This is a genomic window from Kitasatospora sp. MAA19 (assembly GCF_029894125.1).
Lineage (GTDB): Bacteria > Actinomycetota > Actinomycetes > Streptomycetales > Streptomycetaceae > Kitasatospora.
In genome coordinates, this window is sequence record NZ_JARXYZ010000011.1 from 112696 (window position 1) to 168064 (window position 55369).

At 72.2% G+C, this 55369-nt stretch carries 58 protein-coding genes, 1 tRNA gene and 2 pseudogenes (2 of these 61 running past the window's edge); 25 read left to right on the forward strand and 36 right to left on the reverse strand.

The window, feature by feature from the left end; genetic code table 11:
• The 3 genes from P3T27_RS18890 to P3T27_RS18900 form a co-directional block, all read left to right on the forward strand.
• A protein-coding gene (locus P3T27_RS18890) for a DUF6461 domain-containing protein (RefSeq protein ID WP_280679955.1) crosses the window boundary here: on the forward strand, positions 1–508 show its 3' portion. 146 nt of this gene lie to the left of the window's left edge; 508 of the gene's 654 nt are visible here — the last part of the coding sequence; the start codon falls outside the window, past its left edge; the stop codon is at positions 506–508.
• 263 nt (positions 509–771) lie between these two features.
• On the forward strand, positions 772–1605 hold the full coding sequence (locus P3T27_RS18895) for an NmrA family NAD(P)-binding protein (RefSeq protein ID WP_280679957.1): 834 nt from the start codon (positions 772–774) through the stop codon (positions 1603–1605).
• A 210-nt stretch (positions 1606–1815) separates the two neighbouring features.
• Positions 1816–2250: an ester cyclase gene (locus P3T27_RS18900; RefSeq protein ID WP_280679959.1), complete on the forward strand. Its 435-nt coding sequence runs from the start codon at positions 1816–1818 to the stop codon at positions 2248–2250.
• 30 nt (positions 2251–2280) lie between these two features.
• On the opposite strand, the pseudogene P3T27_RS18905 reads toward P3T27_RS18900, so the two are convergent.
• From P3T27_RS18905 to P3T27_RS18915, 3 genes and pseudogenes are all read right to left on the reverse strand, one after another.
• Positions 2281–2472 (reverse strand): annotated as a pseudogene (locus P3T27_RS18905) (helix-turn-helix transcriptional regulator); the annotation flags it as partial.
• Entirely contained in the window at positions 2473–2730 is a 258-nt protein-coding gene (locus P3T27_RS18910; protein ID WP_280679961.1) for a hypothetical protein, read from the reverse strand.
• Positions 2727–3107 (reverse strand): ATP-binding protein, encoded by a 381-nt coding sequence (locus tag P3T27_RS18915; protein WP_280679963.1) that lies wholly within the window; start codon positions 3105–3107, stop codon positions 2727–2729. Before P3T27_RS18915 ends, P3T27_RS18910 begins: the two co-directional genes overlap by 4 nt.
• A 194-nt stretch (positions 3108–3301) precedes the next feature.
• Here P3T27_RS18915 and P3T27_RS18920 point away from each other — a divergent pair, with 194 nt between their 5' ends.
• Together P3T27_RS18920 and P3T27_RS18925 are read left to right on the forward strand one after the other, a co-directional pair.
• Complete coding sequence (locus tag P3T27_RS18920) at positions 3302–4147, forward strand: helix-turn-helix transcriptional regulator (RefSeq protein ID WP_280679965.1); 846 nt, start codon at positions 3302–3304, stop codon at positions 4145–4147.
• 8 nt (positions 4148–4155) lie between these two features.
• A complete protein-coding gene (locus P3T27_RS18925; RefSeq protein ID WP_280679967.1) occupies positions 4156–4332 on the forward strand; it encodes a DUF397 domain-containing protein in 177 nt (58 codons plus the stop codon).
• Between the two features lie 53 nt (positions 4333–4385).
• Here the strand turns inward: P3T27_RS18925 and P3T27_RS18930 are convergent, their stop codons facing one another.
• Positions 4386–5900 carry a serine hydrolase domain-containing protein gene (locus P3T27_RS18930; RefSeq protein WP_280679969.1) on the reverse strand — a complete coding sequence of 505 codons (1515 nt, stop codon included), beginning with the start codon at positions 5898–5900 and terminating at the stop codon, positions 4386–4388.
• 395 nt (positions 5901–6295) lie between these two features.
• Here P3T27_RS18930 and P3T27_RS18935 point away from each other — a divergent pair, with 395 nt between their 5' ends.
• The 6 genes from P3T27_RS18935 to P3T27_RS18960 all read left to right on the forward strand — a co-directional run bounded on the left by P3T27_RS18935 (position 6296) and on the right by P3T27_RS18960 (position 11107).
• Entirely contained in the window at positions 6296–6799 is a 504-nt protein-coding gene (locus P3T27_RS18935) for an RNA polymerase sigma factor (protein ID WP_280680180.1), read from the forward strand.
• Positions 6796–7620, forward strand: coding sequence for a zf-HC2 domain-containing protein (locus P3T27_RS18940; RefSeq protein WP_280679971.1), 825 nt, complete (start codon positions 6796–6798; stop codon positions 7618–7620). Before P3T27_RS18935 ends, P3T27_RS18940 begins: the two co-directional genes overlap by 4 nt.
• A 56-nt stretch (positions 7621–7676) precedes the next feature.
• Positions 7677–8486 carry an ABC transporter ATP-binding protein gene (locus P3T27_RS18945; protein ID WP_280679973.1) on the forward strand — a complete coding sequence of 270 codons (810 nt, stop codon included), beginning with the start codon at positions 7677–7679 and terminating at the stop codon, positions 8484–8486.
• The gene (locus tag P3T27_RS18950) at positions 8483–9865 is read left to right on the forward strand and encodes a hypothetical protein (RefSeq protein ID WP_280679975.1); all 1383 of its coding nucleotides are present in this window, start codon (positions 8483–8485) and stop codon (positions 9863–9865) included. The genes P3T27_RS18945 and P3T27_RS18950 overlap by 4 nt, the downstream gene beginning before the upstream one ends.
• Positions 9862–10437, forward strand: a complete 576-nt coding sequence (locus P3T27_RS18955; protein ID WP_280679977.1) for a hypothetical protein — start codon at positions 9862–9864, stop codon at positions 10435–10437. Before P3T27_RS18950 ends, P3T27_RS18955 begins: the two co-directional genes overlap by 4 nt.
• Positions 10438–10708: 271 nt before the next feature.
• A complete protein-coding gene (locus tag P3T27_RS18960) occupies positions 10709–11107 on the forward strand; it encodes a hypothetical protein (protein ID WP_280679979.1) in 399 nt (132 codons plus the stop codon).
• A gap of 101 nt (positions 11108–11208) precedes the next feature.
• On the opposite strand, the gene P3T27_RS18965 is transcribed toward P3T27_RS18960, so the two are convergent.
• The 10 genes from P3T27_RS18965 to P3T27_RS19010 form a co-directional block, all read right to left on the reverse strand.
• On the reverse strand, positions 11209–11976 hold the full coding sequence (locus P3T27_RS18965; protein WP_280679981.1) for an ABC transporter permease: 768 nt from the start codon (positions 11974–11976) through the stop codon (positions 11209–11211).
• Entirely contained in the window at positions 11973–12899 is a 927-nt protein-coding gene (locus P3T27_RS18970) for an ATP-binding cassette domain-containing protein (protein WP_280679983.1), read from the reverse strand. The genes P3T27_RS18965 and P3T27_RS18970 overlap by 4 nt, the downstream gene beginning before the upstream one ends.
• On the reverse strand, positions 12899–13738 hold the full coding sequence (locus P3T27_RS18975) for a DUF4097 family beta strand repeat-containing protein (protein WP_280679985.1): 840 nt from the start codon (positions 13736–13738) through the stop codon (positions 12899–12901). The genes P3T27_RS18970 and P3T27_RS18975 overlap by 1 nt, the downstream gene beginning before the upstream one ends.
• Positions 13739–13831: 93 nt before the next feature.
• Complete coding sequence (locus tag P3T27_RS18980; RefSeq protein ID WP_280679987.1) at positions 13832–14392, reverse strand: toxin-antitoxin system HicB family antitoxin; 561 nt, start codon at positions 14390–14392, stop codon at positions 13832–13834.
• Positions 14393–14529: 137 nt separating this feature from the next.
• Complete coding sequence (locus tag P3T27_RS18985) at positions 14530–15597, reverse strand: adenosine deaminase (RefSeq protein WP_280679989.1); 1068 nt, start codon at positions 15595–15597, stop codon at positions 14530–14532.
• Positions 15598–15662: 65 nt separating this feature from the next.
• A complete protein-coding gene (locus P3T27_RS18990) occupies positions 15663–16958 on the reverse strand; it encodes a DUF445 domain-containing protein (protein ID WP_280679991.1) in 1296 nt (431 codons plus the stop codon).
• A 180-nt stretch (positions 16959–17138) separates the two neighbouring features.
• Positions 17139–18374: a glycosyltransferase family 2 protein gene (locus P3T27_RS18995; protein ID WP_280679993.1), complete on the reverse strand. Its 1236-nt coding sequence runs from the start codon at positions 18372–18374 to the stop codon at positions 17139–17141.
• A 162-nt stretch (positions 18375–18536) separates the two neighbouring features.
• Positions 18537–19496, reverse strand: a complete 960-nt coding sequence (locus P3T27_RS19000; protein WP_280679995.1) for an ATP-binding cassette domain-containing protein — start codon at positions 19494–19496, stop codon at positions 18537–18539.
• 26 nt (positions 19497–19522) lie between these two features.
• Positions 19523–20350 carry an ABC-2 family transporter protein gene (locus P3T27_RS19005; protein WP_348534113.1) on the reverse strand — a complete coding sequence of 276 codons (828 nt, stop codon included), beginning with the start codon at positions 20348–20350 and terminating at the stop codon, positions 19523–19525.
• Positions 20343–21230: an ABC-2 family transporter protein gene (locus P3T27_RS19010; RefSeq protein ID WP_280679997.1), complete on the reverse strand. Its 888-nt coding sequence runs from the start codon at positions 21228–21230 to the stop codon at positions 20343–20345. Before P3T27_RS19010 ends, P3T27_RS19005 begins: the two co-directional genes overlap by 8 nt.
• Positions 21231–21476: 246 nt before the next feature.
• Here P3T27_RS19010 and P3T27_RS19015 point away from each other — a divergent pair, with 246 nt between their 5' ends.
• Positions 21477–23840, forward strand: coding sequence for a transglycosylase domain-containing protein (locus P3T27_RS19015; RefSeq protein WP_280679998.1), 2364 nt, complete (start codon positions 21477–21479; stop codon positions 23838–23840).
• 17 nt (positions 23841–23857) lie between these two features.
• Here the strand turns inward: P3T27_RS19015 and P3T27_RS19020 are convergent, their stop codons facing one another.
• From P3T27_RS19020 to P3T27_RS19030, 3 genes are all read right to left on the reverse strand, one after another.
• Positions 23858–25036 (reverse strand): winged helix DNA-binding domain-containing protein, encoded by a 1179-nt coding sequence (locus tag P3T27_RS19020; protein WP_280680000.1) that lies wholly within the window; start codon positions 25034–25036, stop codon positions 23858–23860.
• Between the two features lie 65 nt (positions 25037–25101).
• Entirely contained in the window at positions 25102–25404 is a 303-nt protein-coding gene (locus tag P3T27_RS19025) for a co-chaperone GroES (RefSeq protein ID WP_049655715.1), read from the reverse strand.
• 216 nt (positions 25405–25620) lie between these two features.
• The gene (locus P3T27_RS19030) at positions 25621–25962 is read right to left on the reverse strand and encodes a DUF3618 domain-containing protein (protein ID WP_280680002.1); all 342 of its coding nucleotides are present in this window, start codon (positions 25960–25962) and stop codon (positions 25621–25623) included.
• A gap of 150 nt (positions 25963–26112) precedes the next feature.
• Between P3T27_RS19030 and bcp the strand changes: the two genes are divergently transcribed.
• Positions 26113–26589: a thioredoxin-dependent thiol peroxidase gene (bcp, locus tag P3T27_RS19035; protein WP_280680004.1), complete on the forward strand. Its 477-nt coding sequence runs from the start codon at positions 26113–26115 to the stop codon at positions 26587–26589.
• A 92-nt stretch (positions 26590–26681) separates the two neighbouring features.
• Here the strand turns inward: bcp and P3T27_RS19040 are convergent, their stop codons facing one another.
• Entirely contained in the window at positions 26682–29090 is a 2409-nt protein-coding gene (locus P3T27_RS19040; RefSeq protein WP_280680182.1) for a chitinase C-terminal domain-containing protein, read from the reverse strand.
• 342 nt (positions 29091–29432) lie between these two features.
• Between P3T27_RS19040 and P3T27_RS19045 the strand changes: the two genes are divergently transcribed.
• Positions 29433–30080 (forward strand): HNH endonuclease signature motif containing protein, encoded by a 648-nt coding sequence (locus tag P3T27_RS19045; RefSeq protein WP_280680006.1) that lies wholly within the window; start codon positions 29433–29435, stop codon positions 30078–30080.
• A gap of 61 nt (positions 30081–30141) precedes the next feature.
• Positions 30142–30223: transfer RNA gene (locus tag P3T27_RS19050), tRNA-Leu, on the forward strand.
• 69 nt (positions 30224–30292) lie between these two features.
• On the opposite strand, the gene rdgB is transcribed toward P3T27_RS19050, so the two are convergent.
• From rdgB to P3T27_RS19070, 4 genes and pseudogenes are all read right to left on the reverse strand, one after another.
• Positions 30293–30898 (reverse strand): RdgB/HAM1 family non-canonical purine NTP pyrophosphatase, encoded by a 606-nt coding sequence (gene rdgB, locus P3T27_RS19055; protein ID WP_280680008.1) that lies wholly within the window; start codon positions 30896–30898, stop codon positions 30293–30295.
• 31 nt (positions 30899–30929) lie between these two features.
• Complete coding sequence (locus P3T27_RS19060; RefSeq protein WP_280680010.1) at positions 30930–31319, reverse strand: hypothetical protein; 390 nt, start codon at positions 31317–31319, stop codon at positions 30930–30932.
• A gap of 160 nt (positions 31320–31479) precedes the next feature.
• Complete coding sequence (gene rph, locus P3T27_RS19065) at positions 31480–32205, reverse strand: ribonuclease PH (protein ID WP_280680012.1); 726 nt, start codon at positions 32203–32205, stop codon at positions 31480–31482.
• Positions 32206–32331: 126 nt separating this feature from the next.
• A pseudogene (locus P3T27_RS19070) lies at positions 32332–32580 on the reverse strand (PTS glucose/sucrose transporter subunit IIB); the annotation flags it as partial.
• A gap of 387 nt (positions 32581–32967) precedes the next feature.
• Here P3T27_RS19070 and P3T27_RS19075 point away from each other — a divergent pair.
• The 5 genes from P3T27_RS19075 to P3T27_RS19095 all read left to right on the forward strand — a co-directional run bounded on the left by P3T27_RS19075 (position 32968) and on the right by P3T27_RS19095 (position 39998).
• Positions 32968–34269, forward strand: a complete 1302-nt coding sequence (locus tag P3T27_RS19075; protein WP_280680014.1) for a PTS transporter subunit EIIC — start codon at positions 32968–32970, stop codon at positions 34267–34269.
• Between the two features lie 785 nt (positions 34270–35054).
• Entirely contained in the window at positions 35055–36332 is a 1278-nt protein-coding gene (locus P3T27_RS19080; protein WP_280680016.1) for a PTS transporter subunit EIIC, read from the forward strand.
• A 454-nt stretch (positions 36333–36786) separates the two neighbouring features.
• Positions 36787–37839 (forward strand): LLM class flavin-dependent oxidoreductase, encoded by a 1053-nt coding sequence (locus P3T27_RS19085; RefSeq protein ID WP_280680018.1) that lies wholly within the window; start codon positions 36787–36789, stop codon positions 37837–37839.
• Positions 37836–39122, forward strand: a complete 1287-nt coding sequence (locus tag P3T27_RS19090; RefSeq protein WP_280680020.1) for an LLM class flavin-dependent oxidoreductase — start codon at positions 37836–37838, stop codon at positions 39120–39122. The genes P3T27_RS19085 and P3T27_RS19090 overlap by 4 nt, the downstream gene beginning before the upstream one ends.
• A 327-nt stretch (positions 39123–39449) precedes the next feature.
• A complete protein-coding gene (locus tag P3T27_RS19095; protein WP_280680022.1) occupies positions 39450–39998 on the forward strand; it encodes an aminotransferase class IV in 549 nt (182 codons plus the stop codon).
• A 52-nt stretch (positions 39999–40050) separates the two neighbouring features.
• Here the strand turns inward: P3T27_RS19095 and P3T27_RS19100 are convergent, their stop codons facing one another.
• The 3 genes from P3T27_RS19100 to P3T27_RS19110 form a co-directional block, all read right to left on the reverse strand.
• Entirely contained in the window at positions 40051–41391 is a 1341-nt protein-coding gene (locus P3T27_RS19100; protein ID WP_280680024.1) for a hypothetical protein, read from the reverse strand.
• A 226-nt stretch (positions 41392–41617) separates the two neighbouring features.
• Positions 41618–42364, reverse strand: coding sequence for an MBL fold metallo-hydrolase (locus P3T27_RS19105; protein WP_280680026.1), 747 nt, complete (start codon positions 42362–42364; stop codon positions 41618–41620).
• 197 nt (positions 42365–42561) lie between these two features.
• Positions 42562–42753: a MerR family transcriptional regulator gene (locus P3T27_RS19110; protein ID WP_280680028.1), complete on the reverse strand. Its 192-nt coding sequence runs from the start codon at positions 42751–42753 to the stop codon at positions 42562–42564.
• 183 nt (positions 42754–42936) lie between these two features.
• Between P3T27_RS19110 and P3T27_RS19115 the strand changes: the two genes are divergently transcribed.
• Positions 42937–43386 carry a type II toxin-antitoxin system PemK/MazF family toxin gene (locus P3T27_RS19115; protein WP_280680030.1) on the forward strand — a complete coding sequence of 150 codons (450 nt, stop codon included), beginning with the start codon at positions 42937–42939 and terminating at the stop codon, positions 43384–43386.
• A 48-nt stretch (positions 43387–43434) separates the two neighbouring features.
• On the opposite strand, the gene P3T27_RS19120 is transcribed toward P3T27_RS19115, so the two are convergent.
• The 7 genes from P3T27_RS19120 to clpS form a co-directional block, all read right to left on the reverse strand.
• Positions 43435–44403 (reverse strand): cysteine synthase, encoded by a 969-nt coding sequence (locus P3T27_RS19120; protein WP_280680032.1) that lies wholly within the window; start codon positions 44401–44403, stop codon positions 43435–43437.
• A gap of 85 nt (positions 44404–44488) precedes the next feature.
• Positions 44489–44767, reverse strand: coding sequence for a MoaD/ThiS family protein (locus tag P3T27_RS19125; protein ID WP_196952340.1), 279 nt, complete (start codon positions 44765–44767; stop codon positions 44489–44491).
• Positions 44768–44877: 110 nt separating this feature from the next.
• Entirely contained in the window at positions 44878–44997 is a 120-nt protein-coding gene (locus P3T27_RS41010; RefSeq protein ID WP_347878546.1) for a putative leader peptide, read from the reverse strand.
• 139 nt (positions 44998–45136) lie between these two features.
• Complete coding sequence (locus P3T27_RS19130) at positions 45137–45568, reverse strand: M67 family metallopeptidase (RefSeq protein WP_280680035.1); 432 nt, start codon at positions 45566–45568, stop codon at positions 45137–45139.
• Positions 45569–45680: 112 nt separating this feature from the next.
• Positions 45681–47123: an amino acid permease gene (locus P3T27_RS19135; RefSeq protein WP_280680037.1), complete on the reverse strand. Its 1443-nt coding sequence runs from the start codon at positions 47121–47123 to the stop codon at positions 45681–45683.
• A gap of 187 nt (positions 47124–47310) precedes the next feature.
• Positions 47311–47883: a DUF2017 domain-containing protein gene (locus P3T27_RS19140; protein WP_280680039.1), complete on the reverse strand. Its 573-nt coding sequence runs from the start codon at positions 47881–47883 to the stop codon at positions 47311–47313.
• 91 nt (positions 47884–47974) lie between these two features.
• Entirely contained in the window at positions 47975–48268 is a 294-nt protein-coding gene (gene clpS / locus P3T27_RS19145; RefSeq protein WP_280680041.1) for an ATP-dependent Clp protease adapter ClpS, read from the reverse strand.
• Between the two features lie 141 nt (positions 48269–48409).
• Between clpS and P3T27_RS19150 the strand changes: the two genes are divergently transcribed.
• Positions 48410–49726 carry a nicotinate phosphoribosyltransferase gene (locus P3T27_RS19150; protein ID WP_280680043.1) on the forward strand — a complete coding sequence of 439 codons (1317 nt, stop codon included), beginning with the start codon at positions 48410–48412 and terminating at the stop codon, positions 49724–49726.
• A 211-nt stretch (positions 49727–49937) separates the two neighbouring features.
• Complete coding sequence (locus P3T27_RS19155; protein WP_280680045.1) at positions 49938–50528, forward strand: isochorismatase family protein; 591 nt, start codon at positions 49938–49940, stop codon at positions 50526–50528.
• A 19-nt stretch (positions 50529–50547) separates the two neighbouring features.
• On the opposite strand, the gene P3T27_RS19160 is transcribed toward P3T27_RS19155, so the two are convergent.
• Positions 50548–51555 carry a hypothetical protein gene (locus tag P3T27_RS19160; protein ID WP_280680047.1) on the reverse strand — a complete coding sequence of 336 codons (1008 nt, stop codon included), beginning with the start codon at positions 51553–51555 and terminating at the stop codon, positions 50548–50550.
• Between the two features lie 256 nt (positions 51556–51811).
• Here P3T27_RS19160 and P3T27_RS19165 point away from each other — a divergent pair, with 256 nt between their 5' ends.
• Positions 51812–52372 (forward strand): hypothetical protein, encoded by a 561-nt coding sequence (locus P3T27_RS19165; protein ID WP_280680049.1) that lies wholly within the window; start codon positions 51812–51814, stop codon positions 52370–52372.
• Positions 52373–52513: 141 nt separating this feature from the next.
• Here the strand turns inward: P3T27_RS19165 and P3T27_RS19170 are convergent, their stop codons facing one another.
• Positions 52514–53671, reverse strand: a complete 1158-nt coding sequence (locus P3T27_RS19170) for a cation diffusion facilitator family transporter (protein WP_280680051.1) — start codon at positions 53669–53671, stop codon at positions 52514–52516.
• A gap of 304 nt (positions 53672–53975) precedes the next feature.
• On the opposite strand from P3T27_RS19170, the gene P3T27_RS19175 reads away from it, so the two are divergent.
• Positions 53976–54416, forward strand: a complete 441-nt coding sequence (locus P3T27_RS19175; RefSeq protein ID WP_280680053.1) for a hypothetical protein — start codon at positions 53976–53978, stop codon at positions 54414–54416.
• Between the two features lie 5 nt (positions 54417–54421).
• Here the strand turns inward: P3T27_RS19175 and P3T27_RS19180 are convergent, their stop codons facing one another.
• Positions 54422–54997 carry a DinB family protein gene (locus tag P3T27_RS19180; protein WP_280680055.1) on the reverse strand — a complete coding sequence of 192 codons (576 nt, stop codon included), beginning with the start codon at positions 54995–54997 and terminating at the stop codon, positions 54422–54424.
• A 95-nt stretch (positions 54998–55092) separates the two neighbouring features.
• Positions 55093–55369, reverse strand: the 3' portion of a protein-coding gene (gene mycP, locus P3T27_RS19185; RefSeq protein WP_280680060.1) for a type VII secretion-associated serine protease mycosin. Its footprint extends 971 nt past the window's final position; the window shows 277 of its 1248 coding nt (coding positions 972–1248); its start codon lies off the right edge, out of view; its stop codon occupies positions 55093–55095.

Sequence of the window (55369 nt, forward strand, 5' to 3'; positions counted from 1 at the left end):
CACACCACAGCTCATCAACCCCTGTGAGCTGCCGGCGCAGCGCCCTGACGCATGGACCTCGCTCGCGCGTGCGGCGATCGACCCGACGGACAGCGGCGCCGCGCTCCTGTCCGGCCGGGTGGGTGACTGGACGTTCGTCTACGACGATGGCGGCCTGACCTCCTTCGGGGAGGACGGCGAATCTCCGGCGAAGCTGCTGTCGACCACGGGCAAGCAGGCTGCCACCTGCACCTTCTCCATCAATGCCGACACGAACCTCGACTATGCGGTCGACGGCGAGCTGCTGTTCTCGATCTTCGAGGAACTCGACCCGGCTCATGATGCCGAGGAGATCCCCGCTGGACTGCGCGACGCCGTCGCGGCCGCCGGGATCTTCGAGCGGGACCACCTCGACGATGACGAACCCGACGCTGCGATCAACATGCGCGTGCTCTGCGCACTGGCAGGACTGCAGTGCACACTGGACGATCTCCGCCGTATCCCGCTGTGGGCCGCTCCCTTCGCCTGATGCCCTCGACTTGATCTTCACGCGCGTCCGCCGGTCCGCGCGGTCCTGGGCAAGCCATGGAAGTGCAGGTGCGGTTGCCCGATCACAGGGCTCTCCACGCACGCCGGCGCGCTCGGACATTCGGGTGATCCGCGGTGCCGGGCCTGGGAGGCTTCCTGCCCAGCACGCGGAGTGGCTGGCCGGGAAGGCGCGGCTGAGGGCCATCGGACCGGTGCAGCACGGCTGGTAGGCATAGTTCGGGGCCGGCGGGTGTTGGGCGGGGCGTGACCAAGATTCTGGTGATCGGTGCGACCGGCAATGTGGGCCGGCATGTGGTGTCCTCGCTAGCCGAAGGCGGGTTCGGGGTAAGGGCGTTGGTGCGGGACCCGGGCCGGGCCTCGCTGCCCGAGGGGGTGGAGGCCGTCCGGGGTGATCTGGCGTCGCCGGAGAGCCTGGAGGCGGCGCTGCCCGGGGTGGAGAGCGTCTATCTGATGTGGCCGGGGATCCCGGTGCAGCCGCGCGTGGTGGAGCTGATCGCCGCGCACGCCAAGCGCGTTGTGTACCTGTCGGCGGACGTGGCCGACCTCGCCGACGGCGAGCCGGCCACGATCTTCCACCAGGAGATCGAGCGCCTGATCAGGGCGTCCGGCCTGGGCTGGACGTTCGTGCGGGCGATCGACTTCGCGACGAACATGCTCGGGTGGGCCGACCAGGTCCGGCAGGGGGTGGTCCGCTGGCCGTACGGGCAGGCCCGCCGGTCGCTGATCCACGAGCGCGACATCGCGGACGTGGTGGTGCGGGCGCTGACGACGGAGGGGCATGACGGGGCGAAGTACGTGATCACCGGGCCCGAGTCGATCGCCCACGCCGAGCTGGCCGGGATCATCGGCGAGGAGATCGGCTCCGAGGTGCGGTGGGAGGACCTGCCGCCGGAGACCGCCCGCGAGCAGTTGACGGCGGCCTGGGGGAACGCGGCGTTCGTCGAGTCCAGGCTGCGGGCCTGGGAGTCGTTCACGCACGAGCCGGAGCGGGTGACGGACACCGTGGAGCAGGTGCTCGGACGCCCGGCGCGAAGCTTCCGTTCGTGGGCCCGGGAGCACGCGGACGACTTCCGTTAGCGGTCGCAGAAGTCCCCCGGTGCGCGAGTCGCGCTCGGTCTGGGCCTGCGGAGAGGCCGACGAGCCGAGTCGAGCGGAGCCGTGCTCGCCGTCGACAGCGGCCTGACCTCGGTAGTCTGACGCTGGATCAGCAGGCGACCACCCGGGCCCGGGCAGCACAGCCCCGGACAACGCCAGGCAGACAGAACAGTCCGTACAGGAGGGCCTCCCGTGAACCAGAACGATGTGAGCGAAGCCGCCAAGGCCGTTGTCCGGCGCAACACCGAGGAGGTCCAGGGCGGCGGTGACTGGGCCCTGTTCGACGAGCTCTGGGCCGACGACTTCGTCGATCACACTCCCCAGCCGGGCCGCACCCCCGACAAGGCCGGCGCGCTGGAGCTCTACCGGGTACTGCGGGCGGCGTTCCCCGACTTCCACGCCGAGATCCACTGGCAGGCCGCCGACGGCAACCTCATCACCACCTTCAAGACCTACCACGGCACCCACAGCGGCGAGTTCCTCGGAGTCGCACCCACCGGCCGGAGGATCCACTTCGAGACCGTGGACGCCATGCGAGTGGTCGACGGAAAGATCAGCGAGCACTGGGGGGTGGCGAACCTCTTCTCCCTCATGGAGCAGCTCGGCGCCGGACTCGGTACGGCATGAACACCCGTCAGGTCGCGGCGCGTCCGGTGCTCACGGTTGGAGCACGGTCGTAGGCCGGTTCCGGAGCTCGCGCCGTGAGGAGACGCCGAGTTTGCGGAAGACGTTGCGCGGGTGGGCGCCGACGGTGCGGGGGCTGAGGAACAGCGCGGCGGCGACCTCCTTGGAGGTGTCGCCACGCGCGACCGGGCGTGCGGTCCACAGCTCTTGCGGGGTCAGCCCGGTCTAGCATCGCCGGCGGTCCCGCTCGCGCTTGTACTCGCGCAGGAGCGCGAGGAGGTTGATGAGGGTGCTGGCCGGAATGTTGCCGAGCTCGACGAGGACGCGGCCGTTGAGGACGGTCTCACCGGGCCTGGCGGAGGGCCAGAGGAGACCGAACTCGCGCCCTTCGATGCGGAGTTCGACGATGAGTTGGGTGATCTCCCGGCCGGTGAGATAACGCAGGGCCGGGTCCGCCGGGTGGATGGGCTGGTGCGCGCTCACGCGACACCGTCCAGCTCGAAGTCCAGCTCGAACCAGACGCTCTTGCCGAGTTTCTGGGGGTCGACGCCCCAGCGGTCGGTGAGGCCGTCGACGAGCTGGAGGCCTCGCCCGGTCTCGGCGAGGGCGGAGGGCGTTCGCTGTTCGGGGAAGGCGGAGGAGCGGTCGGCGACGGTGACGCGGAGGGTGTTGTCGAGGATGAGGATGAGGACGACGGGGGAGGTCGTCTCGCCGTGACGCCAGGCGTTGACGATGAGTTCAGCGAGGGCGAGTTCGGCGTCGACGATGACGGAGGACGGCCAGCCGGCGCGGGTCATGGCGTCGCGCAGGGTCTCGCGGGAGAGGGTGAGGGAGGGGGAGTTGAGGTTGGGGTTACACACGGGAATCTCCCTGAGGGGTAAGGGGATACGCCGAGCGGGCTCTGTGGTGCATGGGCAACGTCACTGACGACCCGCTGCGTGATCGGTGCATCACAGACTGTAGGGCATGCGATGGCAAATTTGCTAGCGAGTCATAGAAGATGTGCCCATCTGCTCGCTGGACTCGTCGCGCCGAGGCGGTGGATGCTTGAGAGATGCCACCTACCCCAACCGCACGCCGCAAGCGCGTCGGTATCGAGCTTCGAAAGATGCGAGAAGCCGCCGGGCGCACGGCCGGAGATGCTGCTGCTGTTCTCGGGTTGGACCGCAGCAAGATCACACTGATCGAACAGGGCGCCTACCCGGTCAGCGCCGAGCGGGTCATCGCGCTCGCCGCCGAGTACGAAGAGGCCGACTCCGAGTACGTCGACGCCGTCGCCGACATGGCCGCCGACCGAACCAAGGGGTGGTGGGAGGAGCACAGAGGTCTCGTCCCTGCCGGGATTCTTGAGATCTCCGAGGTGGAGCACTACTCGCGCGGCTTGTCGACGTATCAGATCTGCCATGTGCCCGGGATCATGCAAACCGAGGAGACCGCTCGCGCGATCTTCCAGGAGGTCTATCCACCACTACGGCCGCTGAACATCGAGGCGCGCGTCGAGAACCGCATGCGGCGATCACAGCTCCTGACGCGGAGCGATCCACTCGAATACGAGGCAATCGTGCACGAGGCCGCACTGCGCATGGAATTCGGAGGAACGGCCGTAGCGCGCGAGCAGCTGAAGCAGCTGCTCGCGCTCTCGGAGGCCCCCAACGTGACACTGCGCGTATTGGAGTTCAGGGCCGGTGGGTTCAAGGGCGCAGGTCATGCTGTGCTGTACGCGAGTGGCCCAGTACCCCGCCTCGATACGGTCCAGCTGGACTCCGTAGGATCGCCAGCATTCCTGACCGAGATGAACCAGCTGGAGAACTACCGGAACATCATCGGGGCGATGCGTGATCGCGCACTCGATCCGTCGGCATCCCGTGACGCCATCTCCAGCATCATGAACAGCATGTGAGGCAACCTGTGGAATGGCGAAAGCCCAGTGCCTGCGGCGATGGCAATAACTGCCCCGAGGTGGCCATCACTTCCGACACCGTTTACATCCGCAGCAGTCTCCTGCCCGACGCCGTCGCCCACCTCACCACCGACGAATGGCGCGACCTCCTCACCGCCATCCGCGCCGGGGAGTTCGACCTCTGACCCCCGCCGCTGGGCGGGCCGTTCAAGCAACGGCCCGCCCAGCCGACGGCCGCTTACGCCGCCTTGGCCGTCGCCCGGACGCCGAAGTGCACGTACCTGCTTCCGTCCTCCAGCGCGTAGAACACCACCGGTATCCACGTGTCCTTCTCGTTCCGCCGCCCCGCGAACACCGTCTTCTCCGGCGTGTGCGACACCGGCGTCAGCTCCCACACCAGCGGATCGAACGTCCCCTTCAGCCCGTCCGCCCCCTCGTACGTCAGACGCAGCGTCCCCTCGCCCTCGCCCTCACCCTCGGCGATGGTCATCAGGAACCCCTCGCGCTTGTACCTCCCGAGGAACGCCCCGGTCTCCACCGCCACCGGCTCCACAGGCGGCGCGAACCCGGGCATCGTCACCCCGGCCAGTTCAGCCGACAACTCCCGGCACAGCGCCTCGAACACCTTGGGCGCAGCCCCGCCGCCGTTCGTCAGCAGCACCACCGCGAGGCCCTTCTCCGGCATCGCCCGCAGGTACGCCAGCTGCCCGAACGTGCTGCCGTCGTGCCCGAACCCCCGCACGCCGTCCCACTCGAACAGGCCCCAGCCCAGCCCCCAGTGACCCCCGAGGAACCACTGGTCGGGCATCTCGACCTCGCGGTTGAGCATCGCCTCGACCACCGCACCCGGAAGCACCCGGGTACCGTCCGGCGCGACGCCACCGTCCACGAAGAGCCGGGCGAACCGCGCCACATCGGCAGCGGTCGCGCAGATCCCGCCGTACGGGCCGGCCGAACGCGGCAGCATGTTCCACAGCGGCGTGGGCACCGGCTCCTCCCCCGGGTCCCCCATGTGCCCCATCGCCGACCGGAAGCGCAGCACCTCCTCGGGCAGGGTCATGGTGTGCTCCAGCCCGAGCGGCGCCACCAGCAGTTCCTTGAGCGCCTCGTCCCACGTCCCGCCCGTCACCACCTCGACGATCCGGCCGAGCACGTTGTACGCGGTGCTGGAGTACGACACCGTGGCGCCGGGCGGGTTGGTCAGGCCGACGTCCCGCGCTCCCTCGATGTAGCGGGCCAGGCAGTCGTCGCCGCGGCCGGTGTCGTTGACGTAGTCGCCCTCGATGCCGCTGGTGTGGTTGAGCAGTTGACGCGGCGTGATGGTCCGGCTGGCCTCGGCGTCGGCCACCGCGAACCCGGGCAGGACGTCGACGACCGGCGCATCGAGGTCCAGTTTCCCGGCCTCGGCGAGCAGCACCACCATCGCGGCGGTGTAGCCCTTGCTGACGGAACCGATCTGGAACACGGAGTCCGTACTCACCGCGACGCCGGTGCCCGTGTGCAGGATGCCGGAGGCCACGTCGTGGATCTCGCCGTCGGCGAGCACGGCCAGGACGGCGCCGGGGATGCGGTGGGCGGTGAGGAGTTCGTCGAGCCGGCCCTGCCAGCGGGCGGCGTCGAACGTCGCGGCGTCCTCGGCCACGCCCAGCGCGCGGTTGACGGTGCGGGTGACGTCCCGGTCGGTCTGTTCCAGGATCCTCGCCACCTCCTGGTCGACGACCTTGGACACTTCACGGCGCAGGTTTTCCGACATGTGCTCTCTTTCGCGATCACAGTGGGCGGATGCGACGGGGGTGGGCGCGGCCATCGAGTGCGGAAGCGTCCCCCGGCGACCGGCGACCGGCGACCGGCGACCGCTGGCCTGCGGGCCCGGTCGGCTCGCGGCGTACCGCGTGTCCGGCCCCCCTCGACCCCGGTTCCGAGCCACGCCCCCCCGGCGCGGTCCGATGTTGCCGATCATGACACTAGCGCTCCTCCGCCCATTTTCAAACGTCGTTTGAAATTCGCCCCGACCGCAGCACCACCCCCCGTGTGACCCAGGTCACCCCGCACGGAAAACCCTCCGCTCCGGCCGGGCGTCTAGCAGGTGTGAAACGGGTTGGGGCGGCATCGCCGCAGGAACTGGACGAGGAGCGCCTCCTACGACGGGTGGCCCGGGGCGACCGGGCCGCCTTCGAGGAGCTGTACCGCCGCACGTCGCCGTGGCTGGCGGTGCGGCTGCAGCGCCGCTGCGCCGACCAGCAGATCGTCGCCGAGGTCATGCAGGAGACGTACCTGGCGGTGTGGCGGGCGGCGGGCTCCTTCGCCGGGAGCCGGACCGGGGGAACGGCCGTCGGCTGGCTGTGGACGATCGCGGCCCGCCGCCTCGTCGACGCGTTCCGGCGCCGGGCCCACCACGCGGAGCCGCCGCCCGCCGCCGCTCCGCACCCCGTGGCGCCCGCCGCCGAGGAGGAGGCGCTGGTGGCCACCGTCGGCGGCGACGTCGGGGACGCGCTGCGGCGCCTCGCCCCGGAGCTCAGGGAGGTACTGCAGGCCATGGTGCTCGACGGACTGTCCGTCCGGGAGACCGCCGTTGTGCTCGGACTGCCCGAGGGAACGGTCAAGACCCGCGCCCGCCGGGCCCGGATCGCGATGCGGGAGGCGCTCGCATGAACGTGGAACACGCGTCGGCACGGCTCATCGACGGGTACGCGCGCGGCGACACGAACCTCGTCGCGGACGAGGTGTGGGCCCTGGAGGCCCACCTGGAGGGGTGCCGGGTCTGCCGTGACCGGCTGTCGGCCGCCGTCATGACCGAGGCGCCCGCCGTGGCGGCGCTGACCGAGGCCGTCTGGTCCGAGCTCGAACCCGAACTGGCCGCGGCCACCCCGGCGGCGGCGCGGCGGCGCCGGTCGCCGCTGTCGCGGCTGTCCGCGTGGGCGACGCCCGCCATGGCGCCGTGGCTGGCCATGGTCCTGGCCGTGACGCTGCTCGCCCTGCTGCTGGACCTGACGGAACTCGGCTCCGGCCGGGTGTCCCTGATGCTGCTGCTCGCCCCCGTCCTGCCCGTGGGCGGCGTGGCGGCCTCGTGGTCGCGCGACCTGGACCCGGCGTACGAACTGACGGCCTCCACGCCGAGGGCGGGGCTGCAGCTGGTGCTGCGGCGCACCGCCGCCGTGCTCGCCGTGGTGATCCCCACGCTGCTGGCGGGGGGCTGGGCGACGGGGGTGACGGCCGCGCAGTGGCTGCTGCCCTGCCTGGCCTTCACCTCGATGACCCTGGCGCTCGGCGGGGTGATCGGCGTGACCCGCGCCGCCGTCGCCCTGCTGGTCGCGTGGACCGCGCTGGTGGTGGTGCCGACCCTGGCCACCAGCCGTACGGCCGTCGCCCTGCAGACCGACGGCCTGCCGGTGTGGGGGCTGATCCTCGCGCTCGGCGTCGCCGTCGTGATCGCCCGCCGGGGCGCCTACACCGTGCTGGGAGCCCACCGGTGAACCCCCCGGACCCCGGCCCCCCGAACTCCCCGAACCCCCGAGAGAAGAGGACGCGCATGACGCCCGCAGTGAGCAGGGCCGACATCGCCCCCACGGCCTACGCCTGGGAGATCCAGGCGACCGGGCTGAAGGTCAGGGTCGGCAGGAACCGGATGGCCGTCGACGGGCTCGACCTGTCGCTGGGCACCGGCGTCCACGGTCTGCTCGGTCCCAACGGGGCGGGCAAGACCAGCCTCATCCGGGCCCTGGCCACCGTGCTGCGCCCCGCCGGCGGCGAGCTGGAGCTGCTCGGGGAGTCCACGGGCGGACTGGGCGAGCACCGCGCGCTGCGCCGCCGGATCGGCTACCTGCCGCAGGAGTTCGGCTACTACAAGCGCTTCACCGTGCGCGAGTTCGTCGAGTACATGGCCTGGCTGAAGGAGGTGCCCGCGTCGGACATCCCCGCGGCGGTGCAGCGCGCCGTGGACCGGGTCGGCCTGGCCGACCGCGCCGACGACCGGATGAAGACCCTGTCGGGCGGGATGGTGCGACGGGTCGGCATCGCCCAGGCGATCGTCAACGACCCGGCGATCCTGCTGCTGGACGAGCCGACGGTCGGCCTGGATCCGGCGCAGCGGCTGCGCTTCCGGGAACTGCTCCAGGAGTTGGGGACGGACACCTGCGTGGTCGTCTCGACCCACCTGGTGGAGGACGTGGCCGCCGCCTGCACCGACGTAGTGCTCTTCGCCGAGGGGCGGCTGGTCTTCCAGGGCACCCCGGACGAGCTGGCCGCGGCCGGCGGCCCGGAGCACGTGGGCGACAGCCCGCTGGAACGCGGCTACTCGGCGCTGCTGATCGACCCCGCACGGACGAGGGGCGCCTGGTGAACCTCCGCATCCTGCGCATCGAGCTGAAACGCTCCGTCGCCCCGTGGGCCGGCGCCGTCGTCCTGGTGACCGCGCTCGCCTACCTGTACCTCGTGTCCGGACCGTGGTGGCGGGGCACCGCGCTGTGGACGGCCCAGTGGACCTCCATGGCGCTGTGGACCCGGTACCTGCTGGCCTTCGTCTGGCCGCTCGCCGTGGGACTCGGGGCGCTCCAGGGGCTGCGCGACCCCCGTTCGAAGATGTCCGAGCTGCTCTCCAGCACCCCGCGGCCCGCACGGCACCGCGCAGCCGTCCTGGCGGGCGCGACGGCGTTGACCCTGGTCTCGGCCTTCGCGCTGCTCGTCCTCCAGGGCGCGGTGCAGGTGCTCGCCGGCGACGCCTCGTACGCCTCGCTCGGCTGGCTGCCCATCTCGCTGGTGGGGGCGCTCGCGCTGGCCGCGGGGGCAGTCCTGGGCATGGGGGTCGCGCGGGCCCTGCCCTCCGCCCTCACCCCGCCCGCCCTGGCCGTGGGCGCCTTCGTGTTCAGCAGCCTCCTGCGGCAGAGCGCGGACGACACGGTGCCGACCTCGTTCGCGGTGCCGAACCGTTACTCGCTGCTGGCTCCGGCGACGGCGGAGGTGCGCCAGACGCTCCTCACGCTCTCCGCCCCCGTACACGTCGGGCAGGCGCTCTGGCTGCTCGGCATGGTCGCGACGGGCCTCGCGCTGCTGGCCGCCGCCACCCCGCGGGCCCGACTGCTCGCCCTCACCCCCCTGTTGGTCGGCGGGGCCGTCGCCGTGCTCGTGTTCCCGGTGAGCCCCCGCGGTGCGTACATCGTCGACCGGGCCGCGGCGGCACAGGTGTGCGACGGCGCGGTGTGCGTGACGGCGGCTCAGCGGGCGCGGCTCACCGAGCTGGCCGGTCCCGGCAAGGAGGCGCTGCGCCTGCTGCACGACGCCCTGGGCGACCAGGCGCCCGCCGCCATCCACGGGACCACCGCCCCGCGGGCACGGGACGCCGAGACGGAGCGGTCGCGCGACTTCGTGCTCGTCGACCCCGACGACGTGGTGATCGGCGCCGCCGGGGGCGAGCAGCTGACCCGGGCCCTGGTCGGCCAGGGCATGGCCCCGGTGTGCCACCCCCGCAGCGACACCGACCTCGGCTCGGCGGAGGAGGAGGCCGCCCGGAGCATCGGGGCCGCCTGGGTCCTCGGCGGGGACCTCCGGCCGCTCGACGGGAGCAGGTTCGCCGCCAACGACCTGACCGTGGCCCGCCCGGCGTGGGAGACGTTCATCGCGCTGCCGCAGCCGGAGCAGCGCCGGCGGATCGGTGCCATGCACGCCGCCGCGCTCTCCTGCGCGGACCCGCTCGCCGCGCTGGCCGGCGGTGCGTCCCGGTGAGGTGGCTGACGCTGTACGCGCGTTCGCGGCAGGCGCCCTCCTCGCTCGCCGTGGTGGTGATCAGCGCGGTGGCGGTGTGGGCACTCGCCCGGATCAGCGGCGGCGACCCGGGAGATCCGTGGCTGTCCACGCTCGTCCTCTTCGCGGGGGCGACGGCGGTCTCGGTCGGACTCGGTGGGCAGGACCTCGCGTTGGACCGGACGGCCGCGATCCGCTGGACGCTCCGCAGGGCGGCGCACGTGCTGCTCGGCGGCGTGCTCATCGGCGCGGTGCTGCTGGCGGTGCAGACGATGGGCGAGCAGTCGGCCCCCGCCTCCTTCGTCGTGCGCAACAGCGCGGGGCTGATGGGACTCGCCGCCATCGGGGCGGCCTGGTTCGGGGCGCAGTACGCGTGGATCCTGCCGTTCGCGTGGCTGTCGTTCTCCTTCTTCGTCCCGGCCACGACCAACACGGCGACGCAGGTGCTGGCCTGGATGATGCTGCCGCCCGGCACGGCGGCCGGCACCTGGACGGCCCTCGCCCTGGCCGTCCTGGGCACGGTGGTCTACAGCGTCGGGGGCCCGAGGCGTTAGCGACGGCCGTGCTGTCCCGGTCCCGTGATCGTGGCGTGATCGTGGCGTGATCTCAGCCCTAGACGTATCCGACAATCACACTTCGGCCATTCCGATAACGGCTTGATCCGATCGCTTTCAGGGATTCCGAACGCGGACCGGTTTCCCGCCGTCGACGGCGGGGGTAGTGGCGAGGTGTTCGTGCTCCGCCCGCCTCCAAGTCCTGGGCGGAGGCGGATCGTTGAATTCCGAAAATCATTTCTTCTCCATCGTTGTGAAGGGCAGGATTCGCATGAAGAGGATCGTCCGGAACGCACTCGTGACCGTCGCCGCCGCCGGAGCGCTCGGCGTCGCCGTCGCCCCGGCCGCGATGGCCGCCGAACAGGCCCAGCCGGTGGCCGGCGTGCAGGCGCAGCTCCGCAACCCGAAGACGGTCAAGGCCGACGCGTACAACCAGGCCCGCAGCATCCTGGCCAAGGCCGGCAGCCAGTCGGCCGCCAAGTCCCACCCGATCCACGGCAAGAACGACGTCCCGGTCTCCTACGGGACGAGCCTCCTCGCCGGCTCCCGGGACGAGTTCCGGGCCGCGGACAAGAACCTCCCCGAGAAGGAGAAGAAGTCCGGCATGTCCCACGACCACTACAACGCCATCCACAACGCGGCCAAGACCATGGGCATCGACACGTGGTGACGCACGGCACCAGCGCCGCCTGACAACGGCGGGCCCGGACAGCCCAGTGGCCCGGGCGGACATCGCTGTCCGCCCGGGCCCTGCTACCGGCCGTACCCCCGTCACCGCCGGTAGAAGACGCTCCTCGACCAGAAGAAGCCGAGCAGCGTCAGCCCGGTGCACCACGCCAGCGCGCTCCACGCGCTGTTGCCGATCGGAGTGCCCATCATCAGCCCGCGCAGGGTCTCGATGATCGGCGTGAACGGCTGGTACTCGGCGAACCAGCGCAGGGCGGTCGGCATCGAGTCGGTCGGGACGATGGCGCTGCCGATGAAGGGCAGGAACTGCAGCGGCATCGGCATGTTGCTGGCGCTCTCGACGGTCTTGGCCACCAGACCGATGCCGGCCGAGATCCAGGTCAGCGCCAGGGCGACGAACACCAGCAGTCCGGCGGCGGCCAGCCACTCCACCGGCCCGGCGGTGGGCCGGAAGCCCATGGCGAGGGCCGCGCCGATCACCAGGACCAGCCCGATCACGGTCTGTATCAGGCTGCCGACCACGTGCCCCGCGAGGAACGCCGAGCGCGAGATCGCCATCGTGCGGAAGCGGTTGACGATCCCTTCCGTCATGTCGGTGCAGACCCCGATCGCCGTGACCAGCGATCCCGAGATGGCCGCCATCAGCACGATGCCGGGCGCCACGTAGTCGATGTAGCTGCCGCCTCCGATGCCCGCACCGAGTGTGCTGCCGTAGGCGTAGTTGAACAGCAGCAGCATCATCACGGGCATCACCACGACCGCGAAGGTCAGGGACGGGTACCGCAGCGCGTGCTTGAGGTTCCGGCGCAGCATGGTCAGCGAATCGCCGACCACGTAGGTCGTCGCACTCATCGGGCTCCCTCTCCGGTCAGTGTGAGGAACACGTCGTCCAGATCGGCCGTCTCCACGACCAGCGACTCGGCCCGCACGGAGGCGTTGTCCAGCGCGTCCAGCACGGCCTTGACGGTGAGGACGGAGTTGTCCCCCGGGATGTCGAGCCGCAGCGCCTCCGGGTCGACCGTCGCGTAGTCGAACAGCCCGGCGGCGACGCCCAGGTGCGCCGCGTCCGCGAACTGGAGCCGGATCCGCCCGCCGGGGACGATCCGCTTCAACTCCTCCGCCGTGCCCTCGGCGACGATCCGCCCGCCGTCCAGGACGGCGATCCGGTCGGCGAGTTCGTCGGCCTCCTCCAGGTACTGGGTGGTGAGGAAGATCGTCACCCCGTGGTCGGCGACCAGCCCCCGGATGATCTCCCACATCGTCCGCCGGCTGCGCGGGTCCAGCCCGGTGGTCGGCTCGTCGAGGAAGATCACCCGCGGATCACCGACCAGCGTCATCGCCAGGTCGAGCTTGCGCCGCATGCCGCCCGAGAAGGTGACGACCGGCTTGCGCGCCGCCTCCGTGAGGTCGAAGCGCCGCAGCAGATCCTCTGCCCGCCTCCGCCCCTCCCGACGGCGGAGGTGATTGAGGTCCGCCATGAGCATCAGGTTCTCCTCGGCTGTGAGCAGGTTGTCCACCGCCGAGAACTGCCCGGTGACACCGATCGCCGCCCGTACCTGGTCGGCCTGGCGGACCACGTCGTGCCCGGCCACCCGGGCCACCCCGCCGTCGGCCGGGATCAGGGTGGAGAGGATCTGCACGGTGGTGGTCTTGCCGGCGCCGTTCGGCCCGAGCAGGGCGAACACGCTACCCGCCGGGATCTCCAGGTCGATGCCGTTCAGCACGGCCTTGTCGCCGTAGGACTTGGTCAGTCCGACCGCCGAGATGGCCGCCATCACGCCCTCCGGATGACGACGTTGCCGACCTGGGTCTGGCCGCGGACCTCGACCGTCTCCCGGGCGTCGCCCGGGCCCTCCGACGCGCCGAGGGAGTTGCGGACGCCGCCGAACTTGCTGTGCACGTCGAGCCAGGCCGCCGTGCCCTCCGCGATGCCGACCTCCAGGTCCCCCACGGCGGTCTGCAGGGTGACCTTGCCGCGGACCACCCGGCCGAGCCGGATGTGGCCGTTCGCCGACTTGGCGTCCACGCCCGCCCCGGCGAGGCCGACGTGGATCCGTCCGTTGGAGGCGTTGGCCTTCAGCTCGCCCTGCACCTCGTCGATCTCGGTGTCGCCGTTGCTGTTCTTGACCGTCAGCTCGCCCGCGACGGTGCCGATCTCGATCCGGCCGCAGCCGGACACCTCGGCGTCCCCGGCGATCGTGCCGACCCGGATGTCCCCCTGGTCGGTCTTGAGTCGCACGCTCTCGGCCCGGTCGAGCTGGATCCGGCCGAGGGAGGTCTTCAGCCGGCAGTCTCCCAGCGGGCCCTCGGTGACGAAGTCCGCCATCGGGGAGTCGGCGTGCACCTCGGAGCCGGACGGCAGCTCGATCAGGATCTCGATCGAGCCCTTCTTGCTGGAGAACACCGTGCGCTGCTTGGGACCCTTGAGGGTGAGCCGACCTCCGGAGTAGTCGACCTCGGTCAGCTCGGCGGCCTTGACGTCCGCCTCCCTGGCCGCGTTGGCGGGCCGGACCTCGATCACGGCGTCGGCGCGCTTGCTCGCCTTGATCCACACCGAGCCGATTTCGAACTCCAGGGCGGCGGAGATCGGTCCGCCGGTCTCGTACGTAGGCATGGCTGTCCCGTCCTCTTGACTCTCGTGAGTGTTCCCGCTGGTCGGAGCGGGGGTGACGTTGAAGGTGCAGAAGGTTCAGATGGTGCGGAAGCGCTAGTGGACCCAGCCGGTGAAGCCCTGGCCACCGACGCCGCGCGAGGTGCGGGTGCCGAGGTCGGCGGCCGAGCGGACGACCGGCTGACCGCCCTCCAGTGCGCCGGCGACGGCCCGGACCAGCCAGGTGTTGAGGGAGAGGCCCTCCTGTCCGGCGGCCTCCTCGGCCCGGGCCTTGAGGTTCGCCGGCAGGCGCAGGTTGATCCGGGCGGTGCCCGTCTCGTCCGACTCCGGCACCACGGGCGGTGCCACCGGCGTCATCGGTGGTGCCATCGGCGGTGCCACGGGCGACACCTCGCCGTGGAAGGCGTCGGAGCCGGGCGGTACGGTCACCACGAACTCCGGGTCGAGCCCGCGCAGACGCACGTCCACCGAGCCCGGGGCGAGGTCACGGGTGACTTCGCCCATGGCGGCCGAGAGCGCGTTGAGCAGGGTGAGCCGCACGGCCGACTCCAGCGGGAGCGTGAGCCGCTCGGCCAGCGCGCGGGCTTCGTCCCCGCCCGTGCCTGCGGCCACCGCGAGCTCGTTCCGAAGGTTTTCGACGTACGGCGTGAGGTCCATGGCTTAAGCATGGCACAGCCGTGGTGCCATGTCGAGCCATAAGTGGCACCACTTTGGCGTCACGGCTCGGAGTGCCGTGGCGCCAACGCGAAACCGCCCCGCCGGCCGAGGCCGACGGGGCGGTTCGCCAGGAGGGGTCAGGCCTGCCAGCCCGCCAGGTACGTGTCGATCTCGCCCACCAGCCGGGCCTTGCCGGCCACGTCCAGGAAGGACGCCTCGACCGCGTTGCGCGCCAGCGCCGCCACCCCGGCCTCGTCCAGGTCCAGCAGCCGCGCGGCGACCGCGTACTCGGTGTTGAGGTCGGTGCCGAACATCGGCGGGTCGTCGCTGTTGATCGTGACCAGCAGCCCGGCGTCCACCATCCGCTTGATCGGGTGCTCCTCGATCCGCTCCACCGCCCGGGTGGCGATGTTGGAGGTCGGGCAGACCTCCAGCGGGATCCGGTGCTCGCCCAGGTACTCCAGCAGCGCCGGGTCCTGCACCGACTGCGTGCCGTGCCCGATGCGCTCGGCGCCGAGCACCCGGATCGCGTCCCAGACCGTCTCCGGCCCGGTGGTCTCGCCCGCGTGCGGGACGCTGCGCAGGCCGGCCGCCCGCGCCCGGTCGAAGTACGGCTTGAACTGCGGGCGCGGCACGCCGATCTCCGGGCCGCCCAGGCCGAAGCTGACCAGACCCTCGGGGGCCAGGTCGACGGCGAGCCGGGCGGTCTCCTCGGCGGCCTCCAGACCGGCCTCGCCGGGGATGTCGAAGCACCAGCGCAGGACGACCCCGAGCTCCTTCTCGGCCCGCAGCCGGGCGTCCTCGATCGCCTCCATGAAGGCGACGTCCGGGATGCCCCGCTTGACCGAGGAGTACGGGGTGAGGGTCAGCTCGGCGTACCGGATGTTCTGGCGCGCCATGTCCTCGGCCACGCCGTAGGTGAGCGCGCGGACGTCCTCGGCGTCGCGGATCAGGTCCACGACGCTCAGGTAGACCTCGATGAAGTGGGCGAAGTCGGTGAAGGTGAAGTACTCGGCGAGCGCCGCCGGGTCGGTCGGCACCTTCGACTGGCCGCGGTGGCGGGCGGCCAGCTCGGCGACGATGCGCGGCGAGGCCGAGCCCACGTGGTGGACGTGCAGCTCCGCCTTGGGCATCCCGGCGATGAACGCCTCGATGCCCCCGGTACCAGTGGGGTTTCCGATCCGACTTCCGTCCGGCTGGACCACGGTGGTTCCCTCTTCCTTCTACGCGCGTCTCGACGATGTCGGCCAAGAATAGGCCGAAGCGGGGATCACCCGCCGAGGGCGACCGCGACGGTGTGGATGAGCAGCCCGGCCAGGGCGCCGACCACGGTGCCGTTGATCCGGATGAACTGCAGGTCACGGCCCACGTTGGCCTCGATCTTCCGGGAGGCGTCGTCGGCGTCCCAGCCCGCCACCGTCTCGGAGATCAGCGAGGTGATCTCGGTGCGGTAGGTGTCCACCAGGTACTGCGCGGCGTCCTGGAGCCAGCCGTCCACCTTGGCCTGGAGCTTGGCGTCGGTCGCCAGGCGCGCGCCGAAGCCGCCCACGCCGTCGCGGATGCGCCGGCGCAGTTCGCTGTCCTCGTCCTCGGCCGCGTTGAGCACCAGGGTGCGGACGGCCGCCCAGGTGGAGGCGATCAGGTCCTGCACCTCGGGCCGGGCCAGCAGCTCCACCTTGGCCCGCTCGACCCGGGCGATGGTCTCCGGGTCGGTCTGCAGCTCGGTCGCGAAGTCGGCGAGGAAGTTGTCGATGGCGCCGCGGGCCGGGTGGTCCGGATCGTCCCGGATGTCGGTGACGAACCGCATCAGTTCCTTGTAGACCCGCTCGCCGACCTGGTGGTCGATGAACTTGGGCGTCCAGCCGGGGGTCTTCTGGCTGACCCGCCGGACCACCTCCTCGTGGTTGGTGGTCAGCCAGCCGTGCGCCCGGACGGCCACCAGGTCCACCATGCCGTGGTGCCCGCCGTCGGCGACCACCTTGCCCAGCATCCGGCCCATCGGCTCGGCCACCGAGGTCGCCGCCGCCCGCCTGGTCACCGCCTCGGCGACGACCGCCTGCACGTCGTCGTCCCGGAGCACCGCGAGCACCCCGCGCAGCGCCGCCGAGGCCTCCTTGGTGACCCGCTCGGCGCTGCCCGGCGCGGCCAGCCACTCCCCCAGCCGCCGGGCGATGCCGAGCGAGGCGAGGCGGCCGCGCACCACGTGGCCGGAGAGGAAGTTCTCGCCGACGAAGTCGCCGAGCGAGCGCCCGAAGGCGTCCTTCTTGGTCGGGATGATCGCGGTGTGCGGGATCGGCAGGCCGAACGGGCGGCGGAACAGCGCGGTCACCGCGAACCAGTCGGCCAGCGCGCCGACCATGCCCGCCTCGGCGGCCGCCGCCACGTACCCGGCCCAGGCGCCGGCGCCGGCCGCCTTGGCCCAGGTGGCCAGGGCGAAGACCAGGGACGCGAAGGCCAGCAGGCCGGTCGCGATGGTCTTCATCCGGCGGACGCCACGTCTCTTCTGCTCGTCGGCGGCGGTGAACCGGACCCCGGGGCCCGTACCGCTGAAGGCTTCGTCACTCACCCCGCCAGTCTGCCCGTTGCCCGGCGCGGGCGAGGGCGCGCCCCGCGATCACGCGCCGGGAGCGCGCCCGGTCACGCCCCGTTCCCCCCGGCGCGCCGCCCTCTCAAGCCCCCTCGCGCTCCCCTCACGCCCCGCCCAGCACGATCCGCCGCACCCCCGCGACCACACAGACGTCCAGGCTCATCCCCGGCCTCCGTTCACCGTGTCGGCCAGCCGGCGCCACGCCGGATAGCGCCGCCGCAGCCCGCGCCGCAGCTGCGCCGGCACGGCGCCGCGCCACAGCTGCTGGGCCAGGTTGAGCGGCGGGACCCCCGCCGGCAGCGGCTCCGGCTCCTCGTGCAGCAGGAAGACCTCGTCCGCCAGCCCCAGCCGGGCGTCCCGGAACGCCGGGTAGCCCGCGTAGTGCCGCCGCCCGTCCACGACCACCGGCGGGTCGCCGTGCGCGGCCTCGTACCGGATCAGGTCGCGCAGCGCCTCCGGCCGCACGGCGGCGGCGAGTTCGAGCCGCAGCCGCTCGGCGACCGGCAGCCGCGGGTAGACCGCGCGGGCGCCGAAGCGCTCGACCAGGCGGCCGACCTCGGCGCACACCTGCTGCTGGACGGCGTCGTCCAGCAGCAGGAAGTCGTCCTGGAGCAGCCGCGGCACGTCCCAGGCGAAGCTGCGGGCCCGGATCGCGTCCAACTCCTCGCCGGGCTCGGCCAGATCGGCGGCGACCTGCTGCAGCGCCGCGATCCCGCGCAGCCGGTCCAGCACCCCGGCCCGCTGGGTGACGTTGCCCCGGTCCTCGCGCAGCACCAGGAAGTAGCAGTCGTAGTCGGCGAGGACGGACACCCGGGCCGCCCGCAGGCAGGCCTCCAGGGTGAACGGCTGATCCGAGAAGACCTTCAACTCCTCGTCGCGGCGCAGCCCGTGGCACCGGATGAGGTCCAGCCGGAACAGCTTGGTGTCGGCCAGCGCCCAGGCCAGCGCCGAGTCGGTGAAGCCGACGGACTCCGCGTCGGCGTGGAAGATCCCCTGCGGCACCAGCCGCCCGTTCACCCCCACCTGCTTGGGCACCAGCACGTCCGACCCCCAGGCGTCGGCCGCCGCGACCAGCCGCTCCAGCGCCTCGGCGCCGAGCCAGTCGTCCGCGCCGAGGAAGAGCACGTAGCGGCCGCGGGCCAGCGCCACGCCCCGGTTGGTGGGGGCCGCCGGGCCGCCCGAGTTGGGCTGGTGCACCACCCGGAACAGACCGGGGTGGCGGGCGGCGTAGTCGTCCAGTGCGGCCTCGCCGCCGTCCGTGGAGCCGTCGTCGACGACCACCACCTCAAGGCGCCCGGGCGCCAGGGTCTGCCCGACCAGCGAGTCCAGGCAGGCGGTGAGGTAGGGCAGGGTGTTGTAGACCGCGACCACCACGGTCACATCGGGTCCGGCCATCGAGAAACGCTGCCCTCCGGTGTGCGGTTCGCCGAGCGATGCACCATCAACTCGGCCACCCGCCGGGGAGTCACGTGCCCTCCCCGGACGGGTGGCCGCGGCCGACCGGAGGTACGGCGGTCGAACGTTCGGATGAGTCAGGCGGGAGGTACCCGCCAGGCGTCAGCCGATCGCCACCTCCGCGTACATCCGCGCGATCACGTCCTCGATCGCCGGCTCGCGCACCGACAGGTCCACCAGCGGGTAGCGCGCGGCCACCGCCGCCACGATCGGCGCCGCGCTCTGCTGCGCCGGGAAGGCCAGCCACTGGCGCGGCCCCTCGACCTTCACCACCCGGGCGCCGGCCACCTCGATCGCGGGCCGGGCCTCGGCCAGGTCGACCACCAGGGTGCGCTCGCTGCGCCCGGTGGCGTGCAGCCCGTCCAGCCCGCCGTCGTAGACGACCCGGCCGTGGTCGATCACCATGACCCGGCCGCAGAGCTGCTCGATGTCGGTCAGGTCGTGGGTGGTGAGCAGCACGGTGGTGCCCCGGTCCTGGTTCACCTCGCGCAGGAACTCCCGCACCTTCCCCTTGCTGACCACGTCCAGGCCGATGGTCGGCTCGTCCAGGTAGAGCACCTGCGGGTCGTGCAGCAGCGCCGCCGCGAGGTCGCCGCGCATCCGCTGGCCGAGCGAGAGCTGCCGGACGGGGGTGTCCAGCAGTCCTTCCAGGTCGAGCAGTTCGACGCAGCGGCCGAGGTTCTCGCGATATCGCCGGTCGGGGATGCGGTAGATCCGGCGGGCGAGCTCGAAGGAGTCGCGCAGCGGCAGGTCCCACCAGAGGGTGGTGCGCTGGCCGAAGACGACGCCGATCCGGCGGGCCAGCGCGACGCGTTCGCGGGCCGGGTCCACCCCGGCGACGCGCAGCCGCCCGCCGCTGGGCACGAGGATGCCGGTGAGCATCTTGACGGTGGTCGACTTGCCGGCGCCGTTGGGGCCGATGTAGCCGACGCACTCGCCGGCCTCGACAGTGAAGCTCAGCCCGTCCACCGCGCGCACCTCGCGCTTCTCCCGGCTGAACCGGCCGGTGCGGGCCCGCACGGTGAAGGTGCGGCGGACGTCCTCGAGTTCGATCAGTGCCATGGAAGTTCCTTGTGTGGAGGGCGGGTTCAGCTGCCGGTGCCGCGGTAGGCGCGCAGTCCGGCCCGCCAGGCGAGCCCGGCGGCGGCGACGCAGAGCGCGGCGGCGAGCGGGGAGGCGAACTGGAAGGCGGTGGGCAGGCCGAGCGGGTCGGGCCGGCCGAGGACGTGCAGGGCGGGCAGCCAGTTGACGAAGGCCAGCGGGACGCCGAAGACCACGCCGGCCACCAGCTCCTTGGCGAAGATGGTCGGCGGGTAGTGCAGCAGGGTCGCGCCGCCGTAGGTGAAGGAGTTCTGGATCTCCTTGGACTCCCCCCACCAGAACTGCACGGTCGCGCCGCCGACGTAGATCGCGCCGAAGATGACGCTGCCGCAGACCAGCAGGGCGGGCACCAGCAGCACGCGGTCCCAGGTCCAGTGCACGTCCAGGGTGGCCAGCGACCAGGCGAGCACCGCCAGGGCCTGGAGCGGGCGGCCGATCCGGCGCAGCGAGAAGCGTTCGGCGCACAGTTGGGCGAGCGCGGGCGCGGGCCGGATCAGCATGGTGTCCAGCGACCCGTTGACGATCCGCACGCCGAGGCCGTCGACCGAGCCGACCAGCATGTTGGCCACCCCGAGGGCGAAGGTCGCGGTGGCGTAGAGGAAGGCGATCTCCGGCAGGCGCCAGCCGCCGAGCTGGTCGGTGTGCCGGAACATCAGCACCAGCACCACGAAGTCCAGCGAGTGGGTGACCAGGCTGGCCAGCAGGTTCAGCGCGAACGAGGCCCGGTAGGCCATCATCGAGCGCATCCACATCCGGGCGCACAGCCACCAGGAGCGGACCGCCCAGCCGGTCCGGGCGAGCAGGGGCTCAGCCACCCTGCACCACCACCTTGCGGGTCGCCAGCCACTGGGCGCCCCGGCCCGCGGCGAGCAGGGCGACGGCCCAGGCGAGCTGGAAGCCGAGCGCGCCGACCAGGCCGGTGCCGGTCGCGCGCTCCAGGAACACGTCGGTCGGCACCTTCACCAGCGCCGCCCAGGGCAGCACCGGGGCGAGCTCACCGAGCAGGCCGGGGAAGAGCGCGATCGGCAGCAGCATCCCGGAGAAGAACATCGAGACCACCAGCATCACCGAACGCACCCCCTCCGAGTCGTGCAGCCAGAAGCCGGTGATCGAGACCAGGAAGCGCAGCCCGAAGCTGACCACCACCGCGAGCAGCACCGAGAGCAGGAAGACCGCCCAGGTCACCGGCTGCTCGGGCATCCGGGTGCGGAACACCAGCGCGCCGACCAGCAGCGGCACGGTGCCGCGGACCAGCAGCTGGAAGGCGGCCCGGCCGAGGTCGGTGGCCAGCCACCAGCCCTGGAAATCGACCGGGCGGTAGAGGTCGACGGCGATGTCCCCGCTGCGGAAGCGGTCCTGGACGTCGTCCTGGAAGCCGCCGCCCCACACCGCGACGGTGACCAGCAGGGCCTGGCTGACCCAGATGTAGGTGACGGCCTGGCTCTGGTCGTAGCCGCCGAGGTTGGGGCGGGCCTGCCAGAGGGCGAGGAAGGAGGAGGCCAGGATGATGCCGAAGACGGTGTTGGTGAAGGTGCCGGCCAGGGTGGCGGCCCGGTAGGTGGAGTAGCGGCGGAAGGCGCCACGGGCGACGGCGGCGTAGAGCCCGAGCGCGGAGGCGAGCCCGGTGGGACCGGGGCCGGGGTCGGGGTCGGGAGGGCGTCCGACCTGCGCCTCCACGGGTGCGGCGTTCAGCATATTGTCTCCTTGTCGACAAATACGGGCAGGCGGATGCCCACAGACGTCCGCGCACGCCGCAGTGGCCCCGACCGGCCGAACCCGGGGGTACCGGGCCGAACGGGCGGAGCTGCCAGAACTGGGTGCGCTATGCGGTTTGCATCTTTCACCGTACCGCCGACGATCAGCCGCCGCACCCCGTTTTTCCCACGCACGCCAACCCCGGACCAACCCCTGAGTGCCCGTCAAATAGCACATAATCGCGGCATGACCCTGAGCACCCGGCGCCAGGCCAAACGAGCCGCCCGCCGCGCGGCCCGCCGCGCCCTCCCCCGCTGGCGCCGGATCCTGCCCACCTGGCGGATCACCCTCGGCACCCTCGCCGCCGTGCTGCTCCTCGCCGTCGGCGCCTTCGCCGCGCTCTACGTCATCGTCCCGGTCCCCGACCCCAACGCCCACGCCGTCGCCCAGAACAACATCTACCTCTACGCCGACGGCACCACCGAGATCGCCCGCACCGGCGCCGTCAACCGCACCGACGTCACCATCGACCAGATCCCGCTGCAGACCCAGCACGCCGTCGTCTCCGCCGAGGACCGCACCTTCTACCGCAACCGCGGCATCGACCTGAAGGGCATGCTCCGGGCCGGCTGGAACACCCTCACCGGCAAGGGCATGCAGGGCGGCTCCACCATCACCCAGCAGTACGTCAAGAACTACTACCTGACGCAGGACAAGACCATCGAGCGCAAGGGCCGCGAACTCTTCATCGCCCTCAAGGTCGACCAGCAGCGCGACAAGCCGGACATCCTCGCCGGCTACCTCAACAGCAGCTACTTCGGCCGCGGCGCCTACGGCATCCAGAGCGCCGCCCACGCCTACTACGGCGTCGACGTCTCCGCCCTCACCCTCGCCCAGGGCGCCTACCTCGCCTCCCTCCTCCAGGCCCCCAGCAGCTACGACGTCAAGACCGCCACCCCCGCCAACCGCGAGAAAGCCATCGCCCGCTGGCACTACACCCTCGACGGCATGGTCCAACTCGGCTTCCTCACCAACGCCGAACGCGCCGCCACCACCTTCCCCGAACCGAACGACCCCCAGCCCGCCACCGGCCTCTCCGGCCAGGCCGGCTACCTCGTCGGCGTCGCCGACGACTACCTCGTCTCCGCCGGCATCATCGACACCGCCACCCTCAAGGCCGGCGGCTGGCGCATCACCACCACCTTCGACAAGCCCAAGCAGGACGCCTTCAGCAAGGCCGTCCAGGACGAGCTCACCGACGAACTCGACCCCCGGACCCGCCCCACCACCGACACCGACGTCCGGGTCGCCGGCGCCTCCGTCGAACCCGCCACCGGCCGCGTCGTCGCCGTCTACGGCGGCCCCGACTACGCCAAGCAGCCCTACAACGACGCCCTGCGCCAGGACAACCAGATCGGCTCCACCTTCAAACCCATCGACCTCGCCGCCGGCCTCATCGCCCAACACACCCTCGACGGAACGCGGATCACCCCCGACACCCGCTACGACGGCACCAGCGAACGCCCCGTCACCGGTGGTCCCACCCCCTACGCGCCGCCCAACGAGGACGACATCGACTACGGCGACATCACCCTGCGCTACGCCATGGTGAAGTCCGTCAACTCCGTGTACGCCCAGGAAGGCGTCGACGCCGGCCTCACCCGCGTCCGCGACACCGCCGTCAAACTCGGCATCCCCGACAACGTCCGCGGCATGGACCCGGCCAACACCTCGATGACCCTCGGCACCGCCACCCCCAGCGCCATCGACCTGGCCGGCGCCTACGCCACCCTCGCCAACCACGGCCAGGCGAACGCCCCGTGGTCCGTCCTCAAACTCGAACGCGTCCACACCGGCGGCGCCGTCGACGTCCCCAAGATGCCCGACCACACCCCCGTCGACGCCATCGACCGCTCCTACGCCGACGCCGTCACCGACGTCCTGCGCGACGTCGTCAGCCCCCGCGGCACCGGCGCCGCCGCCCTCGACCTCGGCCGCCCCGCCGCCGGCAAGACCGGCACCACCGACTCCAACCTCTCCGCCTGGTTCGCCGGCTACACCCCCGAACTCACCACCACCGTCGGCCTGTTCCGCGAGAACCCGAAGACCCACGCCAAGGAACCGCTGACCGGCACCGCCGGACTCACCCGGATCAACGGCGGCGCCTTCCCCACGCAGATCTGGACCGCCTACATGGCCGCCGCCCTCAACGGCACCGCCACCCAGCAGTTCGACCTGCAGACCGACCGCGACACCCCCGCCCCCAGCTACAGCCCGAGCAGCAGCGCCACCAGCACCCCCAGGCCAACCGCCACCACGCCCACCACCACCGCCGCCGAGGAACCCCCCACCAGCGCACCCGCACCCGCGCCCGACACCCCCACCCGCGCCCCCAGCGCGCCGGCCCCCACCGGCGACCCCGCCCCCGGCCCGACCGCCCCCAGCCCGCCGGCACCCCAGCCCACCCCCACCCAGGAGCAGCCCAGCCCCACCGCCCGACCCACCCACACCCGGCCCACCCACCCGACCGGCACACCCACCACCCCCGCCGCCACCAACCCCCCGGCGGCGTCCGCGACACCACCGGCCCACGAGGTACCGGCCCAGTGAGGTACCGGCTCAGTGAGCTACCGCGCCACCAACTCCCGCTCCAGCGGCGTCCGGAACCGCGGCGTCACCCGCACCTCCCCCAACCAGCCCGCCAACCGCGCCGCCTCCCCCGCGATCGCCGCCTCGGCCTCCGCCCCGACATCACCGAACAGCCGCCACACCACCTCGCCGTCCGGACGCTGCGCCCAACCGCCCACCACCCGGCCGCACCACCACACCGTCGGCCCGGCATTGCCCGCCCGGTCGAACAGCGCCGGCACGTCCTCCGGCCGCAGGTACCAGTCCCGCCCCCGCCAGCCCATCACCACCGGATCCAGCGCCGGCAGCAGCGCCGCCCACGGCTCCGGCTCCGCCACCGGCCCGGCGTCCCCCGGCAGCACCAGCGCCGCCACCCCGCCCGCCAGCTCCACGTCCTCGGCGCCCACGTCCGCCACCGCCCTGCGGGTGTCCCCGAGCGTCCAGCCCGTCCACCACTTCACGTCCTCGACGGTCGCCGGGCCGTACGCGGCCAGCCAGCGCCGCACCACCTCCGCCTTCGCCTCCCGCACCGGCACCTCCGGCCACTGCGGCACCGGCGCCCACGGATAGACGCTGCTCAGCCACGACCCGCGCGGACGGCCCCGCCGCACGTGCCCGTCCGCGGCCAGCAGCCGCAGCAGCCGACTGCCCACGCTCTGCCTGTTCTCGTACGACTTGCCCGCCGACCTCAGCATCGTCTCGCGCAACTCCGGTACGTCGTCGCCGAGTTCCTTCGTCGTCGCCTCGCCGCGCCGGGCCAGGGCGGCCAGCACGGCGCGCTCCGCCCCGGCCAGCCGCGGCTCGTCCCAGCCCTCCGCGTGGTCCCGCAGGTGCTTGAGCAGCGTCGCCCGCTCCTTCGCGGCGATCGCGCGCGCCGTCGACGAGCTCACGTACGGCGCGAAGCCCTCCGTCACCGCGAAGATCGTCCGCCGCATCGACAGCAGCTTCACCAGCGTGACGTCCTCGTAGAGCGCCCGCTCCACCTCCGCCGCCGACGGCTCGGCCAGCCGCGCGCACGCCGACAGGTACACCGTCGCGGCGTCCGAGGCGTGCAGCCCCACCACCGCGTCCGCCACCTGCTCCACCCGCGCCGCCCGCGCCGAGGGCGCCAGCAACTGCCGCCGCCCCACCCGGGCCCGCCGCTCACCCTCGCCGATCACCGGCACCCGCCTCGTCATGCCCGGACCCTAGCGCCCGCCACCGACAGTTCAGAGGTCCAAAGGTTCGGAGGTGTTCGGAGGTTTCAGAGATAGAGGCCGGTCGAGCCCTCCGTGTCGCCGAAGCGGGTCGCCGCCACCGCGTGCAGGTCGCGCTCGCGCAGCAGCACGTAGGTCGCGCCGCGGACCTCGACCTCCAGCTTGTCCTCCGGGTCGTAGAGCACCCGGTCACCCGGCTCCACCGAGCGCACGCTCTGGCCCACGGCCACAGCTTCCGCCCACGTGCACCTTTTACTGAGCTCCGCGGTCGCGGGAATGAGGATGCCGCCGGTCGAGCGGCGCTCGCCCTCGCCGCCCTCGATCCGCACCAGCACGCGGTCGTGCAGCATCCTGATCGGCAGCTTCTCGCCCAGCCGGTCGTGCCGCGACGCCTCGTACTCGGGTGCGGCGGAGGCGGGCTGCGGGGTCGGTTCGTCGTTCGTACTCACGATCCCGAAGGTACCGCCCCCGGGCGCGGAGCGTGACGCTGGGCCGGTGTGCGGAGGGCCGCCGGGCACACCGAAGGCCGGGCGCCTCCCGCGCCCGGCCCCTCGCATCGCACCCGCTCAGCCCTTGCGACGCCTCCGGACGGAGGCCACCAGCAGCACCACGCCCACGCCGACCAGCGCGGCCGGGACGATCCGCTCCCTGCGCGGCTGCCCCTTCTCGTCCACGAACTGCGCCCGCACCTTCTCCACCACGCCGTTGGCCGCCACGTACGCCCGGCCGGCCTTCTCCTCGACGGCCGCCACCGCCTTCGCCTTCACCTGGGCGCTGATCGTGCTCGGGTGGACGCGCACGGCCAGCTCGTCCAGGGTGTCCGCCAGCTGGGTGCGGGTCCGGGCGATGTCCGCCTCGATCTGGGCGGTCGTCCGCGCCGACTTGTCCTTCGTGCTCGCCTCGCCCACTCGGGCCACCCCATTCACTTACTGATGTTGTCCTGTGCGACTGACCCAGTCTGTCAGCTGCCGAGCACGGCCGCGCGGCCCCACCCACCATCGGGGGTAAGTTTGCCGTGGTACGACCGCCCGCCCCGCACGCACCAGGAGAGTCAACCCGTGAGTGAGCGTCTCCAGCCCGGCGACACCGCGCCCGCCTTCAGCCTGCCCGACGCCGACGGCAAGCAGGTGTCCCTCGCCGACCACCTGGGCCGCAAGGTCATCGTCTACTTCTACCCGGCCGCGCTCACGCCCGGCTGCACCAAGCAGGCCTGCGACTTCACCGACAACCTGGAGGTGTTCGCGGGCGCCGGCTACGACGTCATCGGCGTCTCGCCGGACAAGCCGGAGAAGCTCGGCAAGTTCCGCGAGGCCGAGGACCTCAAGGTCACCCTGGTGTCCGACCCCGACCACAAGGTGCTGGAGGCCTACGGCGCCTTCGGGGAGAAGCAGAACTACGGCCGCACCTACGTCGGTGTGATCCGCTCCACCGTGATCGTGGACGAGCAGGGCAAGGTCGAGCGCGCCCTCTACAACGTCAAGGCCACCGGGCACGTCGCCAAGCTGCTGCGCGACCTCAAGGTCGAGACCGCCTGAGACTCCGGCCCTGAGACCCTGACCACGCAGCGGTGGCGGCACACCCCCCGACCGGGTGCACCGCCACCGCCGTCTCTCACCTCAGGGCGGCGTCAGCACGCCCCGAGGTTGCTCCAGACACCCCACGCGCCGCTGGCCGCGGGGTCGTCGCCCTTGGTCCACCACTTGTTCTGGTAGTAGTGGCCCTTCCACGACACCTTGGTGGTGGTCGCGTAGGCGGTGCCCGCGTCCCAGCTCGGGGCGGCCGTGCAGGCGCCCGAGGTCGGGGTGGCGGTCGCGGTGGCCGTGGCCGTGGCGGTCGGTGAGGCCGTCGCGGTCGCGGTCGGTGAGGCCGTCGGAGAAGCCGTCGCGGTCGCGGTAGGCGTGGGGGTCGGCGTCGGGGTCGGGGTCGGTGTGCCGCCGCCCACCGTGCCCCGGGTCAGGTCGCCCTTGAGCCCGTACAGCGTCCCGTTCACGTTGACCGTCCAGTTCGACGGGGTCGAGACCGGCAGGTAGTAGACGAAGTCCAGGTCCGCCGAGGCGCCCGGCGCCAGCGACTGCCAGCCCGGCAGCTTGACCGACACCCGGTTGTAGGTGCCCTTCAGACCGCCCACGTTGCCCGGACCGGGGTTGTCCTGCCGGATGACCTGGAGGCCGAAGCCGGACTGGTCCTTGGCGTTGCCCGGAGCCGAGTTGCCGTAGTCGAACTGGAACTCGGTGCCGCCCGGCAGGGTCGTCGTCGAGTTGTTGACGATGTGGATCTTCGGGTTGATCGGGTAGTTCGAGTCGCCCAGCGCGAAGTTGGTGAACGACACGTCGATCGGCAGGGTCTGCTGCGGCAACGTGATCGTCGAACGGGTCGCGCCGTACGGCGTGGCCGCCTTGAACTTGTCGTACATCAGCGAGGTCAGCGTCGAGCCCGGCACGTACTCACCCTTGCCGCCGTTGGCGGCCGCGTCCCACGTGTAGTCGCCCGCGAGCTCCCAGATCATCGCGCCGCCGGCGCCCTGGTCGACGATGTAGTCCGCCTTGGCGCCCACCGACTGCTCGTCCTCGGTGGAGAGGAACACCTTCTTGGCGTCGTTCCACAGCCACGGCGCCACCAGGGCGCTGCTGTAGTTGCGGGCGTAGGTGCCCTGCAGCGCGGTGTCGCTCACGCCGTACTTGGCCAGGTAGTCGGGCAGGATGCCCTTCTCCAGGTTCTTCGCGTGCCACATCGGGTTCGACCCGGCCGGGGACTCCTTGCCCGCGTCGTCCTTGTCGTTCCAGATGTTGTCGATGCCGACCGCGCCGTCACCGCAGGAGGTCAGGCCGGAGCCGACCGGGCAGGTGGTCGCCGCGGCCGTGCCCCAGAGGCCGTTGGTGCCGCCGGTGACGTTCTTGAAGCCGCGGGTGTAGTACGGCAGGCCGACGTTGATCCGGCCGCCCGGCATCGCGCCGCGGAAGTAGTGGTACGACCAGTCGGCGTTCAGGTAGCCGATGCCGCCGTACTGGCCGGTGCCGTACACGTTGGCCGCCGCCAGCTCGCCGTCCTTGCCGTCGTCGAACAGCGAGGCGTTCGGGCCGACGTACTTGTTCCAGGCGCCGTGCAGGTCGTACGACATGATGTTGACGTAGTCCAGGTACTGCGCCACCTGGAAGGTCTCCATGCCGCGCAGCAGGTAGCCGGACGACGGGGCCGCGACCGACAGCAGGTAGTGCCTGCCGTCGGCGGCGCCGGCCCGGTCCAGGTTCTCGCGCAGCGTCTTCATCAGCGCCGCGTAACCCTTCGCCAGCGAACCGCGCTTGGAGTTGGCGAGCTGCCAGTCCAGCGGGTTGCCGGCGTCCTTCATCGAGGTCGGGTACTCGTAGTCGATGTCGACGCCGTTGAAACCGTACTTGCGGATGAAGTCGACGGACGAGGCCGCGAAGGTGTCGATGCCGGCCTGGTTGACGCTGCCGTCCGGGTTGACGGTCATCGAGTAGAAGCCGCCGGTGTTGACGCGCTTGCCGTCGTCCCCGAAGTAGCCGCCGGTCTCGGTCCAACCGCCCACCGAGATCAGGGTCTTGACGTTCGGGTACTGCTTCTTGAACTTCGTCAGCAGGTTGAAGTGGCCCTTGTAGGGCAGCGTCGGGTCCAACTCGGCGCCGGGCACGCCCGGGAAGGAGATGCCGGTGGCCTCGCTGGTCGGGCCGTCGGTGCCGACCGAGAGCTTGTTGTCGCCGCCGACGTGGCCGAACGCGTAGTTCAGATGGGTGACCTTGTCCCAGGGGATGTCGTTCACCAGGTAGGGCTGGTCGCCGTTCTTGCCGGTGCGCCAGCCGGTGAAGTAGCCGATGATGCGGCGCTGGTGGTCCGCGCCCATCTTCTCGCGGCCGCCGGTGTCGTAGACGGAGCAGTACGGGACGTCCACCCCGGGCGTCTGGTACAGGCCGTCGGGGCGACAGGCCCCGTTGTCGACGGTCGCGGACGCCTGCGAGGGCGCCGCGCCCAGCGTCGCCAGCAGCAGGCCGGCCAGGCCGGCCGCCGCCAGCGAGGCCACGCCCGCCCGGGCGGCCGGGCTCTTGCGGCGGTGGGCGGCGGTGGGACGCCGCGGCGCCGTGCTTCGGATCAACACTCGGTCCTCCGGGAGAGAGTGTCGGCGCGTGCCTGTGGGGGAGCACGCACGTGGGGGATTGCAATTGGCGCCGAAGCTATGTGGTCTGAACCACATAGGTCAATAGGTCTGTACCAATTGGTCATCAAGCCCAAAACCCCGCCGGTCACCCCGCCGACGACAACAAGTCACCCCCTGGCCGAAACCCCGCCACCCGTCACCGAATCCCCCACCGCTCGTTGCCCCATCCGGGAGAGGGGCGAACGACTGCCCCGAGGGGGAACACCCGTGTTGGTCAAGTACACCCGCGACCTGCTCGCAGCGGCCGCCGCATCCGCAGCCTCACTGGAGGAGATGCTGATCTCGCTCGGTCGAGAGCCGAACAACTACAACCGCTCGTACCTACGCCAGAGGATCAAGGCGTACGGCATCGACGCGTCGCACTTTCCGGCGCCCGGAACCGTCTACACGAAGGAGCTACTACAGGAAGCCGTCGCCGCCTCGCGCAGCGTGGCCGGCGTGGTCCGCTACCTCGACCGACGCCAGGCCGGCGGCACCCAGGCGCACATCGGGCGACGCATCAAGGCCCTCGGTATTGATACGTCTCACTTCACCGGCCAAGCGCACAACCGCGGCAAGACCTCGCCCCGGCGGCTACCCCCGGAGGAGGTTCTCGTCCAACGCCCCTGGGAGGCCAAGCGGATTCCCGGTTCGCGGATCCGCCAGGCCCTCTCCGAGCTCGGCCGACCCGAGCGGTGCGAAGGCTGCGGCACCGGGCCGGAATGGCAGGGACGTCCACTCACTCTGGAGGTCGACCACATCAACGGCGACTGGTCGGACAACCGGCCGGGCAACCTCCGGCTGCTCTGCCCGAACTGCCACGCCGTCACTCCGACGTACTGTCGGCGGAAGAAGAGCAACCTCCGTGCTCCGTGACGACGGAAACGAAGGTGCCAGCCGTTCCACGGGACCAGTAACATGATGGCCAGCAGGACAAGCGGCCGTGGCGCAGTGGCGACGCAGACGGTTTAGGTCCGTTGGCCCGTGAGGGCTTGAGGGTTCGAATCCCTTCGGCCGCACCGAGTAGGCCTTCAAATCGAAGGGCCCGACCGGATAGAGGAATTCCGGTCGGGCCCTTCGACCTTCCCTCAGCCCAGGAGGTCCTTCACCACCGGGGCCAGGGCGCGGAAGGCGTGGCCGCGGTGGCTGATGGCGTTCTTCTCGGCGGGGGCGAGTTCGGCGCAGGTGCGGGTCTCGCCGAGGGGCTGGAGGATCGGGTCGTAGCCGAAGCCGCCGTCGCCGGAGGGGGCGGTGCGCAGGGTGCCGAGGAGACGGCCCTCGACGACGCGCTCGGTGCCGTCGGGGAGGGCGAGGGCGGCGGCGCAGAAGAAGTGGGCGCCGCGGTGCGGGTCGGCGATGTCGGAGAGCTGGGCGAGCAGCAGGTCGAGGTTGGCGCGGTCGTCACCGTGCTTGCCGGCCCAGCGGGCGGAGAAGATGCCGGGGGCGCCGTTGAGGACGTCGACGCAGAGGCCGGAGTCGTCGGCGACGGCGGGCAGGCCGGTGGCGCGGGCGAGGGCGTGGGCCTTGAGGAGGGCGTTCTCGGCGAAGGTGACGCCGGTCTCGGGGACGTCCGGGATCTCGGGGTAGGCGTCGGCACCGACGAGTTCGACGTCCAGGCCGGCCTCGCCGAGGATGGCGCGGAGTTCGGCGACCTTGTGCTGGTTACGGGTGGCGAGGATCAATCGGGTGGACATATCGCCCACCCTATCCGGAGCCGTCCGGGCGTCAGCCGGTGCAGACCGAGGTGAGGTTGCCGGCCGCGTCGCCGAGCGGCTTGAGGTCGGGGACCTCCTTCTTGTCGACGGCCTGCTGGACCTTGTCGGCCTGCTTCTGCAGGTCGGCGACGGCCTTGGCGACGTCGGTGTTCTTGGAGTTCCTGCCGACCTGGTCGAGGTCGTTCTTCAGCTTCTGCAGCGCCTTCCCGGCGGCCGCCGAGTCGTTGCTCGCGTTGCCGTAGGCGCTGGTGACGTCGGCGAGGTCGCCGGTGATCTTGACCGCCGTGTTCCCGCAGTCGATCGCCTTCTGCGCCGCGGAGCAACTGACCATGCTGAGTGGGAGGATCGCGATCAGGCCGGCCACGGCGAGAGCGGCGGGACGGGCGATGCTCGACGGCATCCGGACCTCCTGTGGGGCGCGCGGGTTCCGTGGGACGGGACGCGCGCCGGGGGGTGCGCGGTTCCCGCAGCAGGGGTGCTGCGGGAACCGTACGGGTTCGGGGCCCGGCCTGTACAGCAGCGCGTACACCCGGTTCCACGGCACCGTGGGCCGAACGGGTTCAGCCCTCCAGGGCCTTGCGCTGGATCTCGTCGAGCTCGGCGCAGCCGAGGGTGCCGAGGTCGAGCAGCCGGTCGAGCAGGGCGCGGTCGAAGGGGGCGCCTTCGGCGGTGCCCTGGACCTCGACGAAGCGGCCGTCGGAGGTGCAGACGATGTTCATGTCGGTCTCGGCGCGGACGTCCTCCTCGTACTGGAGGTCGAGCATCGGGGCGCCGTCGATGATGCCGACGCTGACCGCGCTGACGCCGCCGGTGATGGGCTGGCCCTTGGCGCGCAGGAGCTTCTTGTCGCGGGCCCAGGCGACGGCGTCGGCGAGGGCGACGTAGGCGCCGGTGATGGCGGCGGTGCGGGTGCCGCCGTCGGCCTGGAGGACGTCGCAGTCGAGGACGATGGTGTTCTCGGCGAGGGCGCGGTGGTCGACGACGGCGCGCAGCGAGCGGCCGATGAGCCGGCTGATCTCGTGGGTGCGGCCGCCGATGCGGCCCTTGACGGCCTCGCGGTCGCCGCGGGTGTTGGTGGCGCGCGGGAGCATGGAGTACTCGGCGGTGACCCAGCCTTCGCCGCTGCCCTTGCGCCAGCGGGGGACGCCCTCGGTGACGCTGGCGGTGCACAGCACCTTGGTGTCGCCGTAGGAGATGAGGACGGATCCTTCGGCGTGCTTGCTCCAGCCCCGTTCGATGGTGATGGGGCGGAGCTGGTCGGGGGTGCGGCCGTCGATGCGTGACATAGGCACTGAGCGTAGTCGCTCGGGGTGGGTGTCCCGGCTGCGGCTCGGGCGGTCGCGGTACGCCTCGGCCCGCCGTTCCCCGGTGGGGCGGCGGGCCGTGGGGTGGGGTGAGCCCGGTGGCTCAGCTCACATCATGTCCTCGATGTCGGCGGCGATCGGGTCGGCGTCGGTGCCGATGACGACCTGGATCGCGGTGCCCATCTTGACGACGCCGTGGGCGCCGGCGGCCTTGAGGGCGGCCTCGTCGACCAGGGCGGCGTCCTTGACCTCGGTGCGCAGGCGGGTGATGCAGCCCTCGACCTCTTCGATGTTGTCGATCCCGCCCAGACCGGCGACGATCTTCTCAGCCTTGCTGGCCATCTGATTTTCTCCCTCTGTCTCGGCCCGCCGGCCGCTCTGCCGGGTGCCGTCCTGCGCTGTGCTGGGGTGTCCGCCGGCCGGTGGCCGGCGAGGTCGGGTGCCGGTGCTGACGCGGGTTCAGCTGCGGTCGTGCTGCCGGGCAGCGCGACAAGCATGACCCGCTCCGGTCCGATCTGCCACGTTAGTCCACTTTTGGCCCAGTCCGGCGCGCACGGTCCCGACCGTCGCCAGAGGATGACGATCAGCGGGGTTCGCGCCCGGCGTGCGGCCTGCGTCCCAAAGTGGTCTACACCAATATATGTGTACCCCGATGAACGCGGAAAGGACCCCGGGTGTTCCAGGGCCCTGCCCGAGGGTCTCGCGAGGGGCCACCGGCCGGCAACCGCTCCCGGAGGGCGACGGATGAGTTCGGCAGGCGCCACGGCCCCGCAGAAAGTGTGGTGGCACTCCTTCTACGGCGGCCTCCAGAAGATGGGACGCTCGCTCCAGCTTCCGGTGGCGGTGCTGCCCGCGGCCGGCATCCTCAACCGGCTCGGCCAGCCCGACGTCTTCGGCAAGGACGGCCTCGGCTGGACCGACGTCGCGAAGGTCTTCGCCTCGGCGGGCGGCGCGCTGCTCGACTCCTCGTTCGGCCTGCCGATGCTGTTCTGCGTCGGCGTCGCGATCGGCATGGCGAAGAAGGCGGACGGTTCGACGGCGCTGGCCGCCGTAGTGGGCTTCCTGGTGTACTACAAGGTCCTGCACGCCTTCCCCGAGAGCTGCAAGGCCGGGACGGTCCTGGTCCAGGACGCGTGGACCGGCCAGTGCGTGGACTACGGCTCGGCCAAGGCGGCGGCCGCGACGTACCAGAACCCGGGCGTGCTGGGCGGCATCGTCATCGGCCTGCTGTCGGCCTGGCTCTGGGGCCGGTTCCACCGCACCAAGCTGGTCGACTGGCTGGGCTTCTTCAACGGCCGCCGCCTGGTGCCGATGATCACCGCCGTGGTGGGCCTGGCCGTCGCCTGCGTCGCGCTCGGGGTCTGGCCGCCGATCGGCCGCGGGCTCAACGACTTCAGCCAGACCCTGGCCGACCTGGGCGCGGGCGGCGCCGGCATCTTCGGCCTGTTCAACCGCGCACTGCTGCTGATCGGCATGCACCAGCTGCTGAACACCTTCGTCTGGTTCCAGTTCGGCGAGTTCATCAAGCCGGACGGCACCATCGTGCACGGCGACATCCCGCGCTTCCTGGCGGGCGACCCGACGGCCGGCCAGTTCCAGTCCGGATTCTTCCCGATCATGATGTTCGCGCTGCCGGCCGCCGGTCTGGCGATCGCGCACGCGGCGAAGCCGCACCGCCGCAAGGAGATCTACGGCCTGATGCTCTCGGTCGGCCTGACCTCCTTCGTGACGGGCGTCACCGAACCGCTGGAGTACTCCTTCGCCTACATCGCCCCGGCCCTGTACGGCGTGCACGCGGTGCTGACGGGCGTCTCGATGGCGGTGACCTGGGGGCTCGGGGTGCACGACGGCTTCAGCTTCTCGGCCGGCCTGATCGACTACGTGATCAACTGGGGGCTGGCCACCAAGCCGTGGCTGATCATCCCCATCGGGCTCTGCTTCGCCGTGGTGTACTACGCGCTCTTCCGGTTCATCATCATCAAATTCGACCTGAAAACACCGGGGCGGGAGGACGAGAGCGAGGTCGAGGACGTCACCAAGATCTGAAACCGAGCGTCATCCGGGATCACCCGCAATGGCCTCCGGACCCGTCGGCCCGGGGGCCTTCGGCATTTCCGGAAAGGACCAACGGCCCGACCTGAAAACAATTCCGATATCGACCGCGCGCATTCCCGGGCCGGGCCGCCCACCGGGCCGGGAGGGGTCATCGGCGCCGGAGCCGCCCGGCCCGGGCGGCTCCGGAGGGGGCGGGGCCGGGTGGCACCGGGGTGGGGGCGTGGCATCACCGGGGGTTTTACGACACCGCCGCTCCCGACCGCCCCGCACCGGTTCCCAAATGCCTTCTTCCAGGTTCCGGTCCGTTTTCCGATCCGCGCCCACCCCGATCGCGACGTTCGGCCCCGTCGGCCGCCACCGCTCCGATCGCTCGCGCCGTCCGCCCCGAGCGCCGCGAGGTCGCCCCGGGGGCGACGGCGGTCGCCCCCGCCGTCCGACCCGACTCCGCCCGGCCGAGGACCCCGCACCCCGCCCGTTCGCCCACCTCCGGACCCCGCCCCGGAGCCCGCCCCGGAGCCCGGTCCCGCGGCCTCGGGCGGGGCCGGGCCTTTTGTTGCGCAAATAGCCAAAATCCCAATCACGGCGGTAATCATGATCGCCGTTCCGCACCTAGGTTTCGATTTCATAGCACTTCCCGGCGGTGGCCCTTTCCGGGGTTCCCCCCCTTCTCCACCCGTGCTACAAAACTGGTCTACACCACACGTGGTGTAGACCAGTTCGCGGTTCGGCCCCCTGTGCCCCTCCCCCGACCGCCATGCCGTTAGGAAGCCCACCCCATGAGTCAGTCAGCGCAGGCACCGGCGCCCGCCACGGCTCCGGCCACGCCAAGCCCCGCCAAGAAGTTCGGCCAGAACCTCCTGCAGGGCCTGCAGAAGATCGGCCGCAGCCTCCAGCTGCCCATCGCCGTGCTCCCCGCCGCCGGTCTGCTGATGCGCCTCGGCCAGGACGACGTGTTCGGCAAGGACGGCCTCGGCTGGGACAAGGTCGCCGCGGTGTTCAACACCGCCGGCAGTGGGGTCTTCGACAACCTCCCGCTGCTGTTCGCGGTGGGCATCGCGATCGGCTTCGCCAAGAAGGCGGACGGCTCCACCGCCCTCGCCGCCCTGGTCGGCTTCCTGGTCTACAAGAACGTGCTGACCGCGTTCCCGATCACCGAGGGCCACATCGCCGACGGCAAGTGGGTCGCCCCGACCTACCAGAACCCGGGCGTGCTCGGCGGCATCGTGATCGGTCTGCTGGCCGCCGTGCTGTGGCAGAAGTACCACCGCACCAAGCTGGTCGACTGGCTCGGCTTCTTCAACGGCCGCCGTCTGGTGCCGATCCTGATGGCCTTCGTCGGCACCGCCGTCGGCGTGGTGTTCGCCCTGGCCTGGGGCCCGGTCGGCGACGCCATCAAGAGCCTGAACGACACCCTGATCGGTGCCGGCGCGCTCGGCGCGGGCGCCTTCGGCCTGGTCAACCGCGGTCTGCTGCCGGTCGGCATGCACCAGTTCGTGAACTCCTACGCCTGGTTCCAGACCGGTGACTTCACCAAGGCCGACGGCACGGTCGTGCACGGCGACATCCCGCGCTTCTTCGCCGGCGACCCGACCGCCGGCCAGTTCATGTCGGGCTTCTTCCCGATCATGATGTTCGCGCTGCCCGCCGCCGCGCTGGCGATCGCCCACGCCGCCAAGCCGCACCGCCGCAAGGCCGTCCTCGGCATGATGATGTCGCTGGCCCTGACCTCCTTCGTCACCGGTGTCACCGAGCCGATCGAGTTCGCCTTCGTCTTCATCGCACCGGCCCTGTACGTCATCCACGCGGTGCTCACCGCCGTCTCGATGGCCGTCACCTGGGCGCTCGGCGTGCACGACGGCTTCACCTTCTCGGCCGGCCTGATCGACTACGCGCTGGCCTGGAGCAAGGCCACCGACCCGTGGATGATCATCCCGATCGGCCTGGTCTTCGCCGCGCTGTACTACTTCCTCTTCCGCTTCGCGATCACCAAGTTCAACCTCAAGACCCCCGGTCGCGAGGACGACGACGAGATCGAGGACGTGACCAAGGCCTGAGGCCCCGCCCGTCCGCACACCACGACCCCGCCCCGCCGCTGCTCCCCCAGCGGCGGGGCGGGGTCGTCGCGTATCCCGATCCGGGGCGGGGCCGTCATGCGTCCCGATCCAGGTCGGTGGGGACAGCGGTTGCGGCGGGAACGGCGGTTGACGAACCGGCGGGGGCACTGGTCAACTGAAGCGGTGAACGCCTCGTGCCCGCTGGTGACCCGCAGCCACATCGACTTCGGTCGCGTGTGGTCCGCGGCGTGTCGCGGCTGAACCGACCGTTCCCCCCGCCGCCGCCCGGCTGACGTCCCGCCCGGCGCCGCTCCTCCCCTCCCGCCCGCGCGGGCCCCGCCCGCCTCCGGGCCGTCACCGCGCACCCGCGCGCGGCCGCACGCACCCGCACACCCCTGTGCGCGTCCGCCGGCGTCGCCCGCACGCGTCCGCACGAGGAAAGTCAGGCCCCTCCATGCCCCGCCCACTGCACCTCTCCGCCGCCCTGGACAGCCCCGGCCACGTCGACGCCGGGCACTACGCCGCCCTCGCCCGCCTCGCCGAACGGGCCGCCCTCGACTTCGTCACCCTCGACGACTCCTTCACCCCCGAACCGCGCCGCCCCGACGCCCTCGCCACCCTCGCCCGGATCGCCCCGCTGACCGAGCGGGTCGGGCTGGTGCCCACCGTCACCACCACCCACACCGAGCCGTTCCACACCTCGATCTCGGTCAACACCCTGGACTGGGTGAGCCGGGGCCGGGCCGGCTGGCTGGTCGGCGTCTCCGCGACCGAGGCCGAGGCGAAGGCCTTCGGCCGCCGCCCGACCGCCCCCGCCGACGCGCTCTGGGCCGAGGCGGCCGACGCCGCCGAGGTCGCCGCCCGGCTCTGGGACAGCTGGGAGGACGACGCGGAGATCCGCGACGCCGCCACCGGGCGGTTCATCGACCGCGACAAGCTGCACTACATCGACTTCGAGGGCGCGCACTTCTCCGTCCGCGGCCCGTCCATCACCCCGCGCCCGCCGCAGGGCCGCCCGGTCGTCGCGGTGCCGGTGACCGCCGCCGACCTCGCCCCGGACGCCTCCCCCGGCGGGCGGGCCCGGGTCTCGACGGCGATCCGGTACGCGGACGTCGTGCTGCTCGACGCCCCCGACCACACCGCCCGGCTGACCGCCGCCACCGAACTGCGGCTGCGCGCCGGGGAGCACCTGCGCATCCTCGCCCGGACCGAGGCCGCCCTGCCCGACGCCGCCGCCGTCGAGCGCCTGCTCGCCGAGCTCGCCGCCACCGGCGCCGGGGTCGACGGCTTCCACCTCGTCCCCGCCGACCCGGGACGCGACCTGGCCGCACTCGCCGAGCGGGTCGTCCCGATCCTGCGTGCCAGGGGGCTGTTCCGCGCCGGGTACGCCGGCCGCACCCTGCGCGACCACCTCGGCCTGGCCCGCCCGGCCAGCCGCTACGCCGCCGGCCCCGCCGCCGCCACCGACTCCGCCGGCCCCGCCGCTCTCGCCGAGGTGACCCGATGACGGACCGCCCGCTCAAGCAGATCCACCTCGCCGCGCACTTCCCGGGCGTCAACAACACCACGGTGTGGAGCGACCCGGCCTCCGGCAGCCACATCGAGTTCGACTCCTTCCGCCACCTCGCCGAAACCGCCGAGCGCGGGAAGTTCGACTTCTTCTTCCTCGCCGAGGGCCTGCGGCTGCGCGAGAACAAGGGCCGCATCCACGACCTGGACGTGGTCGGCCGCCCCGAGTCGATCACCGTGCTGAACGCGCTGGCCGCCGTCACCACCCGCCTCGGGCTGGCCGCCACCGTCAACGCCACCTTCAACGAGCCGTACGAACTGGCCCGCCGCTTCGCCTCGTTGGACCACCTCTCCGGCGGACGCGCGGCCTGGAACGTGGTCACCTCCTCGGACGCCTTCACCGGGGAGAACTTCCGCCGCGGCGGCTACCTCGACCGCGCCGACCGCTACACCCGGGCCGCCGAATTCGTCCAGTTGGCACGGGAGTTCTGGGACGGCGGCGAGGAGACCGTCCGGCACCAGGGCCCGCAGTTCGACGTCGAGGGCCGGCTCTCGCTGCCCCGCCCACCCCAGGGCCACCCGGTGGTCATCCAGGCCGGGGACTCCGACGAGGGCCGGGAGTTCGCCGCCGCGACCGCCGACGTCGTCTTCAGCCGGCACTCCACCCTCGCCGACGGCCAGGCCTTCCACGCGGACGTCAAACGCCGGCTCGCCGCGTACGGCCGCAAGCCGGACGAGCTGAAGATCATGCCCGGCGTCACCTTCACCCTCGGCGACACCGACGCCGAGGCCGCCGAACTCGCCGCCGAGACCCGCCGGGCCCAGGTCGGGGCGCCGACCGCGATCGCCTTCCTGGAACAGGTCTGGGGCATCGATCTGTCCGACCACGACCCGGACGGCCCGCTGCCCGCCGTCGACCCCGACCCCGGCAGCGCCCTGGCCCAGGGCCGGGTCCGGATCGGCGACCCGCTGGCCATCGCCGCCAAGTGGCGGACACTGGCGACCGAGAAGAAGCTCACCAGCCGTGAGCTGGTCATCGAGGTGACCGGCCGACAGTCCTTCATCGGCTCCCCCGCGACGGTCGCCGAGCAGATCGACTTCTTCGTGCAGAACGACGCGGCGGACGGCTTCATCCTCGTCCCCCACCTGACCCCGGGCGGCCTCGACACCTTCGTCGACCGCGTGGTGCCGCTGCTCCAGGAACGCGGGGTGTTCCGCACCGACTACAGCGGGACGACCCTGCGCGAGCACCTCGGCCTCCCGCTCCCCGGCCGGCGCTGACACCAGCCGGCGCCCAGAGCTTGTCTCACAACTCGCGCGCGGCGGGAATTGTGAGCGGCGGTGCCCGGTCGGGGGCTTCCGATCGGCGAGACGGCTCCGCACGGAGTCCATGGCTCGGGACGGCGTTTCCGCTCCCGGTCATGGCCGGTTCCGGTCGTCCCCGGCGGGCTGACCTGCGGCGCGGCGGCCCGCAGGATGGCGGCATGGCTCCTCCCGAAGCTTCGACGATCTGGTTGGACGGCGCCCTGGTGCCCTGGCACGAGGCCCGGGTGCACGTCCTCACGCACGGCCTGCACCACGGCACGGGGGGTACTGGAGGGCACCCGGGTGTTCGCCACCGCGGACGGTCCGGCGGTGTTCCGACTGTCCGAGCACCTGCGCCGACTGGACCGCAGCACCCGCATGATCCGGATGGAACTCCCGTACGGCACGGACGACTTGGCCAAGGCGACGGTGGACCTGGTGCGCGCCGACAGCCACCGGGCCCGCTATCTGCGGCACTTCGCGTTCCCGGGCTACGGCTCGGTGGGCGAGTGCACCGGGGAGAACGTGTTCGCCGCCCGCGACGGGGTGCTGCGCACGCCGCCGACCAGCGCGGGAGCCCTGGAGGGCATCACCCAGGACACCGTGCTGACGCTGGCCCGCGGCCTCGGTCTGCCGGTCCGGGTGGAGGGCCTGCTGCGCTCGGACCTGTACGCGGCGGACGAGCTGTTCGTCTGCGGGACGGCGGCCGGGGTCGTCCCGGTCCGCTCGCTCGACGACCGCGAGCTGCCGACGGCCCCCGGCCCGGTCACCACCCGCCTGCGCGAGGCGTACGAGGCCGCGGTCTCGGGCGCCGACCCGCGCTACCGGCACTGGTTGACCCCGGTGGGTTGAGCGGGTGCCCGCTCCGCCCGGGCGGGGCGGAGCGGGCGGTGGTCGCCGGGTGTCAGACGGAGCGGCGGCGGCGCCGGAGCAGGACGAACGTGGCGGTGCCGGCGCCGAGCAGCATCGCGGAAGCGCCCGCGATGACGCCGGTGCGGTCCCGGTCCGCGCCCGTGCCGGCCAGCCGGTCGGCCGGAGCCGGAGCGGCCCCGGTGCCGGACGGGGCGGGTGCGGCAGCGGTCGGCGTGGCCGTCACGCTCGGCGCCGCAGCGGGGGCGGGCGGGGTCGCCGGGGCGGTGGTGACGTCGGCGGCCGGCTTCGGCGCGTGGGCGGGCGCCGGGTTCTTCGCCTTCGGCCCGGCCGGGGCGGCGTCGGTGCCGGCGGTACCGGTGCCGGCCGGGGCCTGCGGTCCGGCGTCCACCGCGATCTGCACGTTCGCGGGGTCCGAGCACGTGGTGGTGCCGCGGAAGGGCTGGTCGAGCCCTTCGTTGACGAAGACGCAGGGATTCAGCCGGGTCATGCCCGCCGGCATGTCGGCGGGGTAGCTCACCCGTACCCGCCTGGTCGTCGTGCTGTCGGGCCCGACCGAGGAGTCCCGGCCGCCCAGGTGGAAGCCCACTATTCCTTCGTCCGCCGCTCCCGGGGACACCGGGGTGAGCGCGGTCCAGCCACCGTCGGCGCCGCGCATCTCCAGCTTGGCGCGCTTGTCCGTGAAGAGCACGTTGCCGACGTTGACGTAGGCCGACGGGGTCGGGTTCTTCAGCACCGCGTCGAACTCGATCGGCGCACCGCCCGCGATGGCCATCCGCGGCACTCCGGCGATGCCGTTGGAGATCGTGCCCACCGCGATCCGATGGGTGTCCTGAACCGGCGGGTCGACCGGGTGGTCCAGCCGCCATCCCTTGACCTCCGAACGGAGCGTGAGGACCGGGCCGACGCCCCCGTTGCTCGCACCGTCGTGCGGCGTGCCCATGGGCGCGCCGAGGCGCAGGTGGACGTCCGCTCCGCCCGGCATGACGAGGATCTTCCCGGCCTGGGCCGTGTAGACGATCCGGTCCTCCTCGGTACGCTGCTCCAGCGGCAGGTCCTCCCAGTTGCCGCCGGCGAAGTCGTTGCGGTACGCGAGGCTGAGCGCGTGCTGCGGCGCCCCGATGCCGGTCTCGACCGCCAGTTCCAGTACGACGGCGAAGCCCTGGTCCCCCGGGTTGGCGATGGTCTCGGTGAACTCGACCGGCTCGCCCGCGGCGCCGATCATCGCCGGCGCGTGGACGGTGAGGCTCAGCGGCCCGGCGTCGGCGAACGCCGGGGCTGCGGTGACGGTACCGCCGGCGACGAGCCCGGCGGTGAGGACGAGGGCCGGAACAACGCCCCGGACCTGGCGCAGGGCACGGTTGATCTGTCGCATGGGAATCCCCCCTGGATTTCCTCCCGGGTCGGCGAGGCCGAGGCCGGGCAGCACGAAGTAAGCCTGGTGACTGGTGTGATGGCGGCCGCGCCCGACGGGCCGGCCGGTCGAGCGGCTCCCCTCGCCGCTCACTCACATAGACGTGCGGGGGCCGGGAAGGTTGCAGGTGGTGCCAAGAGCTTTTCCGGAACCTCGCCCGGCACCTCGGAAATGACCGCCGACCAGGTCAGATCAGGTACACCGCGCCGGCCCGGGCGACCTCGACGGGGCCGGCGTAGACGGCGGCGGCGTCGCGGCGGTTGTGTTCGGCGTCGGTCCACGGCGGGATGTGGGTGAGGACGAGCCTGCGGACTCGGGCGGCGGCGGCGTGCTCGCCGGCCTCCCGGCCGTTGAGGTGGACGGCCTGGTAGGTGTCCCGGCCGTCGATGTAGGCGGCCTCGCAGAGGAACAGGTCGGCGTCGCGGGCGAGTTCGACGAGTTCGGCGCTCTCACCGGTGTCGCCGGAGTAGACCAGCGCGCGACCGCCGTGTTCGAGCCGGAAGGCGAAGGCGTCGACGGGGTGGTTGACCTGGGCGACCTCGATCCGGAACGGGCCGAGGTCGAAGGCGCCGGGGGTGAGGGTGTGGAAGTCGAAGACCTCCTTCATCCCCGGGTTCTCCGGCATGTCGTAGGCGCGGGCGAGCCGTTCGGCGGTGCCGTCCGGGCCGTAGACGGGCATCGGGTCGGGGCAGCCCTCGGCGCGGTAGTTGCGGGCGACCCAGTAGGCGCACATGTCGATGCAGTGGTCGGCGTGCAGGTGGCTGAGCAGGACGGCGTCGACCTCGTAGAGGCTGACGTACTTCTGCAGGGCGCCGAGGGCGCCGTTGCCGAGGTCGAGCACGACGCGGTAGCCGTCGGCCTCGACGAGGTAGCTGGAGCAGGGGGAGTCGGCGGACGGGAAGCTCCCCGAGCACCCCACCACGGTCAGTTTCATCCGAGCCCCTCCGCCCCGACACGTCCTGGCTGCTGCTGGAAAACGGCAGGCCGGGCCGGTCGACCGGCCAGTAGCACTGCTTCGCGTGTCGAGAGTAAGGGCGGAGCGGCACTTTGCCCCCGTCCCCGTGCCGGGCTGTGGCTGGAATCACCAGAACGCCGGGGCGGGGGCGGGGCGTCGGTTCGGGTGCCGCCGGGTCAGCGGTGGCGGGGCCGGTTGCGGGCCCAGGCCCTGATCGTGCCGGGGTACCAGCGGGGGTGACCGCTGCCGTCGACGACGTCCGGCTCGGGCAGTAGCCCGTGCCGCCGGTAGTTGCGGACGGTCTCGGCCTGGACGTTGATGTGGCGGGCGATCTCGGCGTAGGACCACAGGTCGGTGCTGCGGCTCACGGGTGACCTCCGGGGGTGTGGGGGCGTTCGCGAGCAGCCTTTCCGGGCACCGGTGGTCACTCCGCCACGGAACGGACTCCGTGGTCATTCCGTGACGAACTGGGAGCAGGGTACGGACAAATGCCCAACTGCCACGGTGGTCACGGTGGTGAGGGACCTCGCGGGCCCGGTACGGTCGGCGGCATGACTGGCATCTGGGTGGCCCTGGCGGCGGCGGGCGTCGTCCTGCTGGCCTTCGTCGTGTCGGCGCTGGTCCGGCGGTCCCGGCCGGCACCGGCACCGTCCGCGCCGCGGCCGCGTCCGGCGAAGGGGCGTCCGGCACCGGCGCCGCAGGAGATCTGGTGGGCGGAGGTGCCGTTCGAGGACGGCCCGGGGGCGAAGGACCGCCCGTGCCTGGTGCTGCGGGTGCACGGCCGCACCGCCACCGTCGCGAAGATCACCAGCAAGCACCACGCCGACCGCCCGGGCGTGCTGCCGCTGCCGCCCGGTTCGGTGGGCGACCGCCAGGGCCGGACCAGCTGGCTGGAGACCGACGAGCTGCGTGAGGTGCCGCTGTCGGCGTTCCGCCGCCGGGCCGGCGCGGTGGACGGGCAGATCTGGGCCCGCGCCCAGCGTGCGGCCAAGGCCGGTTAGCACCGGGCGGGTTGGAGCCGGGCCGGGTTGGAGCCGGGCCAGGTGGGACTACGCCCAGAGCTGGCCCTGCAGCGCCTCGACGGCCGCCTCGGTGGACTCCGCCGTGTAGATGCCGGTGGACAGGTACTTCCAGCCGCCGTCGGCGACCACGAACACGATGTCCGCGCGCTCCCCGGCCGCCGCGGCCTTGCGGCCGACGCCGATCGCGGCGTGCAGGATGGCCCCGGTCGAGACGCCCGCGAAGATCCCCTCCTGCTGGAGGAGTTCGCGGGTGCGGCGGACGGCGTCCGCGGAGCCGACCGAGAACCGGGTGGTGAGCACCTCGGCGTCGTACAGCTCGGGGACGAAGCCCTCGTCGAGGTTGCGCAGCCCGTACACCAGGTCGTCGTAGCGGGGTTCGGCGGCGACGATCCGCACGCCGGGGACCTTCTCGCGCAGGAAGCGGCCGACGCCCATCAGGGTGCCGGTGGTGCCGAGGCCGGCCACGAAGTGGGTGACGGTCGGCAGGTCGGCGAGGATCTCGGGGCCGGTGGTGGCGTAGTGGGCGCCCGCGTTGTCGGGGTTGCCGTACTGGTAGAGCATGACCCAGTCCGGGTGCTCGGCGGCGATCTCCTTGGCGATCCGGACGGCGGTGTTGGAGCCGCCGGCGGCCGGGGAGGGGATGATCTCGGCGCCCCACATGCGCAGCAGCTCGCGCCGTTCCTCGCTGGTGTTCTCGGGCATCACGCAGACCATCCGGTAGCCCTTGAGCTTGGCGGCCATGGCGAGCGAGATGCCGGTGTTGCCGCTGGTGGGCTCCAAGATGGTGCAGCCGGGGGTGAGCCGGCCGGCGGCCTCGGCGCGCTCGATCATGTGCAGCGCGGGGCGGTCCTTGATGGAGCCGGTGGGGTTGCGGTCCTCCAGCTTGGCCCACAGGGTCACCAGGCCGTCGGCGTTGCCGGGGACGGCGGCGGACAGCCGCGGCAGGCGGACCAGTGGGGTGTTGCCGACGGCTTCGAGCGGGCTGTCGTAACGCAAGGGAGGCCTCCGGCGTCGGCGGTGAGGGTGGGGAAGGGCGCTCCCCCGCCCGCTCCTCGCAACGGGCGGGCGGGGGAGCGGGAGGTCAGCGGGCGCCGCCGGCCACGGCGGGCAGGATGGTGACGCTGTCGCCGTCGGCGAGGGCGGTGGAGATCCCCTCCAGGAAGCGGACGTCCTCGTCGTTCAGGTAGACGTTGACGAAGCGGCGCAGCTCGCCGCCCTCGACCAGGCGGGCGGCGATGCCGGGGTGGCGGGCGTCGAGGTCGGTGAAGAGTTCCCCGAGGTTGCTGCCGGTGCCCTCGACGGCCTTGGCGCCGTCGGTGTAGGTGCGGAGGATGGTCGGGATGCGGACCTCGATGGCCATGGGTGCGCTCCTGTGCGAGTCGTGAGGTGGGTGGGCCGCAACGGGCGCGGCAGGGCGGATGGTCCCGGGGCTCGGCGCCGTCGGCGGGCGGCGGGCCCGGGCGGGGCGGCTCAGCGCGAGCGCGCGGGCGTGCCGGGACAGATCGCGCTGGCGAGCCGGCACAGGTCGACGTGCAGGCGCGCCACGAGGCGGGTGCCCGGGGCCTGGTTGCTCACATCGACGGAACGCATGGGCTCATCGTATAGATTCCCCGCCCCGCTCCTCCATGCCTGTCTCGGGATCCGGATGTTCCCGTTTCTCAGGCTGAGACGACACGGGCCCGCCGACCGCTCGACGGCGGTCGGCGGGCCGCGCCCAGGTGGGTGCTGGTCAGGCCGGGTAGGCCTCGACGACCTGGACGTCTTCCTCTGTGATCTCGCCGTCCACGATGCGGAACGAGCGGAACTGGTACGGGTCGTCCTCCCCGTCGCCCTCGGCGGTGGAGACCAGGACGTAGTGGGCGAACGGCTCGGAGGCGTAGCTCACGTCGGTGCGCGAGGGGTAGGCCTCGGTGGCGGTGTGCGAGTGGTAGACGATCACCGGCTCCTCGTCGCGGTCGTCCATCTCGCGGTAGAGCTTGAGCAGGTCGCCCGAGTCGAACTCGTAGAAGGTGGGCGAGCGGGCCGCGTTGAGCATCGGGACGAACCGCTCGGGCCGTCCGCTGCCGGCCGGTCCGGCGACCACGCCGCAGGCCTCGTCCGGGTGGTCGGCGCGGGCGTGGGCCACGATCCGGTCGCGGAGTTCTCGGGTGATGGTCAGCATGCGGCCAGGATAGCCACGCCCCGGCGGGTGTCCGCCGGGGCGTCCGAGGCCCGGTCACCGGGCGTCCGCCACCTGGGCGCGGAGGGCCGGCGACCGGGCGTCCGCGGCCGGTTCAGCCGCCGTTGCGCGCGTGCAGGTGGTCGTGCGCGACGGCCTGGGCGGCCTGCGGATTGCGGCGCTTGAGCACCTGGTAGCCGACCACCAGCAGCACGGCCCAGCACGGGAAGACGTACAGCGAGATCCGGCTGCTCGCGTCGAAGGCGATCAGCACCACGACCAGGACGAGGAAGGCGAGCGCGGCCCAGCTGGTCCAGACGCCGCCCGGCGCCTTGAAGGTGGGCGGCGGCAGGTGGCCGGACCGCCAGGCCTTCCGGTAGCGGATCTGGCAGATCAGGATCATCGCCCAGGTCCACAGGCCGCAGACGGTGGCGACGGAGGTGATGTACTCGAACGCCTTGGCCGGGACGAGGTAGTTGAGCACCACGCCGGCGCCCATCAGCAGGCAGGAGACGGTGATCGCGAAGGCCGGGGTGCGGCGGGAGTTGAGCCCGGTGAGCCGCCCGGGGGCCTGGCCGCGCAGGGCGAGGTCGCGCAGCATGCGGCCGGTGGAGTACATCCCGGAGTTGCAGGAGGAGAGCGCGGCGGTGAGCACCACGAAGTTGATGATGCCGGCCGCCGCCGGGATGCCGATCTTGCCGAAGGCGGCGACGAACGGGCTGACGCCCGGCTGGAACTCGGTCCACGGCACGAGCGCGAGGATGACCGCCAGGGCGCCGATGTAGAACAGCGCGATGCGCCAGGGCAGCGTGTTGATGGCGCGCGGCAGGGTCTTCTCGGGGTTCTCGCTCTCGCCCGCGGTGACGCCGACGAGTTCGACGCCCAGGTAGGCGAACATGACGATCTGCAGGGTCATCACGGTGGCGCCGATGCCCTTGGGGAAGAAGCCTCCGTTCTGCCACAGATGGGTGATCGACGCGGTGTCACCGGCCTTGCTGAAGCCCAGGGTGAGGACGCCGACGCCGATCAGGATCATGCCGATGATGGCGGTGACCTTGACCATGGAGAACCAGAACTCGATCTCGCCGAACAGCTTCACCGAGATCAGGTTGGCCGCGTAGAGGATCACCAGGAAGGTCAGCGCGCTGATCCACTGCGGGATGTCGGGCGCCCAGAACCGCACGTACACGGCGGCGGCGGTGGTCTCCGCCATGCCGGTGACGACCCAGAACAGCCAGTACGTCCAGCCGGTCACGTAACCGGCGAACGGGCCCAGGAACTCCCGCGCGTACTCGGCGAAGCTGCCGGAGACCGGGCGGTAGGTGAGGAGTTCGCCGAGGGCCCGCATGATCGCGAAGATCACCACGCCGGCGACGGCGTAGGAGAGGATCAGGCTCGGGCCGGACCTGGAGATCGCGGTGCCCGCACCGAGGAAGAGGCCGGTGCCGATGGCACCGCCGATCGCGATCATCTGGATCTGGCGGCTGCCCAGCCCGCGGTGATAGCCCTCCTCGTCCGGTGTCGGGTCGACCACGTCGTCGTACAGCTGCTCGGCCATGGTGCACCGTCCTGGGTGGGTCTCGTGGGGTGCAGAAGTCGTACCACGCAGGGTCCGGATAGCGGCGTTCATCTGAGCGTTATTTGAGCATGACCTGATATGGTTTGCCCGATTTAACCGGAAATGCCCCGACCGCCCGTCCACATGCTGGACGAAACGGCCGGGGCTTGCCCGAAAGCGGGCAGGATCAGTCCGCGATCGCCTCCAGCAGCGTCTCCTGGAGCGCCCCCAGCCAGACGTACGCCATCACCAGCGGCTTGCGGTCGTCCTCGTCCGGCAACTCGTAGAGCTCCTCGTCGTCCTCGCTGACCTCCAGCTGGACGCCCAGGGTCAGCCGCAGGTCGTTGAGCGCGCCCAGCCAGCGCAGGCAGTCGGCCGGGTCCAGCTTGAGCACCCCGCCCTCGCCGCCGAGCCGGTCGAGCATCCGGACGACGTGCAGCGCGTCCTCGCGCTTGCGGGCCCGCAGATCCACCTCGGTGTAGCGGCGGAACTCGCCCGAGGCGGCGCGGCTCTCCGGGTCCTCCGGCTTGGCCGGGTCGCCGTAGGCGTCCGGGAAGAGCCGCGCGAGCATCGGATTGGCCGGCGCCTCCGTCGGGCCCTCGGCGAACAGCGCGGCCAGCGGATCGCCGCCGTCCCCGCCCGGGCCGGGCCCGATCATCTGCACCATCCCCACCTCCAGGGAGCGCAGGATGGAGACCTCCAGCTCGTCCAGCGCGATCGCCGCACTGCCGCCGCCGGCACTCTCGAACAACCCAGCCATGTCTATCGGTCAACCCGTCTTCGTCGTCTCGGGTGGGTACTGGCTCCGCGGGCCCGCGGCCAGTCGTACCCGCGGCCAGTCGCACCCGCGGTCAGTCGTGCTGCAACGTCGCCCACAGGCCGTAGCCGTGCATCGCCTGGACGTCGCGCTCCATCTCCTCACGGGAGCCGCTGGACACCACCGCCCGGCCCTTGGTGTGCACGTCCATCATCAGCTTCCGGGCCTTGTCCTTCGGGTAGCCGAAGTAGGCCTGGAAGACGTACTGGACGTAGCTCATCAGGTTGACCGGGTCGTTGTGCACGATGGTCACCCAGGGCGTGTCCGGCTCCGTCACCGGCAGTCCTTCGACCTCCGGGCGCTCGATCTCCACGGGCGCGACACTCACCGCCGGGTCCTCCTCGCTGCGCAGTCCGTCCACGCCTCTTCAGCCCCATGCTGCCATCCGAGGGATCCCCGGGCGATTCCGGCCCGGGTCCCACCACGAGAAATCGTCACTCTGACGCTAAGTGGTAGTAGCATCATCCGCATGGACGCCACTTCAGTGCGCGCGGCCGGTTCGACCGCGCTCCTCACCGACCGCTACGAGCTCACCATGCTGCAGGCCGCCCTGCGCAGCGGGGCCGCGCACCGCCGCTCCGTGTTCGAGGTGTTCACCCGCCGCCTGCCCAACGGCCGCCGCTACGGTGTCATGGCGGGCACCGGCCGAGTGCTCGACGCCGTCGAGAACTTCCGCTTCTCCCCCGCCCAGCTCGACTGGCTGGCGGGCCAGGGCGTGGTCGACGACGACACCCTGCGCTACCTCGCCGACTACCGCTTCGGCGGTGACATCCACGGCTACCCCGAGGGCGAGATCTACTTCCCCGGCTCGCCGCTGCTCACCGTCGAGGGCAGCTTCGCCGAGGCGGTGATCCTGGAGACGGTGATCCTGTCGATCCTCAACCACGACTCGGCGATCGCGGCCGCCGCCTCCCGGATGACCGCCGCCGCCGGCGGCCGCCCGGTGATCGAGATGGGCGCCCGGCGCGCCCACGAGCACGCCGCCGTCGCCGCCGCCCGGGCCGCGTACGTGGCCGGCTTCGCCGCCACCTCCGACCTGGAGGCCGGCTTCACCCACGGCATCCCCACCACCGGCACCGCCGCGCACGCCTTCACCCTGGTCCACGACAGCGAGCGGGACGCCTTCCGCGCGCAGATCGCCTCCATGGGCAAGGGCACCACGCTGCTGGTCGACACCTTCGACCTGCGCGAGGCCGTCCGCACCGCCGTCGAGGTGGCCGGCCCTGAACTGGGCGCCGTCCGGATCGACTCCGGCGACCTCACCCTGCTGGCCCACCGGGTCCGCCGCCAGTTGGACGAGCTCGGCGCCGAGAAGACCCGGATCATCGTCACCTCCGACCTCGACGAGTACGCCATCGCCGCGCTCGCCGCCGCCCCGGTGGACGGCTACGGCGTCGGCACCAGCCTGGTCACCGGCAGCGGCCACCCGACCTGCGCGATGGTCTACAAGCTGGTCGCCCGCGCCGAGGCCGAGGACGGGCCGCTGGTGCCGGTGGCCAAGCGCGCGGCCGGCGGCAAGAGCAGCATCGGCGGCCGCAAGTGGGCCGCCCGCCGGCCCGACGCCGACGGCGTCGCCGAGGCCGAGGTGGTCGGCACCGGGGCGGTCCCCGCCGCCCTGGAACCCCACCTGATGCAGGTGCCGCTGGTGCGGGCCGGCCGGGTCGTCGGCCGCGAACCGCTCACCGCCGCCCGCGAACGGCACATCCGGGCCCGGGCCGCGCTGCCGCTGTCGGCCACCCAGCTCTCCAAGGGCGACCCGGTCCTGCCGACCGAACTCCTCCTCTGACCCGGCCCCGGACGACCGACGCGACCCGGCGGACGGCCCCGGGGCCCGCCCCAGGCCTTCCGCCCCCGCGCGCCACTCCCTAAAGTCAGCCGTAGAGTTCCCCTGGAGCTCCCCGAGAACCCCCGAGCCCCGCAGCGGGCCGAGCACTCCCGAGGGCTCCCCCACTCGGGGCCGCCACCGTCGCCGCCCCCCACATCCGAGGATGCGAGCCATGCACCGGGCACTGATCGTCGTCGACGTGCAGAACGACTTCTGCGAGGGCGGCAGCCTGGCCGTCGCCGGCGGCGCCGAGGTGGCCGCCGCCATCACCGACCTGATCGCCGAGTCCTCCCCCGGTTACCAGCACATCCTCGCCACCCGCGACCACCACATCGACCCGGGCGACCACTTCTCCGACGAGCCCGACTACGTCAACAGCTGGCCGGTGCACTGTGTCGCCGGCACCGAGGGCGTGGGCTTCCACCCCAACTTCGCCCCGGCCGTCATCTCCGGCGCGGTCGAGGCGGTCTTCGACAAGGGCGCCTACTCGGCGGCGTACAGCGGCTTCGAGGGGCTGGACGAGAACAACCGCGGCCCGGTGGAGTGGCTGCGCGAGCGGCAGGTCGACGAGATCGACGTGGTCGGCCTCGCCACCGACCACTGCGTCCGGGCCACCGCCCTGGACGCCGCCCGGGCCGGCTTCACCACCCGCATCCTGCTCGACCTCACCGCCGGTGTCGCGCCGGAGACCACCGCCGCCGCGCTGGCCGAACTGCGGGCCGCCGGGGTCGAGTTGGTCGGCACCCCGGTGGTGAGGCCCTAGTGTCCTGCCGGGGCGGACTCTAGTCGACCATCAGCTCCACCACGTCCGTACCGCCCACCTGGAAGGCCTCGCGGAGTTCGGCGCCGACCGCGTCCCGGTCGGCCGCGAGCCGGGCGCCGGAGACGTACACCACCCGGATCCCCAGGTACTCCATCCGGTGCTGGCCGCCGCGCACCCAGGCGGCCTCGCCCTCGCTGACGCAGCGCAGGTCCGAGTCCACCTCCAACGCGACGCCCCGCTCCGGCCAGTAGAGGTCCGGGACGGCGATGAACGTGCCGCCGCGCATCCGCAGTTCGGGGCCGGCCAGCGGGACGGGCAGCAGGCACTCGTCCACCAGCTCGCCGACCCGGTCCAGGACGAAGTCCCGCTCGCCGGCCAGTAGTTCGTCCAGCGCGGCGCGCACCCGGGGCTCGCCGGTCAGCCCGGACTCGGTCAGCTCGGCCGCCAACTCCCGTACCGTGCACCGGCTGTCGGGCCGGGAGACGGCCTCTCGCAGCACCTCCCGCACCGGCATCGGGACGCCGGCCCCCTCCTCGGTCCACTCGCACAGCGCGTCCGCGACCGCCCGGGCGACCGGCGCGCAGGCCAGGCCGTGCACCGACCGGGCCACCAACTCCCGTCCGGTGCGCCGGATCCGCACCTCGCCGGCATCCTTCAGCCGACGCTGACGGGGCACCAGGACGTCCACCCCGGTCACCGCGGGCAGCCGGGGCACCGCGGCGAAGCCGTACAGCGCGAGCGCGGCCGCACCGGTGATCACCGCCCCCTCGCGACGGCCCTCCTCGCGGCCGTTCTGCGCCGCGTACAGCAGCGCGGCCCACAGCCGTTGCTCCGGGGTCGGCCCGTCGGACTGCAGCAGGTAGACCCGGGGCAGCAGCCGCCGCCAGGGCCCGCCGCGACGGCAGTGCTCGGTGATGACCCGGGCCGGCACACCACGGGCGCGCAACTGGCTCGCGGTGACGACGTTCTGTTGACGCTTCGCCAGCTCCTCCAGGGACGGTGGCGGCGTGGGAATCCGGTAGCTCATGCCGACACCATCCCCAACCGCCGCGACCCGCCACCGGCCGCCTGACGCACTGTTACCCAACCGTCGCGAAACCGGGATCAGCCTGCACTAAAGTCCCCATACCCTCACCCATTCGGAGTAATTGACGGTCGTCAGGTTGTCGTATCTGATCGAAAACGATCGCCCACCAGGCCGCCTGACCCAGAGTGACCAAGGGCATACGCCGAGGGACCCTCCGCGCGTCAATCCCGCCCCTGGAATTGCCTAGGCTTACGTCATGTCACGTGACGAGACCGCCGGCCTCCGCGCGGCCCAGCTCCGCCTCGGCCGTCTGCCCGGATACGTCCGCCGCCCGGACCCGGCCCGCCGCAGCGGCGAACAGGGCCATACGTACAAGAAGGGCTGGGAGGTCCGCTTCACCGCCCGCAGCGAGGCCGAGATAGCCGAGATCCGCGACCTCGTGGTCGCCGCCGGGTTCGCCCCGGCCAGACCGTTCTTCAAGGGCCACCAGCTCATCCAGCCGGTCTACGGCATGGCCGCCGTCCAGGCCTACCTGGCCGCGAGACAGGCGGCCGAGGAACACGCCGCCCGCACCGCGCTCGGCCGCCGACGACGCGCGCCCGGCGGGCACTCCGCCAGTGGGCACCCGACCGGAGGCGGGCACCGGTGCGAGCGGGAGGAGGCCGCCGCCGGGGCCGCCGCAGCGGCTTCGGCCGCAGCCGCCACCGCCGCCCAACTGGCCCGGCGGCGGGCCATCGAGGCCTTTCCCGCCCAGGTCGAGCGAGGCAACGCCGTCGACGACCGGATCTCCCCGACGGAGGCCCGCCCCACGTCCTGACGCCGGACCACCCCAGCCGCGCCTCGGCCCTCGGGCTTCGACCCTCGGGCTTCGATCCTCGGCTTCGATCCTTGGATTTCGACTCTCGGGCTTCGGTCCTCGGCTTCGGTCCTCGGGTTTCGACCCTCGGGCCGGACGGCCTCAGGCCGCCGGGGCGTGGTCGATGTGCACGGTGGCGGCCAGCAGGCGCGGGACCGCCCGGATCAGCGCCTGCTCCGCCGCCTCCGCCACCCTGTGCGCCGCCACCACGGTGAGCGCACCGTCCACCACCACGTCCGCCTCGGCGCGCAGCGAGTGCCCGATCCACCGCATCCGCAGCGCGCCCACCCCGCGCACGCCGTCCACCCCGCGCAGCGCTCCCTCGGCGGCGTCCACCAGGCCCGGGTCCACCCCGTCCATCAGCCGCCGGCCGACCTCGCGCACCGAGCCCCGCAGCACCACCAGGATCGCCGCCGTGATCAGCAGGCCGACCAGCGGATCCGCCCACGGCAGGCCCAGCCCGACCCCGGCCGCGCCGACCAGCACCGCCAGCGAGGTCAGGCCGTCGGTGCGGGCGTGCACCCCGTCCGCGACCAGCGCCGCCGAACCGATCCGGCGGCCGGTGCGGATCCGGTAGCGGGCCACCCACTCGTTGCCGAGGCAGCCGACCAGCGCGGCCGCCGCCACCGCCGCCAGGTGGTCCACCGGCCGGGGATGCAGCAGCCGGTCCACCGCCGCCAGGGCGGTGAAGACCGCCGACGCGGCGACGGCGAGCACGATCGCCACTCCCGCCAGGTCCTCCGCCCGCCCGTAGCCGTACGTGTAGCGGCGGTTGGCGGCCCGGCGGCCGAGCAGGAAGGCGATCCCCAGCGGGACGGCGGTCAGCGCGTCCGCGAGGTTGTGCACGGTGTCGCCGAGCAGGGCCACCGAGCCGGAGAGGGCCACAATGGCCCCCTGGAGCAGCGCGGTGGCGCCGAGCACCACGAGCGAGATCCAGAGGGTGCGCAGCCCCTCGGCGGAGGCCTCCATGGCGGCGTCCACCCGGTCTGCGGCATCGTGCGAGTGCGGGCGCAGGACGTGGGCGAGACGATGCCGCAGGGCGGCCGTACGGGAGCGCCCGGGCCCGTGCCGGTGGGCGTGGCCATGGTCGTGGCCGTGGTCGTGGCCGTGGCCGTGGCCGTGATCGCGGGTGTGGTCGTGATCGCGGGTGTGGTCGTGGGCGTGATCGTTCGCGTGATCGTGGTCGCGATCGTGGGTGTGGTTGTGCGGGTGGTTGTGCGCGCGCGGCTTCGCGCCGTGGGCGTGGACGTCAGCCTCCATAAGGCCTACGGTTGCACATCAACCGACTTGCGGCTATGGCCGTCCTACACCCTCTGACCAGCTGCGACGTGCTCGCAACTACGCCACCCACGCCACTGCGCCGCCCTCCCCCCGCCGATCTCCCGCCCGGCCGCCCCACCACCGCTCCACCATCGCGCTCCACCGGTCGACACCGGAACCGGCCGAGCGGCGGCGGGTTCCGGGCATTCAATCCGATTGGTCACCCAGCGCACCGAGGGCATACCGTAGAGTGAGCACAGATGATCGACCGTCAGAAACCCATCTCCCTTTCCGAGAAGCCGAGATGACCATTCGTCACGCGACGTCCGCCGAGCCACCCCCGGGGCCCGGCGAACCGGAGGACGTACCACTGGAGTTCGCCGCCTTCTGCGAACTCCACCGCCCCCGGTACCTCAGCTACGCCCGGGTGTGGCTGACCGAACACAGCGCCGCGGCCGCCGCCGTCCAACAGGCGTTCGCCGAAATCGCCGTCCAATGGCGCGAGTTACTGGGCAGCTCCAACCCCACCGCGCAGGCCTGGCAGATCCTGCGCGGCACCATCGCCGACCACACCCGGCAGGTGCCCGCGACCCCGGACCACCACCCGGCCGACGACGACCTGGCGATCCTGCACTACGTGGTCGGCCTCGCCGCCCCCGAGATCGCCGACGTCATCGGCACCGACACCGCCAGCGTGGCCGGCCGGCTCCGGCGCACCATGCTGCGCGAGGCCTCCGGCTGGTGAGCCCCTCAGACCCGCTCGCCGGTCACGTCGAACAGGTGGTGCACCGGGTCGTGGATCAGATAGCGGGCAAACGACTCCACGGTGAACCGCGCCCCGTCGCTGCGGCCCCCGGTCCGCCCCCACTGCTCGCCCGCAACCCGCCCGAAGGCCGCGGCCAAGGTCTCCGCTGCCTCCGCCAGCTCCCCGGCCACCACCGCCGGGGCCTGCTCCCCGTAGCGCTCGGCGAGCGCCGTCTCGTCCTGATCCCAGTTCGGGAACAGCGGGCCGTCCTCGTCGAGCATCAGGTTCAACCGGACGTGGAACAGCCGGAACACGTCCCGGACGTGGCACGCGTACTCCAGCCCCGACCAGACGCCCGGCGCCGGACGCCGCCGCAGCCCCGCCCCGTCCCCGGCCAGCAGGGCCAGCCAGCTCTCCGCATTGGCGCGGACCATCCCCGCGACGTCCTCCCGGACCACCGCCGGGGTGTCCAGCCCGCAGTCCGGGCACGGGCGTTCCAGCACCCAGGTCCAGTCCTTGCCGTCCGGGACGATCACGTCCGCCGGGTCCACACCGCGCTCGCCGCGCTCAGAAGTACTCATGGCCCCAGCATGGCCACCGTGCCGCCCACCCCACCAGCAGCAGGGGCGCCAACCGCCGCCAAGATGCTGCCAGTCCGGCCGGGGCGCCTCGCTCCTCACCGGTACGGAGACGACCCCGGGCCCGGCCCGCCTCCCGCAGCCGCCCGCCTGCGCCGCCGCGCCCGCACCACCGACATCACCACCAGCACCACCCCGCCGACCAGCGCCCCCCACAACGCCAGCCCCAGCACCACCCCGACCCCGAACCACCCACCGCGGTCGGCCTGCGCCTCGGGCACGACGGCCTGCTCGCCCGGCTGCTCCGTCGCCTCCCCCGGCGGAGCCCCCTGCGACTCCCTCCGCCCCACCAACGGATTCTCCCGAGGCCCGCTG

Bases quoted from the DNA above. Each gene is read 5' to 3' on its own strand.
- P3T27_RS19100 (WP_280680024.1), bottom strand. From the start codon at position 41,391: ATGCGACAGATCAACCGTGCCCTGCGCCAGGTCCGGGGCGTTGTTCCG.
- P3T27_RS19160 (WP_280680047.1), bottom strand. From the start codon at position 51,555: ATGAGCTACCGGATTCCCACGCCGCCACCGTCCCTGGAGGAGCTGGCG.
- rdgB (WP_280680008.1), bottom strand. From the start codon at position 30,898: ATGTCCACCCGATTGATCCTCGCCACCCGTAACCAGCACAAGGTCGCC.
- P3T27_RS18945 (WP_280679973.1), top strand. From the start codon at position 7,677: ATGACGCCCGCAGTGAGCAGGGCCGACATCGCCCCCACGGCCTACGCC.
- P3T27_RS18930 (WP_280679969.1), bottom strand. From the start codon at position 5,900: ATGTCGGAAAACCTGCGCCGTGAAGTGTCCAAGGTCGTCGACCAGGAG.
- P3T27_RS41010 (WP_347878546.1), bottom strand. From the start codon at position 44,997: ATGCGTTCCGTCGATGTGAGCAACCAGGCCCCGGGCACCCGCCTCGTG.
- P3T27_RS19175 (WP_280680053.1), top strand. From the start codon at position 53,976: ATGACCATTCGTCACGCGACGTCCGCCGAGCCACCCCCGGGGCCCGGC.
- P3T27_RS19155 (WP_280680045.1), top strand. From the start codon at position 49,938: ATGCACCGGGCACTGATCGTCGTCGACGTGCAGAACGACTTCTGCGAG.
- P3T27_RS18965 (WP_280679981.1), bottom strand. From the start codon at position 11,976: ATGAGTGCGACGACCTACGTGGTCGGCGATTCGCTGACCATGCTGCGC.
- P3T27_RS18960 (WP_280679979.1), top strand. From the start codon at position 10,709: ATGAAGAGGATCGTCCGGAACGCACTCGTGACCGTCGCCGCCGCCGGA.
- P3T27_RS18995 (WP_280679993.1), bottom strand. From the start codon at position 18,374: ATGGCCGGACCCGATGTGACCGTGGTGGTCGCGGTCTACAACACCCTG.
- P3T27_RS19105 (WP_280680026.1), bottom strand. From the start codon at position 42,364: ATGAAACTGACCGTGGTGGGGTGCTCGGGGAGCTTCCCGTCCGCCGAC.
- P3T27_RS18940 (WP_280679971.1), top strand. From the start codon at position 6,796: ATGAACGTGGAACACGCGTCGGCACGGCTCATCGACGGGTACGCGCGC.
- rph (WP_280680012.1), bottom strand. From the start codon at position 32,205: ATGTCACGCATCGACGGCCGCACCCCCGACCAGCTCCGCCCCATCACC.
- P3T27_RS19090 (WP_280680020.1), top strand. From the start codon at position 37,836: ATGACGGACCGCCCGCTCAAGCAGATCCACCTCGCCGCGCACTTCCCG.
- P3T27_RS19025 (WP_049655715.1), bottom strand. From the start codon at position 25,404: ATGCTGCACGACCGCGTGCTGGTGCGGATCGAGGGCGGCGAGGGCGAG.
- P3T27_RS19135 (WP_280680037.1), bottom strand. From the start codon at position 47,123: ATGGCCGAGCAGCTGTACGACGACGTGGTCGACCCGACACCGGACGAG.
- P3T27_RS19140 (WP_280680039.1), bottom strand. From the start codon at position 47,883: ATGGCTGGGTTGTTCGAGAGTGCCGGCGGCGGCAGTGCGGCGATCGCG.
- P3T27_RS19170 (WP_280680051.1), bottom strand. From the start codon at position 53,671: ATGGAGGCTGACGTCCACGCCCACGGCGCGAAGCCGCGCGCGCACAAC.
- P3T27_RS18975 (WP_280679985.1), bottom strand. From the start codon at position 13,738: ATGCCTACGTACGAGACCGGCGGACCGATCTCCGCCGCCCTGGAGTTC.
- P3T27_RS19130 (WP_280680035.1), bottom strand. From the start codon at position 45,568: ATGCTGACCATCACCCGAGAACTCCGCGACCGGATCGTGGCCCACGCC.
- P3T27_RS19115 (WP_280680030.1), top strand. From the start codon at position 42,937: ATGACTGGCATCTGGGTGGCCCTGGCGGCGGCGGGCGTCGTCCTGCTG.
- P3T27_RS19085 (WP_280680018.1), top strand. From the start codon at position 36,787: ATGCCCCGCCCACTGCACCTCTCCGCCGCCCTGGACAGCCCCGGCCAC.
- P3T27_RS19165 (WP_280680049.1), top strand. From the start codon at position 51,812: ATGTCACGTGACGAGACCGCCGGCCTCCGCGCGGCCCAGCTCCGCCTC.
- P3T27_RS19150 (WP_280680043.1), top strand. From the start codon at position 48,410: ATGGACGCCACTTCAGTGCGCGCGGCCGGTTCGACCGCGCTCCTCACC.
- P3T27_RS19125 (WP_196952340.1), bottom strand. From the start codon at position 44,767: ATGGCCATCGAGGTCCGCATCCCGACCATCCTCCGCACCTACACCGAC.
- P3T27_RS19000 (WP_280679995.1), bottom strand. From the start codon at position 19,496: ATGGCACTGATCGAACTCGAGGACGTCCGCCGCACCTTCACCGTGCGG.
- P3T27_RS19180 (WP_280680055.1), bottom strand. From the start codon at position 54,997: ATGAGTACTTCTGAGCGCGGCGAGCGCGGTGTGGACCCGGCGGACGTG.
- P3T27_RS19010 (WP_280679997.1), bottom strand. From the start codon at position 21,230: ATGCTGAACGCCGCACCCGTGGAGGCGCAGGTCGGACGCCCTCCCGAC.
- P3T27_RS19020 (WP_280680000.1), bottom strand. From the start codon at position 25,036: ATGACGAGGCGGGTGCCGGTGATCGGCGAGGGTGAGCGGCGGGCCCGG.
- P3T27_RS19060 (WP_280680010.1), bottom strand. From the start codon at position 31,319: ATGCCGTCGAGCATCGCCCGTCCCGCCGCTCTCGCCGTGGCCGGCCTG.
- P3T27_RS18980 (WP_280679987.1), bottom strand. From the start codon at position 14,392: ATGGACCTCACGCCGTACGTCGAAAACCTTCGGAACGAGCTCGCGGTG.
- P3T27_RS18920 (WP_280679965.1), top strand. From the start codon at position 3,302: ATGCCACCTACCCCAACCGCACGCCGCAAGCGCGTCGGTATCGAGCTT.
- P3T27_RS19075 (WP_280680014.1), top strand. From the start codon at position 32,968: ATGAGTTCGGCAGGCGCCACGGCCCCGCAGAAAGTGTGGTGGCACTCC.
- P3T27_RS18970 (WP_280679983.1), bottom strand. From the start codon at position 12,899: ATGGCGGCCATCTCGGCGGTCGGACTGACCAAGTCCTACGGCGACAAG.
- P3T27_RS19015 (WP_280679998.1), top strand. From the start codon at position 21,477: ATGACCCTGAGCACCCGGCGCCAGGCCAAACGAGCCGCCCGCCGCGCG.
- P3T27_RS19080 (WP_280680016.1), top strand. From the start codon at position 35,055: ATGAGTCAGTCAGCGCAGGCACCGGCGCCCGCCACGGCTCCGGCCACG.